The organism is Pseudomonas syringae group sp. 26L6 (assembly GCF_032587815.1).
GTDB classification, from domain to species: Bacteria; Pseudomonadota; Gammaproteobacteria; order Pseudomonadales; family Pseudomonadaceae; genus Aquipseudomonas; species Aquipseudomonas amygdali.
Map to the genome: position 1 here is coordinate 282,789 of NZ_JAWHPJ010000011.1, position 47,931 is coordinate 330,719.

39 protein-coding genes and 1 pseudogene (1 of these 40 cut by a window edge) are annotated in these 47,931 nt (G+C 57.3%); 19 read left to right on the forward strand and 21 right to left on the reverse strand.

From position 1 onward, the window contains the following. A protein-coding gene (locus RYA97_RS06210; protein WP_002555213.1) for a peptide chain release factor 3 crosses the window boundary here: on the reverse strand, positions 1 to 1,081 show its 5' portion. It extends 503 nt beyond the left edge of the window; 1,081 of the gene's 1,584 nt are visible here — the first part of the coding sequence; the start codon lies at positions 1,079 to 1,081; the stop codon falls past the left edge of the window. Positions 1,082 to 1,425: 344 nt separating this feature from the next. On the opposite strand from RYA97_RS06210, the gene RYA97_RS06215 reads away from it, so the two are divergent. The 6 genes from RYA97_RS06215 (at position 1,426) to RYA97_RS06240 (ending at position 7,808) form a co-directional block, all read left to right on the forward strand. After that, positions 1,426 to 2,139: an ABC transporter permease gene (locus tag RYA97_RS06215; RefSeq protein ID WP_005745342.1), complete on the forward strand. Its 714-nt coding sequence runs from the start codon at positions 1,426 to 1,428 to the stop codon at positions 2,137 to 2,139. Positions 2,140 to 2,153: 14 nt separating this feature from the next. Next, positions 2,154 to 3,047: a glycine betaine ABC transporter substrate-binding protein gene (locus RYA97_RS06220; RefSeq protein WP_005745340.1), complete on the forward strand. Its 894-nt coding sequence runs from the start codon at positions 2,154 to 2,156 to the stop codon at positions 3,045 to 3,047. Positions 3,048 to 3,060: 13 nt separating this feature from the next. Then, positions 3,061 to 3,714, forward strand: a complete 654-nt coding sequence (locus RYA97_RS06225; RefSeq protein WP_005745339.1) for an ABC transporter permease — start codon at positions 3,061 to 3,063, stop codon at positions 3,712 to 3,714. Continuing rightward, a complete protein-coding gene (locus tag RYA97_RS06230; RefSeq protein ID WP_005745338.1) occupies positions 3,711 to 4,868 on the forward strand; it encodes a betaine/proline/choline family ABC transporter ATP-binding protein in 1,158 nt (385 codons plus the stop codon). Before RYA97_RS06225 ends, RYA97_RS06230 begins: the two co-directional genes overlap by 4 nt. Before the next feature lie 296 nt (positions 4,869 to 5,164). After that, the gene (locus RYA97_RS06235; RefSeq protein ID WP_010193061.1) at positions 5,165 to 6,274 is read left to right on the forward strand and encodes an RHS repeat-associated core domain-containing protein; all 1,110 of its coding nucleotides are present in this window, start codon (positions 5,165 to 5,167) and stop codon (positions 6,272 to 6,274) included. Positions 6,275 to 6,644: 370 nt separating this feature from the next. Then, positions 6,645 to 7,808: a type III PLP-dependent enzyme gene (locus RYA97_RS06240; protein ID WP_005745335.1), complete on the forward strand. Its 1,164-nt coding sequence runs from the start codon at positions 6,645 to 6,647 to the stop codon at positions 7,806 to 7,808. A gap of 224 nt (positions 7,809 to 8,032) precedes the next feature. Here the strand turns inward: RYA97_RS06240 and RYA97_RS06245 are convergent, their stop codons facing one another. Both RYA97_RS06245 and RYA97_RS06250 read right to left on the reverse strand, forming a co-directional pair. After that, positions 8,033 to 9,025, reverse strand: a complete 993-nt coding sequence (locus tag RYA97_RS06245; RefSeq protein WP_005745334.1) for an alpha-xenorhabdolysin family binary toxin subunit B — start codon at positions 9,023 to 9,025, stop codon at positions 8,033 to 8,035. A gap of 7 nt (positions 9,026 to 9,032) precedes the next feature. Next, positions 9,033 to 10,277 (reverse strand): alpha-xenorhabdolysin family binary toxin subunit A, encoded by a 1,245-nt coding sequence (locus RYA97_RS06250; protein WP_005780838.1) that lies wholly within the window; start codon positions 10,275 to 10,277, stop codon positions 9,033 to 9,035. A gap of 345 nt (positions 10,278 to 10,622) precedes the next feature. Here RYA97_RS06250 and RYA97_RS06255 point away from each other — a divergent pair, with 345 nt between their 5' ends. Continuing rightward, positions 10,623 to 13,145 carry a sulfite reductase flavoprotein subunit alpha gene (locus RYA97_RS06255; RefSeq protein WP_316892012.1) on the forward strand — a complete coding sequence of 841 codons (2,523 nt, stop codon included), beginning with the start codon at positions 10,623 to 10,625 and terminating at the stop codon, positions 13,143 to 13,145. Positions 13,146 to 13,282: 137 nt separating this feature from the next. Here the strand turns inward: RYA97_RS06255 and RYA97_RS06260 are convergent, their stop codons facing one another. The 10 genes from RYA97_RS06260 to RYA97_RS06305 form a co-directional block, all read right to left on the reverse strand. Beyond that, the gene (locus tag RYA97_RS06260) at positions 13,283 to 14,257 is read right to left on the reverse strand and encodes a peptide ABC transporter ATP-binding protein (protein WP_003379694.1); all 975 of its coding nucleotides are present in this window, start codon (positions 14,255 to 14,257) and stop codon (positions 13,283 to 13,285) included. Continuing rightward, positions 14,257 to 15,225 carry an ABC transporter ATP-binding protein gene (locus RYA97_RS06265; RefSeq protein WP_002555195.1) on the reverse strand — a complete coding sequence of 323 codons (969 nt, stop codon included), beginning with the start codon at positions 15,223 to 15,225 and terminating at the stop codon, positions 14,257 to 14,259. The genes RYA97_RS06260 and RYA97_RS06265 overlap by 1 nt, the downstream gene beginning before the upstream one ends. Positions 15,226 to 15,235: 10 nt before the next feature. Beyond that, positions 15,236 to 16,147 carry an ABC transporter permease subunit gene (locus RYA97_RS06270; protein ID WP_002555194.1) on the reverse strand — a complete coding sequence of 304 codons (912 nt, stop codon included), beginning with the start codon at positions 16,145 to 16,147 and terminating at the stop codon, positions 15,236 to 15,238. A 10-nt stretch (positions 16,148 to 16,157) separates the two neighbouring features. Continuing rightward, entirely contained in the window at positions 16,158 to 17,168 is a 1,011-nt protein-coding gene (locus tag RYA97_RS06275; RefSeq protein ID WP_002555193.1) for an ABC transporter permease subunit, read from the reverse strand. 74 nt (positions 17,169 to 17,242) lie between these two features. Further along, entirely contained in the window at positions 17,243 to 18,838 is a 1,596-nt protein-coding gene (locus RYA97_RS06280; protein ID WP_005745330.1) for an ABC transporter substrate-binding protein, read from the reverse strand. 82 nt (positions 18,839 to 18,920) lie between these two features. After that, entirely contained in the window at positions 18,921 to 20,300 is a 1,380-nt protein-coding gene (locus tag RYA97_RS06285) for an OprD family porin (protein WP_005780848.1), read from the reverse strand. A gap of 155 nt (positions 20,301 to 20,455) precedes the next feature. Continuing rightward, positions 20,456 to 22,048 (reverse strand): ABC transporter substrate-binding protein, encoded by a 1,593-nt coding sequence (locus RYA97_RS06290; RefSeq protein WP_316882329.1) that lies wholly within the window; start codon positions 22,046 to 22,048, stop codon positions 20,456 to 20,458. 335 nt (positions 22,049 to 22,383) lie between these two features. Then, positions 22,384 to 24,012 carry an ABC transporter substrate-binding protein gene (locus RYA97_RS06295; RefSeq protein ID WP_005780851.1) on the reverse strand — a complete coding sequence of 543 codons (1,629 nt, stop codon included), beginning with the start codon at positions 24,010 to 24,012 and terminating at the stop codon, positions 22,384 to 22,386. 256 nt (positions 24,013 to 24,268) lie between these two features. Next, positions 24,269 to 25,876: an ABC transporter substrate-binding protein gene (locus RYA97_RS06300; RefSeq protein ID WP_046834963.1), complete on the reverse strand. Its 1,608-nt coding sequence runs from the start codon at positions 25,874 to 25,876 to the stop codon at positions 24,269 to 24,271. Between the two features lie 136 nt (positions 25,877 to 26,012). After that, positions 26,013 to 26,726: an SIMPL domain-containing protein gene (locus tag RYA97_RS06305; RefSeq protein ID WP_005745322.1), complete on the reverse strand. Its 714-nt coding sequence runs from the start codon at positions 26,724 to 26,726 to the stop codon at positions 26,013 to 26,015. A 192-nt stretch (positions 26,727 to 26,918) separates the two neighbouring features. Here RYA97_RS06305 and RYA97_RS06310 point away from each other — a divergent pair, with 192 nt between their 5' ends. The 9 genes from RYA97_RS06310 to RYA97_RS06350 all read left to right on the forward strand — a co-directional run bounded on the left by RYA97_RS06310 (position 26,919) and on the right by RYA97_RS06350 (position 36,599). Continuing rightward, positions 26,919 to 28,178: an ATP-binding protein gene (locus RYA97_RS06310; protein WP_005745321.1), complete on the forward strand. Its 1,260-nt coding sequence runs from the start codon at positions 26,919 to 26,921 to the stop codon at positions 28,176 to 28,178. Then, the gene (locus RYA97_RS06315; protein ID WP_002555185.1) at positions 28,175 to 28,738 is read left to right on the forward strand and encodes a response regulator transcription factor; all 564 of its coding nucleotides are present in this window, start codon (positions 28,175 to 28,177) and stop codon (positions 28,736 to 28,738) included. The genes RYA97_RS06310 and RYA97_RS06315 overlap by 4 nt, the downstream gene beginning before the upstream one ends. 89 nt (positions 28,739 to 28,827) lie before the next feature. Next, entirely contained in the window at positions 28,828 to 30,561 is a 1,734-nt protein-coding gene (locus RYA97_RS06320) for an ABC transporter ATP-binding protein/permease (protein WP_005745320.1), read from the forward strand. Between the two features lie 98 nt (positions 30,562 to 30,659). Beyond that, positions 30,660 to 31,409, forward strand: a complete 750-nt coding sequence (locus RYA97_RS06325; protein ID WP_002555183.1) for a FadR/GntR family transcriptional regulator — start codon at positions 30,660 to 30,662, stop codon at positions 31,407 to 31,409. Positions 31,410 to 31,706: 297 nt separating this feature from the next. Next, positions 31,707 to 32,618 (forward strand): 5-dehydro-4-deoxyglucarate dehydratase, encoded by a 912-nt coding sequence (gene kdgD / locus RYA97_RS06330; RefSeq protein ID WP_005745319.1) that lies wholly within the window; start codon positions 31,707 to 31,709, stop codon positions 32,616 to 32,618. A 163-nt stretch (positions 32,619 to 32,781) separates the two neighbouring features. Then, positions 32,782 to 34,167 (forward strand): MFS transporter, encoded by a 1,386-nt coding sequence (locus tag RYA97_RS06335; protein WP_005780860.1) that lies wholly within the window; start codon positions 32,782 to 32,784, stop codon positions 34,165 to 34,167. Between the two features lie 10 nt (positions 34,168 to 34,177). Continuing rightward, positions 34,178 to 35,731 carry a galactarate dehydratase gene (gene garD / locus RYA97_RS06340; RefSeq protein ID WP_005780862.1) on the forward strand — a complete coding sequence of 518 codons (1,554 nt, stop codon included), beginning with the start codon at positions 34,178 to 34,180 and terminating at the stop codon, positions 35,729 to 35,731. 244 nt (positions 35,732 to 35,975) lie between these two features. Beyond that, positions 35,976 to 36,215, forward strand: a complete 240-nt coding sequence (locus RYA97_RS06345; protein ID WP_002555179.1) for a PLD nuclease N-terminal domain-containing protein — start codon at positions 35,976 to 35,978, stop codon at positions 36,213 to 36,215. Between the two features lie 189 nt (positions 36,216 to 36,404). Beyond that, positions 36,405 to 36,599, forward strand: coding sequence for a hypothetical protein (locus RYA97_RS06350; RefSeq protein WP_005745315.1), 195 nt, complete (start codon positions 36,405 to 36,407; stop codon positions 36,597 to 36,599). Positions 36,600 to 36,850: 251 nt separating this feature from the next. Here RYA97_RS06350 and RYA97_RS06355 read toward each other — a convergent pair whose 3' ends face one another. The 3 genes from RYA97_RS06355 to RYA97_RS06365 all read right to left on the reverse strand — a co-directional run bounded on the left by RYA97_RS06355 (position 36,851) and on the right by RYA97_RS06365 (position 39,971). Then, complete coding sequence (locus RYA97_RS06355) at positions 36,851 to 37,051, reverse strand: hypothetical protein (RefSeq protein ID WP_002555178.1); 201 nt, start codon at positions 37,049 to 37,051, stop codon at positions 36,851 to 36,853. Between the two features lie 219 nt (positions 37,052 to 37,270). Continuing rightward, the gene (locus tag RYA97_RS06360; protein WP_004666230.1) at positions 37,271 to 38,056 is read right to left on the reverse strand and encodes a sulfite exporter TauE/SafE family protein; all 786 of its coding nucleotides are present in this window, start codon (positions 38,054 to 38,056) and stop codon (positions 37,271 to 37,273) included. A 91-nt stretch (positions 38,057 to 38,147) separates the two neighbouring features. Continuing rightward, a complete protein-coding gene (locus RYA97_RS06365) occupies positions 38,148 to 39,971 on the reverse strand; it encodes an EAL domain-containing protein (protein ID WP_016982266.1) in 1,824 nt (607 codons plus the stop codon). Between the two features lie 298 nt (positions 39,972 to 40,269). On the opposite strand from RYA97_RS06365, the gene RYA97_RS06370 reads away from it, so the two are divergent. Further along, positions 40,270 to 40,725: a GNAT family N-acetyltransferase gene (locus RYA97_RS06370; RefSeq protein ID WP_010193010.1), complete on the forward strand. Its 456-nt coding sequence runs from the start codon at positions 40,270 to 40,272 to the stop codon at positions 40,723 to 40,725. A gap of 13 nt (positions 40,726 to 40,738) precedes the next feature. On the opposite strand, the gene RYA97_RS06375 is transcribed toward RYA97_RS06370, so the two are convergent. Next, a complete protein-coding gene (locus tag RYA97_RS06375; protein WP_005754201.1) occupies positions 40,739 to 41,239 on the reverse strand; it encodes a GAF domain-containing protein in 501 nt (166 codons plus the stop codon). Between the two features lie 345 nt (positions 41,240 to 41,584). On the opposite strand from RYA97_RS06375, the gene RYA97_RS06380 reads away from it, so the two are divergent. Both RYA97_RS06380 and RYA97_RS06385 read left to right on the forward strand, forming a co-directional pair. Next, complete coding sequence (locus tag RYA97_RS06380) at positions 41,585 to 42,853, forward strand: OmpP1/FadL family transporter (RefSeq protein ID WP_005745311.1); 1,269 nt, start codon at positions 41,585 to 41,587, stop codon at positions 42,851 to 42,853. Positions 42,854 to 43,082: 229 nt separating this feature from the next. Continuing rightward, the gene (locus tag RYA97_RS06385) at positions 43,083 to 43,580 is read left to right on the forward strand and encodes a hypothetical protein (protein ID WP_039847271.1); all 498 of its coding nucleotides are present in this window, start codon (positions 43,083 to 43,085) and stop codon (positions 43,578 to 43,580) included. Positions 43,581 to 43,627: 47 nt separating this feature from the next. On the opposite strand, the gene RYA97_RS06390 is transcribed toward RYA97_RS06385, so the two are convergent. The 4 genes and pseudogenes from RYA97_RS06390 to RYA97_RS26395 form a co-directional block, all read right to left on the reverse strand. Then, positions 43,628 to 45,217: a hybrid sensor histidine kinase/response regulator gene (locus RYA97_RS06390; RefSeq protein WP_004666227.1), complete on the reverse strand. Its 1,590-nt coding sequence runs from the start codon at positions 45,215 to 45,217 to the stop codon at positions 43,628 to 43,630. Positions 45,218 to 45,263: 46 nt separating this feature from the next. Continuing rightward, positions 45,264 to 45,893, reverse strand: coding sequence for a response regulator (locus tag RYA97_RS06395; RefSeq protein WP_005780871.1), 630 nt, complete (start codon positions 45,891 to 45,893; stop codon positions 45,264 to 45,266). Between the two features lie 216 nt (positions 45,894 to 46,109). Continuing rightward, on the reverse strand, positions 46,110 to 46,991 hold the full coding sequence (locus RYA97_RS26390; RefSeq protein ID WP_369812046.1) for a methyl-accepting chemotaxis protein: 882 nt from the start codon (positions 46,989 to 46,991) through the stop codon (positions 46,110 to 46,112). After that, a pseudogene (locus tag RYA97_RS26395) lies at positions 46,968 to 47,735 on the reverse strand (MCP four helix bundle domain-containing protein); the annotation flags it as partial. The gene RYA97_RS26390 and the pseudogene RYA97_RS26395, both read right to left, overlap by 24 nt. Between the last annotated feature and the right edge of the window lie 196 nt (positions 47,736 to 47,931).

Genomic DNA, 47,931 nt, shown 5'->3' on the forward strand with positions numbered 1-47,931 from the left:
TGTCACCGGCGTAGGCTTCTTCCAGTTGCTCGCGCTCGGAAGAGAAGAACGTCAGCGCATCACCGATCCGCACGTCCTTGCCCAAGCGCACGTGGCGCATTTTCATGCCCTTGTCGTAACGGCCGGAGCAGATACGCATGAACGCGATGCGGTCGCGGTGCTTGGGGTCCATGTTCGCCTGGATCTTGAACACGAAACCGCTGAATTTCTCTTCGGCCGGTTCGACGGTGCGCTCGTTGGCCACGCGTGCCAGTGGCTTGGGAGCCCAGTTCACCACGGCATCGAGTACATGGTCGACGCCGAAGTTGCCCAGCGCGGTGCCGAAAAACACCGGGGTCAATTGGCCGTCGATGAATTCCTGCTGGTTGAACTCGTGGCAGGCACCCTGCACCAGTTCCAGTTGCTCGACAAAGCGGTCGTACTCGTCACCCAGATGGGCGCGGGCTTCGTCCGAATCGAGTTTCTCGATGATTTTGGTTTCCGTACGCTCGTGGCCATGACCTGCGGTGTAGACAATGATGTAGTCGTCGGCCAGGTGATAGACACCTTTGAAGTCGCGGTAGCAACCAATCGGCCAGGTGATCGGCGCAGCCTTGATCTTGAGGACGGCTTCGATTTCATCAAGCAGCTCGATAGGGTCGCGGATGTCGCGGTCGAGCTTGTTGATGAAACTGACGATAGGCGTGTCGCGCAGGCGGCAGACATCCATCAGCGCAATGGTGCGTGGCTCGACGCCTTTACCGCCGTCGAGGACCATCAGCGCGGAGTCGACTGCCGTCAGGGTGCGATAGGTGTCTTCGGAGAAGTCTTCGTGACCCGGCGTGTCGAGCAGGTTGATCATGTGCTCGCGATACGGAAACTGCATCACGGATGTGGTGATGGAGATACCGCGTTGTTTCTCCATTTCCATCCAGTCGGATGTGGCATGACGGTCGGATTTACGCGACTTGACCGTACCGGCGATAGAAATGGCCTTGCCCATCAGCAGGAGTTTTTCCGTGATGGTGGTTTTACCCGCATCCGGGTGGGAAATAATGGCGAAAGTGCGGCGTTTCGCGACTTCGGCGGCCTGTTGGGTCATGGGAAATCGCCTGAGACGGTATTGAAAAAGGGCGCAGATTATAGCTCAACTCGCGGCAATAACCGAACCGTTCAGACAATAAACGATGGCCAGATAATGTCTCGTGTGGGAACCTTTCAGGTCGTGGAGACGTCCACTCCCCCGTCAAGGCTCGCAACGAAGCCAACGCAAGGGGCTGATTCATCAGCATGTTGGCTTGACGAAGCTGCGCTTATGGCTTGTGTTTTCGCCGAGGTTAAACCCTTACCGGCGACCCACCCGCTGCTCTTCGCGAACGTTATTGCCGGTGTCCTTTGCGGACGCCCTGGTCAACGCGTTCGCCGACTGAAATAAGGAGTCCGCCTGTGGCTAATCGCTATGGCAAGGGGCTATTGGGAGGTGCGGTTGTGATCGCACTCCTGGCCCTGCTGATCCACTGGATCGGCATCAGTACTATCAAGCAATACCAGGATGACCTGCTGTTCTACCTTCAGGCTCACCTGATTCTGGTTCTGGTTTCAATGTTGGCGGCCCTGGTGGTCGGTATCCCCGCAGGCATCGCCCTAAGCCGCCCGAGCATGGTTGGCCGCGCCGAACGTTTCATGCAGATATTCAACATTGGCAACACCGTTCCTCCTCTCGCCGTTCTGGCCATTGCCCTCGGGATACTCGGGATCGGCAGCGGGCCTGCGATCTTCGCGCTGTTCCTCGCCTCTTTGCTGCCCATCGTGCGCAACACCTATGAAGGCCTGAAAAACGTTCAGGGTTCACTCAAGGAAGCCGCTGTCGGTATCGGCATGACGCCGCGTCAGGTGTTGTGGCGTGTCGAGTTGCCTAACGCCGTGCCGATCATCATCGGTGGTGTGCGTGTCGCGCTGGCGATCAATGTCGGGACCGCGCCGCTGGCGTTTCTCATCGGTGCCAATAGCCTGGGCAGCCTGATTTTCCCCGGCATCGCCTTGAACAACCAGCCGCAATTGGTGCTGGGTGCGGCGTGTACCGCTCTGCTGGCGCTGCTGCTTGACGGGCTGGTGGTACTGGCCAGTCGTCTCTGGCTGGAACGCGGTCTGGCTCGCTGAGCGAAGGAATTATCATGAAAAGAATATGTTTGTTTTTAGGTTTGGCCTTGCTGTTTCCGGCATTTGCCCAAGCGGCGGATAAACCCCTTCTACGGGTCGGCGCACGGGTGTTCACTGAACAGACCATGCTTGCCGAGCTGACTGCGCAATACCTGCGAACCAAGAACTACGATGTGCAGATTACCGGCGGTCTTGGCAGCAACCTGGCGCGTAGCGCACAGGAAAGCGGTCAGTTGGATCTGCTCTGGGAATACACCGGTGTATCGCTGGTTGCCTACAACCACATCGATGAAAAACTCGACAGCGCACAGACTTACGCGCGAGTGAAGGAAGTCGATGCCAAGAAAGGCCTGGTCTGGCTTTCGCCGTCGAAATTCAACAACACCTACGCGTTGGCACTGCCGCAAAAAGTGGCTGACAAGTACCCGCAGGTCAACACCATGACCGACCTGACCAAAGTGCTCAAGGACGAAGCCAAAGAGGGTCATGTCGTAGCGCTGGACACCGAGTTTGCCAACCGTTCCGACGGCCTGATCGGTATGGTCAAGCACTACGACATGAATCTCGGTCGTGAAAACACCCGGCAGATGGACGCCGGGCTGGTCTACACCGCGTTGCGCAACGGTCAGGTTTTCGCCGGTCTGGTGTACACCACCGACGGACGTCTCAATGCGTTCAAACTGAAAGTGCTGGAAGACGACAAGCACTACTTCCCTGACTACACCGCAGCGCCGGTGATCCGTCAGGAATATCTGGACAAGCATCCGGACATCGCCACGCTGCTCAAGCCGCTGGCTGACCTGCTGGACAACCAGACCATGATCGACCTCAACGCTCGCGTCGACGTCGGCCATGAAAGCCCCTCCACGGTTGCTGCAGACTTTCTGCGCCAGCACCCATTGAATTAAGGAAGGAGACGATATGAGTTTCTTGAGCGCCTTCTCCCATCTGGACTGGGCACAGGTTCTGCAACTGACCTGGCAGCACATTACGCTGGTGGGCATCGCCGTGACCCTGGCGATTCTCGTCGGCGTGCCGCTGGGCGTGCTGATGACGCGTTTTCCAGCATTGGCAGGCCCGCTGCAAGCCAGCGCCACGGTGCTGCTGACTGTACCGTCGATTGCCCTGTTCGGCCTGCTGTTGCCGTTCTACTCCAAATTCGGCCAGGGCCTTGGCCCGATGCCGGCTATTACCGCAGTGTTTCTCTATTCGCTGCTGCCGATCATGCGTAACACCTACCTGGCGCTGACTGGCGTCGAACCGGGTATTCGCGAGGCCGCCAAAGGCATCGGCATGACCTTCGGCCAGCGCCTGCGCATGGTTGAACTGCCTATCGCCGTACCCGTTATCCTTGCTGGTGTGCGCACCGCCGTGGTGATGAATATTGGTGTCATGACCATCGCCGCGACCATCGGTGCCGGTGGTCTGGGTGTACTCATTCTCGCTTCAATCAGCCGCAGCGATATGTCGATGCTGATCGTCGGCGCGGTACTGGTCAGCATTCTGGCCATCATCGCCGACCTTCTCCTGCAATGGCTGCAACGCACGCTGACTCCAAAAGGATTACTGAAATGATCGAACTCCAGAACCTCTCCAAGACTTTCCAGAGCAACGGCAAAGAAGTGAAGGCTGTCGATTCGGTCAGCCTCACGGTCAACGAAGGCGAAATCTGCGTCTTCCTTGGCCCTTCGGGCTGCGGCAAGAGCACCACGCTGAAAATGATCAACCGCCTGATCATGCCGACCTCCGGCAAAGTGCTGATCAATGGTGAAGACACCACTGATCTGGACGAAGTGACCCTGCGTCGCAACATTGGCTATGTGATTCAGCAGATCGGTCTGTTCCCGAACATGACCATCGAAGAGAACATCGTGGTCGTGCCCAAGCTGCTCGGCTGGGACAAACAGCGTTGCCATGACCGTGCTCGCGAACTGATGAGCATGATCAAGCTGGAGCCCAAGCAGTACCTGCATCGCTACCCGCGTGAACTGTCAGGTGGTCAGCAACAACGTATCGGCGTGATCCGTGCCCTGGCAGCCGACGCGCCCTTGCTGTTGATGGACGAACCGTTCGGTGCGGTCGACCCGATCAACCGCGAGATGATCCAGAACGAGTTCTTCGAGATGCAGCGCGCGCTGAACAAGACCGTGATCATGGTCAGCCACGACATTGATGAAGCCATCAAGCTGGGCGACAAGATTGCCATCTTCCGTGGCGGCAAACTGCTGCAGATCGATCACCCTGACACCTTGCTCGCGCATCCGGCGGACGACTTCGTCAGCAGCTTCGTCGGCCAGGACAGCACCCTCAAGCGCCTGCTGCTGGTCAAGGCCGAAGATGCAGCCGACAACGCGCCATCGGTCAGCCCGGAAACCCCGGTGGCCGATGCGCTGGACGTGATGGACGAAAATGACCGTCGCTACATCGTTGTCACCGACAGCGAGAACAAGGCAATGGGCTACGTACGTCGCCGTGACCTGCATCGCCAGCAGGGCACGTGCGCGCAGTTCCTGCGTGAGTTCAACGCAACCGCCGCTTACGACGAGCACTTGCGCATCCTGCTGTCGCGCATGTACGAGTTCAACCGCGCCTGGCTACCGGTGCTGGATGCCGAGAACGTGTTCCTGGGTGAAGTGACGCAGGAGTCCATTGCGGCTTACCTGAGCTCGGGTCGTTCGCGTGGTATGAAGACCAGTATTGTTTCGCCTGCGGATCAGGTTGCTTCCTGATTTTTGGCATTACCGCCAGTCTTCGTGACTGGCGGTAGCCGTTGCCATCCGTTTCTCCACGTTGCAGTGGCCGTCTTCATCAAATTTCTTGCTACTGATCCTGCCTCCCCGTTTGTTCAACCTGGAAGGGCACGCCTTACCGTCAGTGATCCCGGATGAATGGAGGTCGTTGACGTAAAGTTCGTGCTGCTCTCGCTGCGTTTCTGCCTGTGCAGGCTACTGGCATTTCTGTCAGTAGCACTTTGGGCAGCGGTTGATTTAGTTTCTTCTGACCGAAGCGCAGCGAGGTACTGATGATGAACGAGCTTTGTCGATACAGGTATGACCCTTTGGATCGCCTTGCGAGTCTGACTCCTCTGGCTCAGGCGATGAGGCAGCGGTTCTATGGCGGCCAGCAGTTGACAACCGAAGTGCTTGATGGCGAGCAGCGCACACTTTTTCGCGTGAGAGGAATGCCTCTGGCGCAGCAGACCCTTGCCAATGGAAAGCGCCTTGTTGTTTTGGATGCTGCAGATCAGCAACAAAATGTATTGCATGCGGGCGGTGTTGAGCAGAGGACGGCTATTGCCTACACACCTTATGGTTACAGTGAAAAAGCTGCGAGGAACCCAGAGGTACCGGGCTTCAATGGAGAGCAGATTGACACAGTTACCGGTCACTACCTGCTTGGCAACGGTTACCGGGCCTACAATCCGGTCTTGATGCGCTTCAACAGCCCCGATAGCTTCAGCCCTTTTGGCGAAGGCGGGCTTAATGCCTATGGCTATTGTGCGGGTGATCCGGTGAACCGGAGCGACCCTGGCGGGCATATTTTTCGCGCTATTGGCACACTATTCCAAGGGGTATCAAGGAATACGCGGCTGATGAGAGACGCCGCGGAACAATGGTTACGCGGTTCCAGAGGGCGCGGATTGCCTGCGATCAAAAATAAGCTGTCCGAGGGCATTTTTCGCAAACCAGAGGCCGTTCTTGCCGACATGCCGCCGCACATAAAAGAAATGATTGCGGGTAATTTGTCTGGTCTTGATGCCGCAAGTCTGGCACGCACTTCCAAGGACTTCGAAAGCGTGGTGATGGCTGCATCAGCGCGTCAGTTCAATGCACTGAATATCCCCGACCTTGCTTTTCAACCGTGGTTGAAAAAGCTCGACGAAATCTATCACGGTGAGGTGACGGGTATTGCGCCGATGTTCCCACGTCGCGAAGGTATTCCGTTTTCCTATGTGCAGGCCAAACTGATAAGAGAGCCTCGATTACGATTGCAGCCCGGTCGACTCTTGCGCCTGCAATCGCCCGTTCGGATAACCTACTATCAAACGTCCGCCATGGGTGCTGACGCTGAGGCTCTGGTTCATGAGCAGCGACTTTATATGATGCATAACAGACGTCCAGATTGGCTTTTTTGATTTCTCAACGGATCCTTGCCAACCGGACGCGTTTGTCGGTTTATCAGACACTGAGGAACATCTGCCTGTCATGCAGGTCGGTTAAACAGGTCCTTGGGAAGGCAACTCAAGCGCTCTGTGCAAAAACGCGACATTTTTTGTTGATATCCGGCCCCTCAGGTCCTAAAGTTCGCGCCGAACGTCCATGCTGGAAACGATCCATCCGGCTCAAGTACTGACGACGAGACAGCAAGGCCAGGAAGGCAGCCCTTCAGGGCCTTTTTGCTTTCGGCGACATGCCTTGGGAAGTAGGCGAACCAAAGTGGGGATACGGAGGGCGTTCATTTGCACCCATTTACCAATACCGCTTGCCATCAGGAGTTCCAGCAGCATGTCGATCAATGTCGAAGACTACTATTCAGCCGAAACCTTCAAGAAAATGAAGACGTTCGCTGACAAGCAAGAAACTCCGTTCGTGGTCATTGATACCGCCATCATCAGCAAAGCCTACGACGACCTGCGTGCGGGCTTCGAGTTTGCCAAGGTCTATTACGCTGTCAAAGCCAACCCGGCCGTCGAAGTCATCAATCTGCTCAAGGACAAGGGTTCCAGCTTCGACATCGCGTCGATCTACGAGCTGGACAAGGTCATGAGCTGTGGCGTTGGTCCGGAGCGCATCAGCTACGGCAACACCATCAAGAAATCCAAGGACATTCGCTACTTCTACGAGAAGGGCGTGCGTCTGTTCGCAACCGACTCGGAAGCGGATCTGCGCAACATTGCCAAGGCTGCGCCGGGTGCGAAAGTCTACGTGCGTATTCTGACCGAAGGCTCGACCACCGCCGACTGGCCGCTGTCGCGCAAGTTCGGCTGCCAGACCGACATGGCCATGGACCTGCTGATTCTTGCCCGTGATCTGGGTCTGGTGCCTTACGGCATCTCGTTCCACGTCGGCTCGCAGCAGCGCGACATCAGCGTCTGGGATGCTGCCATCGCCAAGGTCAAAGTGATCTTCGAGCGTCTGAAAGAAGAAGACGGCATCGTTCTGAAGCTGATCAACATGGGCGGCGGCTTCCCGGCCAACTACATCACCCGCACCAACAGCCTGGAAACCTACGCTGAAGAGATCATCCGCTTCCTGAAGGAAGACTTTGGTGACGACCTGCCGGAAATCATTCTGGAGCCAGGCCGTTCGCTGATCTCCAACGCCGGTATTCTGGTCAGCGAAGTGGTACTGGTCGCCCGTAAGTCGCGTACTGCGGTCGAGCGTTGGGTATACACCGACGTGGGCAAGTTCTCCGGTCTGATCGAAACCATGGACGAAGCCATCAAGTTTCCGATCTGGACCGAGAAGAAAGGCGAAATGGAAGAAGTGGTCATTGCAGGCCCGACCTGCGACAGCGCCGACATCATGTACGAGAACTACAAGTACGGTCTGCCACTCAACCTGGCCATCGGTGACCGTATGTACTGGTTGTCGACCGGTGCCTACACCACCAGCTACAGCGCAGTGGAATTCAACGGCTTTCCGCCATTGAAGTCGTTCTATCTGTAAGCGTTGTCCTGATATGAAAACCCGCGAGTGATCGCGGGTTTTTTTTGCGTTTCATCCAGGGTTCAGACAGTCAGATCCTGTCCAGTGTCGAACGCTTCTGAAAGACGCTGAATTTCCCGCACGTTGAATTGATAGCTGTTTGGCTGCCGTTTAACGGCAGGTGCATAAACGCAGGTTGCAAGGACGTACAGGCCATTACCCTTGCAACGTGGGCTTCGGTGGCGTCAGCGAATGCGGTTCAAGTAGCCGATCAACTGTTGGCCCGAGTTGATCAGGCGCATGCTGCGTTGCTTGCCATCGGATGCGCTTGTGGTGTTGACGACCAGAAAGCTGTCCAGAGTGTTTTTGATTTTCTGGTATTGCTCGACATAAGCGGCGCGATGTTCGTCAAAAGCGTTGAAGCATTCAATCAGCTCAATGCGCTGTGCGAGCGCCATTTTTTCCTTGTCCATGCCTGCCAGTTGCTGGGACAGGGCATTGATGCGCTCGCGAAAACCATCACGGCGTTTGATCATCGCGATGAGGTTGATTCCCGCCTCACCCTTTTCCAGGGTCGCCTTCATTTGCTCGAGCGCCAGCATGATCACTGCGAGTTCAGGGGGCTGCATTCCCAGGCTGAGCACCTTGTCTGCAGTGATCAACGTGTCCTTGGCAATACTCGTCGCGCCCTTGCTTTCCAGGGCGTCAATAGCGGTGCTCAGCACTTGACGCTCTTCGTTCAACTTCGCCAGGGTGGTGTGTAAAACGTCGAGTCTGGTGCCTGCGTTTGCCATGTCACCTTGCAGACTCTGCCCAAACTCAGCGGTCTGCTGTCGATCAATACCTTGTGTCATGCCACTCAGAGCACTGGCCAGTTGCTGGGCTATGGCAGTGGCATTGTTCACGAGGCGCTGACACTGAACGTTGATATCTTCCAGCTCCTCGGCATCGATGGGAGTGGCGGAGGGTTGAGCGTACTGCCTCAGCAGGGCGGTCTTCGACTCGATATCGATGATCAGCCGTTCAGCGTGTTCTCCGAGGTGATGTTGTTCAGTGACGGCCAGGGTGTTCAGGCGTGTGAGCTTCTCATAAAGGTTAGGCAGGTCTTGGGTCTTGGCAAACAGAAGGTCTGCCTTTATCAGGCTGTTACGCATGAGGTGAAGACTGCGAGTCATGATGTCGCGGTCGGGTATTTGACCAGCGAAGGCTGTGTCATTGGGCGTGAACGTATTTTTCATTGTCGAGTTATCCATAAATCCGTTTATATTCTTCATCCGCTTCCTTAAACACATTAAGCAAGGCGTCCGAGTCGACTTCGATGGTCTTCCAGGGGTGAACGACTTGTCTGAAGTGATTCATAAATTGCCGTAAGGACAAGGCATCGTTTATCTCGGACGCCGATACCGCAGACGCCTCAATAAACAAAAACAGTTTGTTCCATACGGTAATCAGGTTTTTAGTCGCCACGTCGGCATCGACCACAATCGTTGCCAGGTTCTGCAAGTTAAACTTTACCCTGCTCAATGAGCCCAGAATAGTGTTCTTGTCTTGCAAGGTTTCTATGTCGGCGGTTTGTTGCGTCATTAATTCATTGCGTGCGGCCCTGACATTTTCAGCTTCTACGCCGAAATAAATGCCCAATGCCAAGCCCACAATGTTCAAGCTACTGACCGAATTCAACGATTGTTGTACCACCGCCTTGTATTCTTTGTTCTTTTCATCGATGTCCTTTGCGCGCTGTTCGATATCCAGGTTCAGCTTCGCCACGTCGGCCGGCAGTGAACTGTTGTCGATGGCAACCATTTTGCGCTGTATCTCGGGCCCGACATGCAGCGACAGGTCCAGGCCAAACTGATCCAGTTCCTTCTTGATGGTTTGGGCATCGGCCAGATTGGCTGCAATCAGGTCCAGTATATCGGTGAGGTGGGAGCCGATTTCCTGGGTGATCTCCTTATCGTTTTCATCCAGCTCGATGCCCGGGAAGTCCTTGCCCAGTTCAAGACTCAAGCGCGTTACATCCTCCAGTGTCTTGATCTGGTGATGGTCAACGATTTTCCCGGCCCTGACGTCGCCGTTGATCTCCTCCATGCTCTGGCCGTACACCAGCATCTTGCCTGCGAAGACCTTCAGTTTGCTGCCGATGCCCAGAAGGTCGGTGCGCAGAGGACTCCAGCGACGCGCATGCCGGTGGATAAGGTTGAAACTTTTCAGGAAGTCTTCAGGTTCAAGCCCTGCACCGGCGCCTTTTGAATAGCCGAGATAAACAATGACGTCCTCCAGCTCAACGGGCAGGGCGAGGCCCGCCAATTCATATTTCTTGAGATTGATAATCTGCTCTTTGGTCAGAATCAAACCGGGTGCACGGGTGACGTGCTTATCATTGGCAGACGACATCGTACTGAACAGTTCGGCCGTTTTTATCGCCTCATCCGCCTTGAGGTCTCCGGATAAAGGTAACGCCTGCATGACGTTGTAAAACATTGGGTTCATGGGTATGTCCTTATTTCCACTGGGAGAACAGATGTTGATCTCCTCAACATGTTAATGTTCTCGTGTTGAAAAAGGTTAGTGTTTTAAGGGTGAGGGCGTCAAAGCATAAACATGGATTAAAGATGTAAGATAAATGACTCTTTACAGTCAGTCTGCCGTGGGCGGCTGCCCTTTTTTACAGAGGTGGTATATGTATAAATTCAATGCTTTTTAATAAAGATGTTTTGTTCCCGTCAGCGGCACGAATGAACAGGGAAACCCACGTTACCTCGATTTTAAGATGAGAATGCGTCGCGGTTGGAGCATACTGCGCGCCGCAGCCTGCAGAGGGGGAGAGCGTCGGCGTTGAAGAAAGTCCTGTTTCAACTGCACTGGTTCTTTGGGATCACGGCAGGTCTGGTGCTGACCCTCATGGGGATTACCGGCGCGCTGTATTCGTTCGAAGACGAAATTCTTGATGTTCTGAACCCAGACGTTCTGCTCGTGCAGGAGCGTACGGCTACCTTGCCACCGATTGAGCTTGTTCACAGGCTGGAGGCAGCGACCGGGCTGACCGTCGCTATGCTGCGTGTCGATACGCTGGGCAATCGTGCCGCTCAGGTGTATTTCACCCCGGAGCCGGGCGAACGGCGCGGTCCCAAACGCAATTTCGATCCCTATACCGGCGAGCTGAAAGGCGATGCTGTAGGTGAGGGCTTTTTCGACTTTGTCCTGCAACTGCATCGTTATCTGGCAGCAGGTGAGGTGGGTAAACAGATCACTGCGGCCTGCACACTGGTTCTGGTGTTCTTCTGCCTGTCCGGGCTCTACCTGCGCTGGCCTCGCAACGCGCTGAACTGGCGTGTCTGGCTGACGATGGACTGGGCTAAAAAGGGCCGCAGTTTCAACTGGGACCTGCATTCGGTGTTTGGTACCTGGTGCCTGTTGTTCTACCTGCTGTTCGCGATCACGGGCCTTAACTGGTCTTATGACTGGGTGAGCAATGGTCTGAACAGGCTGCTGGGAGATTCGCTGCCTGTACAGCGCAAAGCCCCTGTGGCCCCTTCCAGCCAATCCGAGCCGTTGCTGGTTGATTACGCTGCCATCTGGGACAGTGTGCAGAAAACCGCCGGGCCTGAACTACGTGCTTATAACTTGCGTTTGCCTGCTTCTGGCGGCCAACCGGCCACGGTGTTCTACCTGCTCAAGGACTCACCTCATCCACGGGCCTTGAACAGCATCACGCTTGACCCGGCCAACGGTCAAGTCAGCTCGGTTTCACGCTATGCAGAGCGCAGTTTCGGCGCGCAATTGCTGGCCAGCAACTATGCGCTGCACGTTGGTAGCTATTTCGGCCTCGTCGGCCGGCTCATCATGACGGCTGCATCGTTGATGATGCCGCTGTTCTTTATCACTGGCTGGTTGTTGTACCTGGATCGACGTCGCAAGCAGCGCGCTGTCAGAAGTGCGCGCGGCGAGGTTCAGAGTGAATGGGCAGATGATGCTGCTTCCTGGCTGATAGGTTTCGCCAGCCAGAGCGGTTTTGCCGAGCAGTTGGCCTGGCAGGCTGCTGGCCAGTTGCAGGCTTCAGGAGTGTCTGTGCGCGTGAAGCGGCTGGGCGATTTGACCGAAGAGGATTTCAGTCAGAGTCGTAAGGCGCTGTTCGTCGTCAGCACCTTTGGTGAGGGCGAGGCGCCCGATAGCGCGCGAGGTTTCGAGCGTAAGTTGCTGGGCCGTCCGTTGGAACTGAAGCAGCTCGAATACGCCGTTCTGGCCCTGGGCGATCGTCAATACCCGCATTTCTGCGGTTTTGCCCATCGTTTGCATGGCTGGTTGGCTGAGCGTGGCGGGCGCACGTTGTTCCCGCCTGTTGAAGTGGACAGCGCTGATCCAGCAGCCCTGCAACACTGGCAGCAGCAGCTGGGACAATTGACTGGCTCCGTGCCTTCAACGCACTGGCAGGCACCGGTGTTCGAGAACTGGACGCTGGCGCGGCGCGAGCATTTGAACCCGGGCAGCAGTGGTTCGAAGGTTTACCTGCTGGACCTGACAGCGTCGACGTCAGCGAGCTGGCAGGCGGGGGATCTGGTCGAGGTGATGCCGCGCAATGCGGCACAGGTCATTGAACCCTTTCTCGCCGGGCTGGGTGTCGATCCTGCCACGCCGGTAGCCGTGGATGGCTTGCAGGAGCCGCTCAGTCAGGCGCTGGCAACCCGCCAACTGCCGAACAATCGTGCGCATCTGGTGGGCCTGCACGCGCAGGCGCTGATCGACGCGCTGGCGCCGGTATCTGCTCGTGAATATTCGATCGCTTCGATTCCGGAAGACGGACGTCTGCAACTCATCGTGCGTCAGGAAGTTCATCCTGACGGCAGTCTGGGGCTGGGCTCCGGCTGGCTGACCACCCATGCCGACCTCGACGGCGCGATCAGTCTGCGTTTGCGCCGCAACAGCAGTTTTCATTTGCCTGTCGATTCCGTCCCGCTGATCCTGCTGGGCAATGGTACGGGGCTGGCCGGTTTGCGCAGTCTGCTCAAGTCTCGCATCGCTCAAGGGCAGATGCGCAACTGGCTGCTATTCGGCGAACGTAACCGCGCCCACGATTTTCATTGTGGTAACGAACTGGAGGACTGGCTGGAGGCTGGTCATCTGAATCGACTGGATCTTGCCTTCTCACGTGACCAGGCTGAGAAAATCTACGTGCAGGATCGCTTGCGTGATGCGGCTGATGAACTGCGAAAATGGCTGGACGACGGTGCCGCGATCTATATTTGTGGCAGCCTGCTCGGTATGGCGGCGGGGGTGGATCAGGTGTTGAAGGATGTGCTGGGAGAGCAGAGAGTCAGTGAGCTGATCGAGCAAGGACGTTATCGGCGGGATGTGTATTGATCGGCGTGCCGATACGAAAGTCTTTGAGAAAGATTGGACGCGGAGCGTCCAGAACTGCGTGCCCACGCTGGAGCGTGGGCACGATAGTCTTCTAGCTTCTAGCTTCTAGCTTCTAGCTTCTAGCTTCTAGCTTCAGCCTATGCCGCTACAAATTGCTCGGCATAGTGGCAGGCCACCTGGCGGTTATCCACCAGGCGCAGTTCCGGTACGTCTGTTGCGCAACGTTCGGTCGCGTAAGGGCAGCGCTTGTGGAAAGCGCAGCCGCTTGGCGGGTTGAGCGGGTTGGGCAGCTCGCCGACGATCTTGATCTTCGGTTTGAGCGGGTCCGGGTGGATGGTCGGGGTCGCTGACAACAGTGCCTGAGTGTAAGGGTGCAGCGGACGGTTATAGATCTCTTCCTTGGGACCCATTTCCGCTGGCCGCCCCAGGTACATCACCAAGACCGTATCGGCGACATGACGCACCACCGAAAGGTTGTGGGAGATGAACACGTAGGCGGTATTGAATTCCTGCTGCAAATCCATGAACAGGTTCAGCACCTGTGCCTGAATCGACACGTCCAGCGCCGAAGTCGGTTCGTCCGCGACCAGCACTTTGGGCTGTAGCATCATCGCCCGGGCCAGCGCGATACGCTGACGCTGACCGCCGGAAAACATATGCGGGTAGCGCTGATAGTGCTCGGGGCGCAAACCGACCTGAGCCATCATCGCCTGCACTTTTTCCCGACGTTCTGCTGCCGACAGTTTGGTGTTGATCAACAGCGGCTCGCCGAGCTGGTCACCGACTTTCTGGCGTGGGTTGAGCGACGCGTAAGGGCTCTGGAATACCATCTGTACGTCTTTGCGCAACTGCTTGCGCTCGGACTTGCTGGCACCGGTCACTTCCTGGCCAGCGATTTTCAGCGAACCCGATGAAGGTTCTTCAATCAGTGTCAGCGCGCGGGCCAGCGTCGACTTGCCACAGCCGGACTCGCCGACCACAGCCAGGGTCTTGCCGGCTTCCAGTTCGAAGGACACACCGTTAAGCGCGCGCACCAGCGCTGTGCCTTTGAACAGGCCTCGGGAGACTTCGTAGTGACGGGTAAGGTCGCGGGCGGTAAGTACGACGCTCATTACGCCACCTCCTGATTCAAGGGATAGAAGCAGCGCGCCAGGCTATGGGCCTTGGGGTCCAGGCCAGGACGTTCGGTCCGGCAGTTGTCGCGCACATACGGGCAGCGCGGTGAAAGCAGGCAACCCTGTGGCCGGTCATAGCGACCCGGAACCATGCCCGGCAGCGTGGCGAGGCGTTCGGCGCCCATGCTGTGCTCGGGAATAGCAGCCAGCAAGGCTTCGCTGTACGGGTGGGCAGGGACCTCGAACAGACCGGGCACCTGACCGACTTCCACGGCCTGACCGGCATACATCACACAGACGCGCTGTGCGGTTTCAGCCACTACCGCCAGGTCGTGAGTGATCAGCACCAGCGCCATGTCCTGCTCTTTTTGCAGGCTCAGCAACAGCTCCATGATCTGCGCCTGAATGGTCACGTCCAGCGCGGTGGTCGGTTCGTCGGCGATCAGCAGCTTGGGTTCGCCGGCGATGGCCATGGCAATTGCTACACGCTGACTCATGCCGCCCGACAGTTGATGCGGGTAGGCATTCAGGCGCGCAGCCGCGCCAGGGATTTCGACCTTTTCCAGCAGTTCCAGCGCGCGCTGGCGTGCCGCCTTGCCCGACATGTTCAGGTGCTGGCGCAGCACTTCCTCGATCTGGAAGCCCACGGTGTAACTGGGGTTCAGCGCGGTCATCGGGTCCTGGAAAACCATCGCCAGGTCTTTGCCGATGATGCGACGACGCTGCCGTGCGTTCAGCTTGAGCAGGTCCTTGCCGTCGAAGTTGAGCGCGTCGGCGGTGATGATGCCGGGTGAATCGATCAGCCCCATCAGCGCCATCATGGTCACGGATTTACCGGACCCCGATTCGCCAACAATGGCCAATACTTCGCCTTTTTCGACGCTCAGGGACAGGCCGTCCACAACAGGTACGGCTTTGGCGTCGCCGAAGCGGACGTTGAGATTCTTGATTTCAAGAAGTGACATGCGAATCTCCTCAGGCGGCGTTCTTGAGTTTCGGGTCCAGCGCATCGCGCAGACCGTCGCCCATCAGGTTGATTGCCAGCACGCTGAGCAAAATGGTCAGACCGGGCAGGCTGACGACCCACCAGGCACGTTCGATGTAGTCGCGCGCCGAGGCGAGCATGGTGCCCCACTCAGGCGTCGGTGGCTGTACGCCAAGGCCCAGAAAGCCCAGCGCTGCGGCGTCGAGAATGGCCGAGGAAAAACTCAGCGTTGCCTGAACGATCAGCGGTGCCATGCAGTTGGGCAGCACGGTGATGAACATCAGGCGTGGCAGGGTGGCACCGGCCAGACGCGCAGCCGTCACGTAGTCACGGTTCAGCTCGCCCATTACCGCTGCGCGGGTCAGACGTACGTAGGACGGCAGCGACACGATGGCGATGGCGATCACGGTGTTGATCAGGCCAGGGCCGAGAATTGCCACGATGGCTACAGCCAGCAGCAGCGATGGCAGGGCCAGCATGATGTCCATCAGGCGCATGACCGAAGGGCCCAGCACGCGCGGGAAGAAGCCCGCCAGCAAGCCCAGCAGGATGCCCGGGATCAGCGACATGACCACCGATGCCAGACCGATCAGCAGCGACAGGCGCGAACCCTGGATCAGACGCGACAACAGATCGCGGCCCAGTTCGTCGGTGCCGAGGATGAATTGCCATTGACCGCCTTCAAGCCACACCGGAGGTGTCAGCAGGAAGTCACGGTATTGCTCGCTCGGGTCATGTGGCGCAACCCACGGGGCGAACAGGGCGCAGAACACGATCAGGATCATGAACAGCAGGCCGGCAACCGCGCCTTTGTTTTTCGAGAACGCTTGCCAGAATTCTTTGTACGGGGATGGGTAAAGCAGGCTTTGATCGACTGCTACCGCAGGAGTAGGGGTGCTCATATCGATGATCTCAGCGCTGATGACGGATGCGTGGGTTGGCAAAGCCGTAGAGGATATCCACCACGAAGTTGACCAGGATCACCAGACAGGCGATCAGCAGAATGCCGTTTTGCACGACCGGATAATCCCGGGCACCGATGGCTTCGATCAGCCACTTGCCGATACCGGGCCAAGAGAAGATCGTTTCGGTCAGTACCGCACCGGCCAGCAATGTGCCGATTTGCAGGCCGAATACGGTCAGCACTGGAATCAGCGCGTTGCGCAGGCCGTGAACGAATACCACGCGCGCTGGCGACAGGCCTTTGGCCCGTGCAGTACGCACGTAGTCTTCACGCAGTACTTCGAGCATCGAAGAGCGGGTCATCCGGGCGATTACCGCCAGCGGGATGGTGCCCAGCACGATGGCCGGAAGAATCAGGTGATGCAACGCATCGAGAAACGCGCCTTGTTCGTCACTGAGCAAGGTGTCGATCAGCATGAAGCCGGTGACCGGCGGAATGTCGTACAGCAGGTCGATCCGCCCGGATACCGGCGTCCAGCCCAGTGATACCGAGAAGAACATGATAAGGATCAGGCCCCACCAGAAGATCGGCATGGAGTAGCCCGCCAGGGAAATCCCCATGACCCCATGGTCGAACAGGGACCCTCGCTTGAGTGCGGCGATGACCCCGGCCAGCAAGCCGAGAATACCCGCAAAAATCAGTGCCGCCAGCGACAACTCCAGGGTTGCCGGGAACAGCGAGGTGAATTCGCTCCAGACACTGGTGCGCGTACGCAGCGATTCACCGAGGTCGCCGTGGGCGAGCTTGCCGATGTAATCGATGTACTGGGCATACAGTGGCTTATTCAGACCAAGACGTTCCATGGCCTGAGCGTGCATTTCCGGATCGACCCGGCGCTCACCCATCATGACTTCGACCGGGTCGCCCGGAATCAGGCGAATCAGGGCGAAGGTCAATAAGGTGATGCCGAAGAAAGTGGGTATCAGCAACCCCACTCGGCGGGCGATAAAACTAAACATCTTGGTGTGTACCTCATCAGCCGGTTAGGCGTGCTCCGGCGAGTCTCGGGTTATGAGCTCGCCGGATTATTTTTCTACTTCACCTGGGTAGTGGCGAAGTTGTTGGTTGTGAGCGGGCTGATTTGGTAGCCCTCCACATTTTTACGCATGGCCGTGAACATTCTGGTGTGAGCCATACTGATCCACGGCTGGTCCTTGTTGAATATTGCCTGAGCTTGCTCATAGAGCGTCGCACGCTCCTGCGGGTTCACTGTTTCGCGGGCCTTGTCGATCAGCGTCTGGAATTCGGCATTGCACCAGCGTGCATAGTTCTCGCCGTTTTTCGCCGCTTCACAACTAAGCATCGGGGTCAGGAAGTTGTCCGGGTCGCCATTGTCGCCTGCCCAGCCGGCAGACACCATGTCATGTTCGCCATTCTTGGCGCGTTTGAGCATTTCGCCCCATTCCATGACGCGAATGTCGATCTTGATGCCGATCTTTGCCAGGTCGGACTGCATCATTTGCGCGCCGAGCATCGGGTTAGGGTTGGTCGGGCCACCGCCGTTGCGGGTGAACAGGGTAAACGTGGTGCCTTCCGGCACGCCTGCTTCCTTCAGCAAGGCGCGTGCCTTGTCGAGGTCGACCGGCGGATTCTTCAGGCTGTTGTTGTAACCCAGCAGGGTCGGCGGATACGGGTTGACTGCTACCAGCGCATTACCCTTGCCGAACACCGCGTTGACATAAGCGTTCTTGTCGAACGTCATGTCAATGGCTTTGCGTACCCGCACATCGCTCAAATATTTGTGCGTGGTGTTGATCGCAATATAGCCGGTGGTCATGGCCTCCATTTCATCGATTTTCAGATTCGGGTCTTTCTTGATGCTCGGAACGTCGTCCGGCTTTGGGTACAGCGCGATCTGACATTCGTTGGCCTTGAGTTTCTGCAGGCGCACGTTGTTGTCGGTGGCGATGGCCAGAATCAATGCTTCGGCAGGCGGCTTGCCGCGGAAGTAATCCGGGTTGGCCTTGAAGCGTACCTGCGCATCCTTGGCATAGCGCTGGAAGATGAACGGGCCGGTGCCGATTGGCTTGCTGTTTAGATCGTTGGTCTTGTCGGCTTTCAACAACTGGTCGGCATATTCCGCCGGGTAGATAGAGGCGAACGCCATGGCCAGGTCGGCCAGGAATGGCGCTTCGCGACGGGTCAGGGTGAACTTGACGGTGTAGTCGTCAGTTTTCTCGACGCTTTTCAGCAGCTCTTTGAAGCCCATGCTTTCAAAGTAGGGGAAGCCGACGCTCGACTTGTCATGCCACGGGTGTTTCGGGTCCAGCTGACGCTGAAAACTCCAGAGCACATCGTCGGCATTCATGTCGCGGGTCGGTTTGAAGTAGTCGGTGGTGTGGAACTTGACGCCTTTGCGCAGGTGGAAAGTGTAGGTCAGACCGTCTTCGCTGATGTCCCAGGATTCAGCCAGCGCTGGAATAACTTCCGTGGTGCCGGGTTTGAAATCTGCCAGGCGATTGAATACGGTTTCAGCCACGGCGTCGGCCGTCACAGCTGTTGTGTATTGCACCATGTCGAAGCCTTCGGGGCTGGCTTCTGTGCAGACCACCAGGGGTTTTGCCGAAACACTGACGGCGACGCTGAGCAGGGCCAGGGCGATCGAGTTGCGTAGCGATAACAGTTTCATTGTGAACCCTCCATAGAGTTGACGCCGATGGTGATGTTCTGGCGCAAGGCTGTTGCCTTGCACCAGAACGGTTTTCAGCGAATCAAAGAATGTTGAACGGAACGGTGGTCACCAGACGGAATTCGTTGATGTTGCCATCAGCCTGATTCTCGCTGGCGCGGTGTGTGGTGTAAGTGGCGCGGATGGCAGTGGCCTTGAGCGGGCCGGACTGCACGGAGTACGACGTACCGATACCGTATTCGTAGTGAGTCTCGCCGTCCATTGCCAGTACGTCGGTGTAACCGGTACCTCTGTAGTGCGTACCGTCGATGTCCCAGCCACGTGCCTGGTAGATGTTGAATTTCAAACCCGGCACGCCATATTCGGCCATGTTCAGTACGTAAGCGACCTGCAGGGACTTCTCGTTCGGGCCGTTGAAGTCCGAGAGCAGGGAGTTGGCCAGGAAGATTGCGTTGGTGTCGTGGGCGTAGTCGAAATACTCGTTACCGTTAACTTCCTGGTACGCAACGCTGATGCTGTGCGCGTTATGCGTACCGGTGAAGGACAGGCTGTAGGTATCGTTGTCGATTGCGCCCAGTTTGCTCTGACCAGCATCCTTGGTTTTGTAGTAGTTCAGGTTGGTGCTTAACGCGAAGGTCTTGCTATCGCCCAGTTCGTGGGTGAAGGCGAAGTAGTACTGGTGCCAGAAGTCTTCCAGGTTGGACGCGTAGAAGCTGGCAGTCAGGCTGTCGGTCGGCTTGTAGTCAGCGCCGAACATGTCCAGGCGGTCGGCGGTCTGGCTGCGATCACCGTATTCGGAGCGGAATTTATCCAGACTCTGTTCCATACGTGGCGATACGCGGTCGAAACTACCGGCTTGAAAAGACAGGTTGTTGAGCTCGTCGCTCTGTACGGCAACACCCTGGAAGCTGGAAGGCAGTGCGCGGTTGCCGATGAAGGCGATGACCGGGGTGTTAACCGATTGGCGACCCATGGTCAGGACCGTGTTGGAGACTCGCGCCTTGACGTTGCCCAGGCCCATTTTGCTCCACTGACCGACTGCATCGCCGTCACGGTGGGCCAGGGTCCGGTTGGAACTGCCTGCAAAGTCATCGGTGTCACGGTCCAGCGCAATGGCGTTGTACAGTGCCAGCTCGGTGGCGAAACCTACAACGCCCTGCGTGTAGCCAGAGGTGTAGTTGACGATGGTGCCCTGCTGCCAGTTGATACGACGCGAGGTCTGCTCAGCGATGCCGTTGTCGTTGTAGCGGAAAACCTCACCACGACGCTTTAGTTCGTTGGCGTACCAGTTGCGGGTTGTGCCGGTCAGGTGTTGATCTTCGATAAAGCCATTGGCGTCGGCCTGTGCATTCTTCGAACTTAGCTCGGTCGGTATGAACGTCTGGCTGGCTGGCTCTGCCTGAACCAATGCGCCGAACGACGAGAGAGATAAGGCCAATAATGCAGTGCTTGTTGTTTTCACGATGTGCAGCTCCCTTTATCACTTTTTTATATGCCAGTTCTTAAGCCTGGCTTTTGGTGGTGCAGGGCTTTGGGCCCTGCGTTGTTATCGGTATAAACGCGCAAGTGCTGGCTCTCGCCGTGACACAAGACGGCGAGGGCATGCGGAGTTTCTGATCAGTCGGCGATGCTGACGCCTGAAAAGTTGTTGCGACCAAACGGGCTGACGTGGAAGTCCCTGACCTCGGCGCGCAACGGCTGATTGACCGTCGAGTGGGCAATCGGGGTGATCGGCACCTGTTCCTTGAGGTAGCGTTGCGCCTGTTTGTACAGGTCGGTGCGCTGCTCGCGGTCGGTGACAGCGACGGCGGCCTTGACCAGCTGGTCGTATTTTTCGTCGCACCACATCGAGTAGTTGTTACCGCCAATGGCTGCGCAGCTGTACAGCGTGCCCAGCCAGTTGTCCGGGTCACCGTTGTCGCCGGTCCAGCCGATCAGCGAGATATCGTGCTCGCCATTCTTGGTGCGCTTGAGGTATTCACCCCATTCGTAACTGACGATCCGGACTTTGATGCCGACCTTGGCCCAGTCGGCCTGCAGCATCTCGGCCATCAGCTTGGCGTTGGGGTTGTAAGGACGCTGGACCGGCATGGCCCAGAGGGTCAGTTCGGTGCCTTCCTTGACGCCAGCCGCGCGCAGCAGGGTTTTGGCTTTTTCCGGGTCATAAGGCGCGTCCTTGATGCTGTCATCGTAGGACCACTGGGTTGGCGGCATGGCATTGACTGCCAGCTGTCCTGCGCCCTGATAAACCGCGTTGATGATTGCCTTCTTGTTGACGGCCATGTCCAGCGCCTGGCGCACTTCCAGCTTGCCGAGCGGCTCGTGGCGTACGTTGTAGGAGATGTAACCGAGGTTGAAGCCTGGCTTCTCGATGATCTGCAGGCTTTTGTCTTCCTTGAGGCTGGCGAGGTCTGCCGGACGCGGGTTCACCGAGACCTGGCACTCGTTGGCCTTGAGCTTCTGCATGCGGGCAGAGGCGTCGGTCACGATGGCGAAAATCAACTGGTCGATCTTCACCCGGCTCGGATCCCAGAACTCCTTGTTGCCCTTGTAACGAACCTGCGAGTCTTTCTGATAGCGCTGGAACACGAAAGGCCCCGTGCCAATCGGTTGCTGGTTGATGTCGCGTACATCACCCTTGGCCATCAGTTGTTCGGCGTATTCGGCGGACAGGATCCCGGCGAAGTTCATCGCGATGTTCTGGATGAACGCTGCATCGACCGTATTGAGGGTGAACACCACGGTCAGCGGGTCGGTCTTGTCGATGGATTTGATCTTTTTGTTCAGGCCCATACTGGTGAAGTAGGGGAACTCGGTCGGGTAGGCTTTGCGAAACGGGTGGTCGGGGTTGAGCATGCGGTTGAAGGTGAACAGCACGTCGTCGGCATTGAAATCACGGCTGGGCTTGAAGTTCTTGTTGCTGTGAAACTTCACGCCTTCGCGCAGATGAAACGTGTAGGTCAGACCGTCTTGCGAAACATCCCATGAAGTAGCCAGCCCCGGAACCACGCTGGTATCGCCCTGCTTGAACTCGGTCAGACGGTTGTAGATCGGCTCTGATGCATCGTTATCCGTGGATGAGGTGTATTGCGCACCGTCGAAGCCAGCCGGACTTGCTTCGGAGCAGAACACCAGATTGCTTGCCGCCTGGGCAAACGGGGCAAGTGCAAACAGCCCCAGGCACGACGTCATCGCAAGAGTTTTACGCATGATGATCCCTATCCTTCAAAGGACGAGCCGAGGCTCGAATGTCTAACTGGCCCGAAGGCGCTGACCCGAAAAAGATTTCCGAACAACCTGTCCGCACACATTGGGTTACAACGGCCACGAAGCGGCTGGCTTCCTGCCAGTTGCCGCGACCTCAGGACGGTAATTCGCCAAAGACGCGCGGTATATAGGCTCGCAGGCAGCAAAGTGCGTAGGAAATATCTTAGTGATAGTCGAAGAGTGCCAATATCGACACTTTTTCAACCAACTGCTCGGGGCTCATGTTCAGGTAGAACGGCAGGCTGCGCCGGTTGGGCCGGCGCAGCCTGCCGCCGGTTTTATTTCCCGGTTACGCTCACGCCGTAGAAGGAATTCAAGCCAAACGGGCTGATCTTGAAGTCCTGTACGCTAGTGCGCATGGGCTGGTAGACAGTCGAGTGCGCAATAGGCGTCATCGGCACTGCGTCTTTCAGGAGGTGTTGCGCCTGTTTGTACAGCTCGGTGCGCTTGGCCTGATCGGACGTTTCCTTGGCCTGATGGATCAGCGTGTCGAACGGCTTGTCACACCATTTGGCAAAGTTGTTGCCGTTCAGGGCGTCACAGCCGAACAGGGTGCCGAGCCAGTTGTCCGGGTCACCGTTGTCGCCGCTCCAGCCAATCAGCATGGCGCCGTTCTCGCCATTCTTGGCGCGCTTGATGTACTCGCCCCATTCATAGCTGACGATCTTGGCGTTGATACCGATCTTCTTCCAGTCGTTCTGGAGCATTTCGGCCATCAGTTTGGCGTTGGGGTTGTAAGGACGCTGAACCGGCATCGCCCACAGGGTGATTTCGGTGCCTTCCTTGATGCCCGCTTCCTTGAGCAGCTCGCGAGCTTTTTCGGGATCGTACTTGGCATCCTTGATGGTGGTGTCATAGGACCACTGGGTCGGCGGCATGGCGTTGACCGCCAATTGACCTGCACCCTGGTAAACCGAGTCGATGATCTGCTGCTTGTTGACCGCCATGTCCAGCGCTTGGCGCACTTTCAACTGAGCCAGGGGATTTGGATGGTCTTCGCCCTTGATCTCAGGCATCACGTTGTAGGCGATGTAACCCAGGTTGAAACCAGCCTGATCAGGCATCTTCAGGTTTTTGTCGGCCTTGAGTGGCTCAAGGTCGGCAGGACGTGGGTAAGCGGTGATCTGGCATTCGTTTTTCTTGAGCTTCTGCATGCGCACCGAGGCGTCGGTGGTGATGGCGAAGATCAGGTTGTCGACCTTGACGTCTTCAGGCTTCCAATAGTCCTTGTTGCCGGTGTAACGAATATTGGAGTCTTTCTGGTAGCTCTTGAACACAAACGGACCGGTGCCGATAGGCTGCTGGTTGATCAGCTCCGGCTTGCCTTCCTTGAGCAGCTTGGCGGCGTACTCTGCGGACTGGATGGACGCGAAGCTCATGGCCATGTTCTGGATGAACGCAGCGTCGACTTTGCCAAGAGTGAACTTGACGGTGTGGTCGTCGACTTTTTCGATCTTGGTGATGTTGGTGTCCATACCCATATCAGTGAAGTACGGGAATTCGGTCGGATACGCTTTGCGGTAAGGCATGTCCTTGTCGATCATGCGATTGAACGTGAACAGCACGTCATCGGCATTGAATTCACGGGTCGGCTTGAAGTAGGGCGTGGTGTGAAACTTGACGCCTTCGCGAAGGTGGAAGGTGTACGTCAGGCCATCATCAGAAATGTCCCACTTGGTTGCCAGGCCGGGCACCACGGCGGTGCCGCCGCGTTCAAACTGGCTCAGGCGGTTGAAAATGGTCTCTGCTGCGGCGTCGAAGTCAGTACCTGTGGTGTATTGACCCGGATCGAATCCGGCAGGGCTGCCCTCGGAGCAGAACACCAGATTCGAAGCTGCGTGAGCGAAAGGAGCACTGGCGAGCAGGCTGGCGCCGACCAGAAACGGAATGACCGCGTGTTTGAGCATGGTTGCCTCAGTTGTTGTCATTTTGATTAGAGGGAACGACCTCGTGAGCCGATCCATCCGATACTTATGCAGGGGCCATACCCAAAGCAAGACAGTGACGCCAAAGAAGCGACAAAGAGTGGCACGATCGTACAGGAATGTCGCGAAAGTGTAATTTTCGACTCTGTTGATCGTTTGCGTGTCGTTTTTTGAAACGTTTCACGCACCGTTAAGGCGCAACCGGGTGAGAAAAATGCACCCGGTTGGAGCCATGTTGTTACTTCACTGTTCCCAGGCTGACACCATAGAAGGGTGTCAGACCGAATGGGCTGATCTTGAAGTCCTGCACTTCCTGGCGCATCGGCTGAAACACCTTCGAATTGGCAATAGGTGTGATCGGTACCTGCTGCTTGAGAATGTGCTGGGCCTGCTGATAAAGCTTGATGCGCTCGTCGCGGTTACTGGTCAGCTTGGCCTGCTGCACCAGCTTGTCGTAGGCCGGGTCGCACCACTTGGCGTAGTTGCTGCCTTTGACGGCTGCACAGCTGTACAGCACACCTAGCCAGTTGTCAGGGTCGCCGTTGTCACCGGTCCAGCCGTAGATCATCGTGTCATGCTCGCCTGCCTTGGCGCGCTTGATGTATTCGCCCCACTCGTAGCTGACGATGTTGGCCTTGATGCCGATCTTTTCCCAGTCGGACTGAATCATCTGTGCAGACATGCGCGCATTGGGGTTCGAGGCGCGCTGTACGGTCATGGCCCACAGGTCGATTTTCGTGCCCGGTGCCACGCCTGCTTCCTTGAGCAGTTGCTTTGCCTTGGTCAGATCGTGAGGGGCATCCTTGATCGTCGGGTCATAGCTCCACTGACCCGGCGGCAAGGCGTTTTCGGCCAGTTGACCGGCGCTCTGGTAAACCGCTTTGATAATCGCCGGTTTATCGATAGCCATGTCCAGCGCCTGGCGCACCTTGAGCTGATCAAGCGGCGCATGGGTGACGTTGTAGGCGAGGAACCCCAGGTTGAAGCCCGGCTGGCTGAGGACCTTGAGTTTCGGGTCCTTTTTCATTTCTTCGATGTCCTGCGGACGCGGATAGCCGCTGACCTGACATTCGCCAGCCTTGAGCTTCTGCATGCGCACTGCGGCATCGCTGCTGATCGAGAAGATCAGATTGTCGATCTTCACGTCCTCGGGCTTCCAGTACTCGGTGTTGCCCGCGTAACGGATCTGCGAGTCTTTCTGGTAGCGTTTGAAGACGAACGGGCCAGTGCCGATCGGCTTCTGGTTCAAGTCCTCGGCCTTGCCTTCCTTGAGCAACTGGTCGGCGTATTCGGCAGACTGGATGGACGCGAAGCTCATGGCCAGGTTCTGCACGAACGCAGCGTCAATGTTGTTCAGGGTGAACTTGACGGTCAGCGGGTCGACTTTCTCGACGCTCTTGATCGTTGTGTTCAGGCCCATATCAGTGAAGTAGGGCGACTCGGACGGGTAGGCCTTGCGGAACGGATGGTTGGCGTCGAGCAGGCGGTTGAACGTGAACAGCACGTCGTCCGCGTTGAATGCGCGAGTAGGAGTGAAGTAGTCCGTGGTGTGAAACTTCACGCCGTCGCGCAGATGAAACGTGTAGGTCAGGCCATCCGGCGAGACGTCCCAGCGAGTAGCCAGGCCTGGCTCCACTTCCGTGCCCCCACGCTTGAATTGGGTCAGGCGGTTGAAGACGGTTTCGGCCGAGGCATCGAAGTCGGTGCCGCTGGTGTACTGACTGGGGTCGAAACCGGCCGGGCTGGCTTCCGAGCAATACACCAGTGTGCTGGCCGCCTGGGCCAGAGGTGCGCAGGCCAGCAGGGCGGAGGTCAGCAGCAGCGGTTTGAAGAGTGTGTGTCCCATGGATCCCTCGCGTAGTGCTGCGTTCTCAATATCGGACGCAGAGCGTCGGTAACTGCATTCCCACGCAGAGCATGGGAGCGATAGTTGTGCTGATTGAGCTCCGGTTTCCGGGCTCGGAATAAATGATGACCGTTTCTCAGGGAATCGCGACTTCAATCACGCCATCGGCTGCAACGCTGACCTGGCTGGTGCCCGCTTCGACATCGGGTGTTGGCGCTGAGTCTTCCCGCGAGGATTTTGCCATCATCATCACCGGTGCGCGCAGATACGGCTGCGGGTAGCCCGAGGTGTTCAGGTTCAGGTTAACCAGCTTGTAACCCGTGCCGCCCAAGGCTTCTGTGACCAGTTGCGCTCGGGCCTTGAACGCAGTCACGGCGTCCTTGAGCAGGGCGTCTTCGCTGGCCTTGCGGGTCGATGGCGAGATCGAGAAGTCCATGCCGCCCATTTTCAGATCCGTCAGCAGCTCGCCGGTCAGCTTCGAAAGTACCGCAAAGTCTGCACTTTCCAGACGCAGCTCGGCGCGTTCACGCCAGCCGGTGATCTTCTGCCCTTTGTCGTCGTAAACCGGATAGCTGTTGCGGCTGCCCTGACGGATCTTCACATCCTTGACCTGCCGCGCCTGGCCCAGAGCCTTGTTCAGGGTTTCAGTGATCTGAGCTGCCAGTTTGGCCGGGTCGCTGTCCTGTGCTTCGGTATAAAGGGTAACCAGCATCAGGTCGCGCTGGACTTCCTGGTTGACCTCGGCGCGCAAGGAAATCTGGTTGTAGCGGGCTTCTTCAGCCAGGGCCGGCAGGCTGGACAGGGCGGCGGCCAGCGCGACGAGCGTGGCAGCAGGGCGAAGATTGAACATGAGAGCTCCTTGTTATCAAACGGCCTGCGACACGTGTCGCTCGGCGCAAAGTGTTCTGACTGTAGCGCTTTGGCCCGGTTCCTGCGATGCCGGACTGCTCTGGTGTGCGGTGCGTTGACGCACTTTTCCAGTTTTACCTCTCGCTTGGTTATACTCGCTGTGATCCGCCTGGAGCACTCATCAGGAGAGCTCATGCTCGCCCCCGTTCAAATGCTTTCAGCCACACGTCAAAACCTGTGGCGCCTGACATTCATCCGTATTCTGGTGCTGGCCGCGCAAGCCGGCTCGGTAGGTATGGCCTGGCTGTTCGACTTTCTGCCACTGCCGTGGCTGCAACTGTCGATCACCCTGGGCTGTTCGCTGGTGCTGTGCGGGCTGACCGTCATCCGTCTGCGCACCTCGCTGCCGCTCACCGAGCTTGAATATGCGCTGCAACTGGCGCTGGACCTGCTGATTCACAGCGCGCTGCTGTATTACTCGGGCGGCTCGGCCAACCCGTTCGTGTCTTATTATCTGGTGCCGCTGACCATTGCCGCCGCCACGCTGCCATGGCGTTACTCGCTGATTCTGTCCGGCTTTGCGCTGAGCATGTACACCTTGCTGATGGTGCGCTCGTACCCGCTGGAAACCGACTCCATTGCCCGGGAAAACATGCAGGTCTACGGCATGTGGCTGAGTTTTGCGCTGGCGGCTTCCGTCATCACCTTTTTCGCGGCAAAGATGGCCGAAGAGCTGCGTCGCCAGGAACAGTTGCGCGCCGAGCGCCGGGAGGAGGGCTTGCGCGATCAACAACTGCTTGCCGTCGCGACTCAGGCCGCAGGCGCGGCCCATGAACTGGGCACTCCACTGGCGACCATGAGCGTGCTGCTCAAGGAAATGCGTCAGGACCACGGTGACCCTGCTTTGCAGGACGACCTGTCGGTGTTGCAGGAGCAGGTCAAGCAGTGCAAACAGACCCTTCAGCAACTGGTGCGTGCCGCCGAAGCCAACCGGCGTATGGCCGTTGAGCAGCAGCCTGCCACCCGCTGGCTGGACGAATCCCTCAACCGCTGGCATTTGATGCGCCCGGAAGTGAGCTACCGCTTTTACCAGTTGGGCAAGGGCGAGGTGCCGATGCTGGCCCCGCCACCGGACCTTACCCAGGCGCTGCTCAACCTGCTCAACAACGCGGCCGACGCCTGCCCCGATGGCCTTGAAGTCAACCTGGACTGGGACAGCACAGAAGTCTGTATCAGTATTCGCGACCACGGCGCAGGTGTGCCGCTGGCGATTGCCGAACAGATCGGCAAGCCGTTCTTTACTACCAAGGGCAAAGGTTTCGGCCTGGGTCTGTTTCTGAGCAAGGCCAGCGTCACCCGTGCGGGTGGCTCGGTAAAGCTCTACAGTCATGAAGAAGGCGGTACGCTCACCGAGCTGCGCCTGCCCCGAGATACGCGAGGAGAAGAAGCATGAGTGACGAAGACATCCAGGTCGAAGGCGAAGAGCTGCCGCACCTGTTGCTGGTCGATGACGACGCGACGTTCACCCGTGTAATGGCGAGGGCCATGAGCCGTCGTGGTTTTCGCGTGAGCACCGCAGGTTCAGCCGAGGAAGGCCTGGCGCTGGCGCAGCAGGACATTCCTGAATACGCCGCGCTGGACCTGAAAATGGATGGCGATTCAGGTTTGGTGCTGCTGCCCAAGCTGCTGGAAATGGACCCGGACATGCGTGTGGTGATCCTCACCGGTTATTCGAGCATTGCCACGGCGGTCGAAGCCATCAAGCGCGGCGCGTGCAATTACCTGTGCAAACCGGCTGATGCCGATGATGTGCTGGCGGCTCTGCTGTCCGAACACGCCAACCTCGACACGCTGGTCCCCGAGAATCCGATGTCGGTGGATCGCTTGCAGTGGGAGCACATCCAGCGCGTGCTGACCGAGCACGAGGGCAATATTTCCGCCACAGCCCGGGCGCTGGGCATGCACCGCCGGACCTTGCAACGCAAGTTGCAGAAGCGCCCCGTGCGGCGTTAATGAAGGTTTTTTCATAGTGGTCGTGTAGGCGTTTTTTTGCTTCATTGTGATCAGGCATCGTACTTTCAAAGAGAGCGAGCCTGACCTACATGAATCGCAATGCTGAATATTCTGCCGTCAACGACACTGTGAAAGGGGCGTTTCTACGCCGCGTCTGGAAGCTGATAACGCCGTATTGGCGCAGTGAGGAAAAGGTCACCGCCTGGCTGTTGCTGGTTTCGGTGATTGCGCTGTCGCTGTTCAGCGTACAAGTGTCGGTCTTCTTCAACAGCTGGTATCGGGATTTTTACAACGCGCTGCAGAATAAGGACCTGGCTGCCTTCACCCACCTGATCCTGTACTTCAGCGGTATCGCCGCGATCGCCATTCTGGCGGCGGTCTATCGTCTGTACCTGACCCAGTTGCTGACCATTCGCTGGCGTCGCTGGCTGACTGAACAGCACTTCGCCCGCTGGCTAGCAGACAAGAACTACTACCACCTGGAGCAGGGCGGATATACCGACAACCCCGACCAGCGTCTGTCCGAAGACCTCAACGAGTTCACCACCAGCACCCTCAGTCTGGGGCTTGGCTTGATGAGTGCGGTCGTCAGTCTTGTCTCGTTCTCGGTCATTCTCTGGGGCGTGTCGGGCAGCATCGAACTGTTCGGGGTCACCATACCCGGCTATATGTTCTGGGCGGCCCTGCTTTATGCGCTTATCGGCAGCCTGTTGACGCACTGGATCGGCAAGCGGCTGATCCCGTTGAACAACCAACAGGAGCGCTTTGAGGCGGACCTGCGTTTTGCTCTGGTGCGTGTACGGGAAAACGCCGAAAGTATTGCCTTGTCCGAGGGCGAGCGTAATGAAAACCAGCGCCTCAGCGGGCGCTTCATGATGATCTGGAATAACTTCCGTGCATCCATGAAAGTCCAGAAGCGACTGACGTTCTTCACATCGGGTTATTCGCAGATTGCCCTGATCTTTCCTTTCATCGTGGCTGCGCCGCGGTATTTTTCGGGCAAGATCGAGTTGGGTGATCTGATGCAGATCAATTCGGCATTCGGTAATGTGCAGGAGAACTTCAGTTGGTTCATCAGCGCCTACAGCACGCTGGCCTCATGGCGCGCCACCTGTGACCGCCTGCTGAGCTTCCGTCAGGCCATGACTGATCATGAAGCGCAGCAACCCGCCATTGAAAGGGTTCACGCTAACGACACACTGGACCTGCGTGGCCTGGAATTGAGCCTCGCAGGGGGGCGTCAACTGTTGAGCGATGCCAATCTGCATATCGGTCCGGGAGAGCGAGTGATGCTCAGTGGTCGCTCGGGCAGTGGCAAAAGCTCGTTGCTGAAGGCTTTCGGTGGGCTATGGCCGCACGGTTCGGGCCAGATTTGCGTGCCCACAGGGACGGCGCTGTTCCTGCCGCAACGGCCTTATCTGCCCATCGGCACCTTGCGTGAGGCAATGAGTTATCCACAACCTGCGCAACGCTACCCGGCAGAACGCTTTGCAGAGGTGCTGAACCAGTGTCGTCTGGAGCACCTGATACCGCGACTGGATGAAAGTAATCACTGGCAACGCTTTCTGTCGCCCGGCGAGCAGCAGCGAGTGGCGTTTGCTCGCGCCTTGCTGGTCGCGCCAAGCTGGCTGTATATGGATGAGGCCACCTCGGCCATGGATGAGGATGACGAGGCTGCCATGCACCGCGCAATCATTGATGGCCTGCCCGGTCTGACGCTGGTCAGTATCGGACATCGCAGCAGCCTCAAACGCTTTCATGGTCGGCATGTGCGTATCGAGGGCGCAAAACTGCTCGAGCAACCGACACCTGCAGCGGTTTGAGGTTGACGCTGTTGGGCGGGTGGCGCTTTTGAGGGTGTGATCATACAACCGCTGAGCTATGATTAGCCCATGTTTAGCAGTCCAGAGATCGATGTTGGATGGAAAATCAAAGCGCTCCGCCCCGCGCCCGTAGAAAACACCGCAGCCTCGCGCAGGAGTTGGTGACTGAGCTGTCCGAGCGAATTCGCAGCGGTCAGCTCAAGCGTGGCGACAAACTGCCTACCGAATCCGCAATCATGGAAGAGCAGGGCGTTAGCCGCACCGTGGTACGCGAGGCGATTTCGCGCCTGCAAGCGTCCGGTCTGGTCGAGACCCGCCACGGCATCGGCACCTTCGTTCTCGATACGCCAAGCCCCAGTGGGTTCCGTATCGATCCGGCCACCATTGTCACTCTGCGTGATGTGCTGGCTATTCTCGAGTTGCGTATCAGCCTGGAAGTCGAGTCGGCCGGGCTGGCAGCCCAGCGGCGCAGTGACGAGCAGTTGGCGGCGATGCGTTCGGCGCTGGACGCGCTCAATGAAAGTGCCGCACACGCCACGGATGCGGTGGCGTCTGACTTCCAGTTCCACCTGCAGATTGCGCTATCGACCGGCAATCGCTATTTCACGGACATCATGACCCACTTGGGCACCAGCATCATCCCGCGCACACGGTTGAACTCTGCGCGTCTGGCCCATGATGATCAGCAGCACTACATGGACCGCCTGAGCCGCGAGCACGAAGAAATTTTCGACGCCATCGCCCGTCAGGACTCCGATGCGGCCCGCGCCGCCATGCGCCTGCACCTCACCAACAGCCGCGAACGCCTGCGCCACGCCCACGAAGAAGCCGAGTCGCAGCGGGCCTGACGATTAAAGAGGACGCAGAGCGTCCAGAACGGCATGCGACGCGGAGCGTCGCACGATAGGTTAGGTGGATTGAGGTTTAACGTTCCTCACGCTCCAGCGTGGGAATGCCTGTCGTGACGCTCTGCGTCACAAATCTACGCAGCATCGCGTGAGCCAAAAACGGCCCCCGGTCCTCTCCCTCTGAAAAAACCCGAAAATCCCTGTTGAGTGATTTTATTATCAGTTGTACGATGACTTACGACATCGGCGCTGACCCGGTGATCCTCTAACAATTATGTCCTCCAGGGTGTTCGAATAATGAATCCACAAGAACTGAAGTCCATCCTCTCATCCGGTCTGCTGTCTTTCCCGGTTACCGATTTCAACGCTCAGGGCGACTTCCATCGCGCGGGCTATATCAAACGTCTCGAGTGGCTGGCTCCGTACGGCGCCAGTGCTCTGTTCGCCGCAGGTGGCACAGGTGAGTTCTTCTCCCTGGCCGCCAGCGAATACTCCGAAATCATCAAGACTGCCGTCGACACCTGCGCCACCAGCGTGCCAATCCTGGCCGGTGTAGGCGGTCCGACCCGTCAGGCCATCGAGTACGCTCAGGAAGCCGAGCGTCTGGGCGCCAAAGGTCTGCTGCTGCTGCCGCATTACCTGACCGAAGCCAGTCAGGACGGCGTTGCCGCCCACGTTGAAGCGGTGTGCAAGTCGGTGAAGATCGGTGTGGTTGTCTACAACCGTAACGTCTGCCGCCTGACCCCAACCCTGCTGGAGCAACTGGCCGAGCGTTGCCCGAACCTGATCGGTTACAAGGACGGTCTGGGTGATATAGAGCTGATGGTTTCGATCCGCCGCCGTCTCGGCGACCGCTTCTCGTACCTGGGCGGCCTGCCGACCGCTGAAGTCTATGCCGCTGCCTACAAGGCGCTGGGCGTGCCGGTTTACTCGTCTGCGGTCTTCAACTTCGTGCCGAAGCTGGCGATGGACTTCTACCACGCCATTGCCCGTGACGATCACGAGGCGGTCGGCAAGTACATCGACGATTTCTTCCTGCCGTATCTGGAAATCCGCAATCGCAAGGCCGGTTACGCCGTGAGTATCGTCAAAGCGGGCGCAAAAATCGCCGGCTACGACGCAGGCCCGGTGCGTGCGCCATTGACTGACCTGACTCCGGACGAGTGCGACATGCTCGCCGCGCTGATGGACAAACAAGGCAAGCAGTAACACCCCCAGGACAAAACCGCTGAGCGATCAGCGGTTTTGTCGTTGGAATGCATGACCCTTACAGGTGGTAGCTGTCGTCGCCGCGACACTGCCAAGGGGCCTGTAATGCAACGCCCAAAAACAGCTTTACCCGCGTAAAAAAATAATCAGTGGGAGCTCTACCATGCAAAAGTCCAAGCCGACGCACGTCCGCTATTTGATTCTGTTGATGCTGTTTCTGGTCACCACGATCAACTACGCCGACCGTGCCACCATCGCTATCGCTGGTTCCAGCATCCAGAAAGACCTTGGCATCACTCCGGTCACTCTGGGCTATATCTTCTCCGCATTTGGCTGGGCCTACGTGGCCGGTCAAATCCCCGGTGGCTGGCTGCTCGACCGTTTCGGGTCGAAGAAAGTCTACGCCATGAGCATTTTCACCTGGTCGCTGTTCACCCTGCTGCAAGGCTATGTGGGTGAGTTCGGCATTTCCACCGCCATCGTCGCGCTGTTCATGCTGCGCTTTCTGGTCGGGTTGGCTGAAGCGCCTTCCTTCCCGGGCAACGCCCGCATCGTCGCCGCCTGGTTCCCGACCGCCGAGCGCGGCACGGCCTCGGCGATCTTCAACTCGGCGCAATACTTCGCCACCGTTCTGTTCGCTCCGCTGATGGGCTGGATTGTCTACACCTACGGCTGGCAGCACGTGTTCGTGGTCATGGGCGCAGTCGGTATCCTGTTCTCGATGATCTGGATGAAGGTCATCTACGGCCCGCGCAATCACCCGATGATCAACGAGGCCGAGTTCGAGCACATCTCCAGCAATGGTGCGCTGGTCGACCTGGATCAGGACAAGGGCAAAGGCAAGGAAAAAGCAGCCAGCAGCGGACCGAAGTGGGATTACATCCGCCAGTTGCTGACCAACCGCATGATGCTGGGTATCTACCTCAGCCAATACTGCATCAACGGTATCACCTACTTCTTCCTGACCTGGTTCCCGGTGTACCTGGTTCAGGAGCGCGGCATGACCATCCTCAAGGCGGGCATCATTGCCTCGTTGCCAGCTATCTGTGGCTTCATTGGCGGCGTGCTGGGCGGAATCATCTCCGACTACCTGCTGCGCAAGGGCCACTCGCTGACCTTTGCCCGCAAGGCGCCGATCATCGGTGGCCTGCTGCTGTCCACCTCGATCGTGACCTGCAACTACGTTGATATCGAATGGGTGGTGGTAGGCTTCATGGCCCTGGCATTCTTCGGCAAAGGCGTCGGAGCACTGGGCTGGGCTGTCATGTCCGATGTTTCACCCAAGCAGATTGCCGGTTTGAGCGGTGGTCTGTTCAACACCTTCGGTAACATTGCATCGATCACCACTCCGATCGTGATTGGTTACATCATCAGCAGCACCGGCTCGTTCAAATGGGCACTGGTGTTCGTGGGCGCCAACGCGCTGCTGGCGGTAATCAGTTACATTTTCATCGTGGGTGAAATCAAGCGTGTGGAATTGAAAGAGCCGCCTGCCAAGGGGCCATTGCTGAACGACTCGGTCAGCGACCTTTCCGAAGCGAAATCCTGAGGAAACCGTGATGAACCTGATTCAACATGCCGATTCGCCGCGCTATATCCGGCTGCATCCGCTGGATAACGTCGTGGTCGTGGTCAACGACCAGGGCGTGCCGGCCGGAACCGAATTCGACAACGGCCTGGTGACTGTCGATAACGTCCCGCAGAGCCACAAGGTCAGCACCGTTGACCTGGCCGTGGGCGAGGCCGTGATTCGTTATGGCCACACCATAGGCTATGCGCTGCAACCGATACCGCGTGGCAGCTGGGTCAGGGAAGGCCAACTGCGCATGCCCTCGGCACCTGCGCTCGACAGCCTGCCGATGTCCGACGCGGTGCCCGAGAAACAGGCCCCGCTGGAGGGTTATACCTTCGAAGGCTATCGCAACGCTGACGGCACCGTGGGTACCCGTAACATTCTGGGTATCACCACCACCGTGCAGTGCGTGACCGGTGTGCTGGACCACGCGGTCAAGCGCATCCGCGACGAGCTGTTGCCCAAGTACCCGAACGTCGATGACGTCGTGGCCCTGACTCACAGCTACGGCTGCGGCGTGGCAATCACTGCCACCGATGCCTATATTCCGATTCGTACTGTGCGCAATCTGGCACGCAACCCGAACCTGGGTGGCGAGGCGCTGGTGATCAGCCTGGGCTGCGAGAAGTTGCAGGCCGGGCAGGTCATGCATGAGGGCGACAGCTCGGTGGACCTCAGCGAGCCTTGGCTGTATCGCTTGCAGGATTCCAGTCATGGCTTCAATGAAATGATCGAACAGATCATGGAACTGGCCGAAACACGTTTGAAAAAGCTGGATCTGCGGCGTCGCGAAACGGTTCCGGCGTCGGAGTTGATCCTTGGCATGCAGTGCGGCGGCAGTGATGCGTTTTCCGGCATCACCGCCAACCCGGCGCTGGGCTACGCCTCGGATCTGTTACTGCGTGCCGGTGCGACGGTGATGTTTTCCGAAGTAACCGAAGTGCGCGACGCCATCTATCTGCTGACATCACGCGCGCAGGACCAGGAGGTCGCGCAGGCTCTGGTGCGGGAAATGGACTGGTACGACCGTTACCTGGCCAAAGGCGAGGCTGATCGCAGCGCCAACACCACGCCTGGCAACAAGAAGGGCGGGTTGTCGAACATTGTCGAGAAGTCTCTAGGGTCTATCGTCAAGTCAGGCAGCAGCGCCATCAATGGCGTGCTCGGCCCTGGTGAGCGGGTCAATGGCAAGGGGCTGATCTTCTGCGCTACGCCTGCCAGTGACTTCGTCTGCGGTACGTTGCAATTGGCGGCCGGTATGAACCTGCATGTGTTCACTACCGGACGCGGTACGCCGTATGGTCTGGCGATGGCACCGGTGGTGAAGGTCTCGACCCGCACCGAACTGGCTCAGCGCTGGCCTGACTTGATCGACATAGACGCCGGACGCATTGCCACAGGACGCGCAAGCATCGAGGACCTGGGCTGGGAGCTTTTCCACTTCTATCTGGATGTGGCCAGCGGCAAGAAAAAGACCTGGACCGAGCACTACCGGCTGCACAACGACATCACGCTGTTCAACCCGGCACCGATTACCTGACGGGAGTGTGACGCGGAGCGTCACGAACGGCATTCCCACGCTGGAGCTTGAGGAACGATGTGCAGAGGAATACGCCTATCGTGCTCATGCTCTGCTTGTGTGTGCCGTGCTGGACGCTCTTGCCTCTGGGCTGAGCACCCGGTCACAATCCGAAAGATTCTCTGAACTTTAGGCCGCTTTCCAGCATCTTCTACAGTAGGGCAGCCGGTCTGGCTGCCTTCGTTGATGGTGCAGGAGATTTCAAATGGGTTGGATATCGGAAAATCATTTGTGGCTGTTTGCAGCGCTGACTGCTCTGATCGTGATTTCGGACATTTGGGCAGTCATGCGTATTCGCAAGAGCAAGACACAATCCAGCAACAAGCTGATGTGGATCATCGTTGTTGTTGCCGTGCCGATTGCTGGCGTATTGGCCCTGCTGGTCGCTGGTCCGCGCCATGTGGACACGCCTGCCAGACCTGAGCAGCAAAGCACCAAGTACTGACCCCGCCTTCCGGAAATACCCCGCTCATGAGTGTGGGTATTTCTCTTGCAGACCGCTCATTCCTGTTTCACAAACCTTCTTTTCACAAAGATGGGCTTGTGGCTGGCAAAAATAAAAATCTCTGCAATTCTTCTGTCATGGTGAGGTGTTTACATGCTCGCCATCCAGACCCGAACAAGGAGAGAGCACATGTCGATCATTACCAAGTGGGCGTTGCAGGCGGTTGCATTGTTTGTGTTGGGCTGGGTGGCAACGACGACAGCGAATTGGAGCAACAATACGGCCAACGGTACAGGCAATGATCGCTTGGCGGAGCTGAGCGCTGGTGTCCTGAGCAGTCCGGTCCTGACTGCTTCTTCGTCGCAAACAGTGCGAAGCGAATAACCCGGCCTGATCCATGGAGGAGTGCTGGTACTTTTCTACAGGCAAAAAAATGGCCCACAACGGGGTGGGCCAAATGGGATTCATCAAAGGAGTGGGGTCAATTTACGCAGCCGGACGTGAAGAGGATGTGAAACGGATGTCATGGAAACGAGAAGTGGTTCGATAATTCAAGCGGCGTGGTGACGGGGTGAAACAGCGTCGCCGGTTGCGTGGCAACGCTGTGTCGAGTGATTCGCGGGGATGGAGTCGGTCTAGCGGGCGGCCGCCTGAACGCTTATTTCGGCGGCTGCGCGGCGTGTCATGTGCGGCAGCGAATGAGGCGCGTCGATTCTGGATTTCATGCGGTCGGCAAATTCTCTGGCTTCCTGCCAGCTCCGGCATTTGACCGGATAGTCGTCCAGTATTACAACCCAAGCGTCGCCATATACACCTTCTTCAATTCGGATGAGCATTGTTGGCATCTCCTTTCAGTGAGGGTAAGTCTGTGCCGGGTCATCGGCGCTGAAGCTGACGCACGAAATCCTGCGCCGAAAATCGGTGTCTCGCTACAAAAAATTACAATTCCCGATGAGTGCGCACGGCCTGCAGGCAAACCGGCTCTGCGGCTTTCGAGACTTTGTTCGTGGGCAAGCCTGACTCAGAAATGTGACAGGCTGATGGATAGGCGCCGATCAGAACACCAGCTTGAAGCCGATCATGCCCAGCATGATGGCCAGGAAAGGCCGCAGCAGGTCGTCGGAAACGCGGCCCGCCATGTGGCTGCCCAGGTAAATGCCCGGTAATGAACCCATCAGCAGCCAGCCCAGCAATTCCCAGTTCATGTTACCCATGCTCGCGTGGCCCAGACCTGCAACCAGCGTAAGAGGGACGGCGTGGGCGATTTCCGTGCCTACCAGACGCCGGGTCGGTAGCAGAGGGTAGAGGATGAACAACGCCACGGTACCCAGCGCGCCCGCACCAATGGACGTCAGTGCGACCATGGTGCCGAGGATCAAGCCGGTGATGACGGTCAATACTGTCAGGCTCGTACCGCTGAAAAACGAATGTCCATCCCCGCGACCATGAGCGAAGGCCAGCAGCTTTTTCTTGAACAGAACGGCCAGGGCAGTCAACAGCAGTACAAAGCCCAGCGCCTGCTTTATGATCGCGTTCAGGGCCTCAGGTGCGGTATGCAGTGTGCTCAGGAACCACAGCGTCAGCAGCACGGCAGGGACGCTGCCCAGGGTCAGCAGACCGGTGACTTTCCAGTCGATGTTGTCATTCTTGCGATGTACCAGAACCCCGCCGGATTTGGTAATCGCTGCATATAGCAGGTCCGTGCCGACCGCCGTGGCCGGGTTGATCCCGAACCACAACAGAATGGGCGTCATCAGCGAGCCGCCGCCGACTCCGGTCATGCCAACGATAAAACCGACTACCAACCCTGCAACTACAAACCCCAGACCACCCGCTTCCATAACCAACCTATTCAAGCAAACGCATCAGGCAAAAAGTGGCGGGCAGCATAACGGCTTGTGTTGCAAACGGTTATGAAGAAGTGTTCTAAGGTTATAACCGTTTGTCGCGGATGATAGCGGCTTCGGCGGCCTCAGTGACCGTTTGCAGGCGGCGGTCCGGGCCTAGCCAGTTGAGTACGGCGTCGGCTTCCATAGGTTTGGAAATCAGATAGCCCTGCCCCTCATCACAGCCCCATTGCTTGACCAGGCGGCGAATTTCGTCTGTCTCGATGCCTTCGGCCACCACGCAATAACCCAGCTTCTTGGCAAGGCCGATCAGCGCCTTGACCAGACGCTGATCGGTCTTGTCAGACGCCAGATTGCGAATCAGCGACTGATCGAGCTTGACGGTGGTCGCGGGCAATTGCCGCAGGTAGTTCCAGTTGCTGTAGCCCGTACCAAAGTCATCGATCGCCACATCCATGCCCATCTGACGCATGCGTTCCAGTTGGTGACGCACTTCGGCCGGGTTGTGCATCAACGCGCCCTCGGTGAACTCCAGCTCAAAGCGTGTGGGGTCGATCTTGTGCTGGCCCAGCAGGCGAATCATCCGGTCAGTGAAAGCCGGGCCGGTAAGGTCTTCCGGGGTGACGTTGATCGCAATACGGAAATCGAAGCCTTGTTGCTGCCAGCGGGCGGCCTGCTCGATTGCGCTTGTCAGCACCCACAGACTCAGCGGACGCATGAGTGCGGTTTTCTCGGCCAGCGGTACGAATTCGGCAGGTCCGATGGGACCGAGCGTCGGGTGGTTCCAGCGCAGCAAGGCTTCTACCGAGGTGCACACACCAGAGGCGAGGTCGATGCGCGGCTGGTAGACCAGGCGCAGTTGATCATGCGAGTGGACTGCGCTGGTCAACGAACTGAGCAGTTTGAAAGCACGTTGCTGGGCGGCATCGAAGTGCGGCTCATACATCGCCCAGCCCAGATTCCGGTCGCGGGCATCATCGGCAGCGCTGATGACCATGCGCATCCAGTCCGGCTCTTCGGTCGGGTCGCGGTTCAGGGTGACAACCCCCAGACCCACCTGCATCTGCACCGGGATGCCCCGGCATTCTACCGGTGTCTCGAAGTCTTCGAGAATGGTACGAAACAGATGATCAGGCGCTCTTTCTCCGGGCAGCAGAAAGCCGAAGCGGGTAGGGCTGACCTTGTACAGCGAACAGGTTGGCGGCAGCAGATGCTCCAGGCGGCTCTTGATTTCTGTCACCAGATCCTGAGAGAAGCTGTAGCCAAGAGCCTTGACGATATCGTTCAGGAACGCAGAGGTGATCATGTCCACCACGACCAACTGATAATCAACGCTTGATAGCAGTGCCTGATGGATGTCTTCCTGCAGGCGTGACCGGTTGTACAGGCCGGTCGGCTGGTCAATGAAGCAACTGAGGCGCAAGCTGACTATGCGCTTCATGACCAGTGAGGCGAAACGCTTGAGCATCTGCATCTGATGCTCGCTCATCGGTTCACGCGGCTTGGTGTCGATCACGCACAGGCTGCCCAGAGCGATGCCGTCATCGGTAATCAGCGGGGCACCCGCGTAGTAGCGAATATCGGGGTGGCCGGTCACCAGGCTATTGTTCATGAACCGGTCGTCGAGGGTCGCATCCGGAATTTCAAACAGCGAGTCGGAAAGGATCGTGTAAGCACAGAAGGAGACGTTGCGTGGCGTTTCCTGGGCATTCAAACCCACTCTGGCGCGAAACCACTGACGGTGTTCATCGACAATCGAGATCAACGCAATCGGCGCCTGGAAGAAATCGGCGGTCATCGCCACGATTTCATCGAACACGTCGTCAGAGGTGTTTTCAAGTACGCACAGCTCCCTGATGCGCAACAGACGTTGCGTTTCATTCAGCGGAATGGGGGCACTGGCGTTCATAAAATTCTCGATGGGTGTTCGGTGATGACTATATGACATCACGGAGCCGACTTTAACAGATGAAAAAAATTCAATTACAGGCGAGGTACAGGTTGATCGGCCGCAGACGGCTACTTTTTAAGCGCTATCGGTCGCGCAGCCCCATAAGATAAAGGGCCTGCTCGTTTGTATGCAGAGTGTTACAAAAAATGCCATTCGTCGTTTGGTTACACATCAGCAAAACGGTCATGGCTCGGTATCAACGAAGCCGGCTTTCACTGTGCTCTTCATGTGCGGTTTATCTGCCCAGGTACGAAAAATGGACATCAAGGTTCGATCCGCACGGAGAGCAGACGCTGACGCCATCAGTCGAGTGGTGCTGGCTGCCTTGCGCACCAGCAATGCCAGGGATTACCCGGTCAGTGTGATCGAGCGCGTGCAACTGAGTTTCAGCCCGTCTGCCATTGAGCGGCTCATGCAGCAACGTCGGATGTTTGTGGCGGTGGCGGTGGCGGAGGTTGTCGGAACTGCCAGCCTGGAGGGTCAGGTTGTGCGCTCGGTGTTTGTCGACCCTGACTGGCATCGTCGGGGCGTCGGGCGTTTGTTGATGGCAAAGCTGGAACGTGTCGCCCTGGAGACTGATATAGGGCTGCTGATTGTGCCGTCATCCTTGACTGCGCAGGAGTTTTACAAGGCGCTGGGTTTCAGGTTGGTACGAGAGCATCAGGAAGGGGAGGAGCGCACATTGATCATGGAACGGCAATTGCGCACCTGAGGCATTCCATGCCTTAAGCAGTGACTTCCTGCATTTCCTGCAGTTGGTAGTGCGCGTAAAGCGTGCTGGCGATCAACGTGCAGAAGACTTTCAGGGTATCGAGCGTATCGGCATCGTCGAGTGGCGTCGGCAGGTTGTCCAGACCGCACAGCGTGCCGAAGAAGTCTCCGTTGGGGAAAATGATCGGCAACGAGAAATAGCTCTGAAAGCCATAGAGTTTCGGGATGGGGTGCTCTGCGTAGACCGCATCCGTGGCAACTTCGTTGATTACGATAGGACACTTATGCTGGCGCAATTCATTGCACAGCGTGGTTTCCAGTTTGAGCTCGTGACCGGCCTCCAGTCCGAACTTGATCTCGTCGTACACAGCACATGCCGTCCAGCTGGTTTCGGTTACTTTGGCAATTGCCGCGAATCTCAGGCCGGTCAGCCGGGTCACCAGCCTTAAAAGGCTGGAAGTGGCCTCGATCTCACTGATGACTGCCAGCTCTGCTGAAGTCAATTTGTTGTTCAAAATGCGTCACCCTGGTCATAAAAGCACTGATGCAGCCTTGGCAGTACGCCTGACGCTGCCGATCTTGTGCAGGAAGTGATCGTGCCATACCTGATCGTGGCTTACATAAAATATTGTGTTCCTCGCCTCCAACTATTTAACGAGTTTAATGCCCTTGTCAACGTTAAGGACTTACCCAAGAGGTGTGTACTAGTACATGTGTACTATAGGGATCCTATTTTTGCGTTGATAAAATCGCAGGTTTGCCAGCGCATGGAATGCCTGAAAACACTTTGCAGGTGTATGCAGGCAGTTTCCCCTTCAAACGGGTTGACCGGACCCCCTTTACTGCGAGCATTGAACACCATGCACAAGACGACCCTGGGCTTCACGGTTGCCATGATTTCTACGCACTTGTATGCAGGTGGCTTTGCGCTTAACGAGCAAGGTATAAGCGGCATGGGCACAGCGTTTGCGGGCCGGGCCTCTGCCGCCGAAGATGCCGGCACGGTATACGGCAACCCTGCAGGCATGGCGCGTCTGGCCGGCCAGCAGGTCACCGGTGGCGCTACCTTTATCGATGCATCGACGGATATCAGCCAGGTGAGTGGACGTTCGAGCGGCAGCAACGATGGCGACATGGTGCCATTCAAGGCCATCCCGTTCGGTTTTTATACTCGCAGGCTGAATGAACACTGGGCCATCGGCCTTGGCGCGTACGTGCCGTTCGGTCTGGCGACGGATTACGAACGCGGTTTTCAAGGGCGCGCCTTTGCCAGCAAGAGCGATGCAAAAGTTCTGACCCTGCAACCGACATTGAGTTATGCCTTCAATGACAGGGTATCGGTGGGCTTCGGGCCGACCATCAATCAGTTTGCCGGCTCGCTGGAGTCGGACCTGACGCTTAACCCGGCCATCGCCGACAGTAATGTGAAGGTGAAGGGCAAGGATGTCGCGCTGGGCTTCAATATCGGCGTTCTGGCCAGCCTGACTGATACCACGCAGGCTGGTTTGACCTACCACTCCAAAGTGCGCTACGACCTGGATTGCCACACCGAGGTTGCCACAGGTGCCGGTACGCCAGCCCAGTTGCTGAGCAGCAATCGCTATGACTGCTCGCTACAGGTCGATACTCCTGAATCCTACGAATTGTCAGTCACCCAGAAGCTCACCGATGCCTGGACACTTTATGCGGGGACGACCTGGACGCGCTGGAGCCGCATGAAGGACCTGAGTTTCAGCACCGAGAACATCAGCCCTGCGCGTGGAGGGATACTTGCTGCGTCCTTGTCTGGCGCTATCGCTGGCGGGCTGGACTGGCACGATACCTGGGCCTATGCGCTCGGCACATCGTATCGACTGGATTCACACTGGTCGTTGCGTACCGGCATCCGTCTGGATCAGTCACCGACCAGCAATACCAATCGCTCGCCACGCACACCGACCGGCGACCGTACGATCTTCAGTGTGGGGGCGGGTTATGACGTCAGCAAAGAACTGACCCTTGATGTTGCCTACGCCTATCTTAAAGAAGAAAGCGTTGATGTCAGCCGTGCCAATGCGCTGGCCAGTTACAGCGCGCGCTATCAGAACCGCGCCAGCTTTTTGGGCGTGGGGGCGACTTACCGTTTCTGAGAAAGTTGTCAGTCTGCAGAAGCAGTACATCCTTACTGTTACTAGTACATCCGTACTATGGCTGGCCCTGGTTCGGCAACTTAAGCTAATGCGCTGAATAACACCCTGACTTGTTGATGGCAGACGACGTTTTTATAACGTCGCCGGCCGCGCGTGCGCGACCGTAACAGGTCTTGCAGTGGTGTAAACGGATCACTCACAACAGACTTTGTTTTCAGAGGGAACGCGCATGGGTATTTCTCGCCATTTGGCAAACATAAGGGGGTTGGCGGCGATTACGCTGGTCACAGTAACCATGACGGCCTGTTCGACCGGTGGCGGCAACCCGCTCGATACCCTGACCGGTGATTACAAATATGCGCCTGACTATATAAAAGCCAACATCATTGCCCGCAAGTCGACCAAGGAACAGATTCGCCAGGCGTTTGGTGCGCCTTATTCGGCACAGGACAATGTTTCCGATAACAGCTCTGAGTGGTACTACGACCGTAACGAATCAGGTCTTAACTCATTGACCAAAATGGCGGTCAAGTACTCCAACCGATACGGTTCCGGAGACGCGGCATCCACCTTGCTTCAAGGGCAATCGCGTATGGGCGATGCGCAGGAAATGATAGGCGACGCAAGCACACTGAGCGGCACGCAAGCTACCGGAAGAAAAGCGTCGATTACGCGCATTTTCATCAAGTTCAAGGGCAATGTGGTTGAGCGCTTCACAACTGATTGACCACAGCTCGCTGCCCAACGTCTGCAAGCAACACATTCCAACGACTGTCAGTACACCGCCGAACCGGCCTTGAAACTCAGCAACAGCGAGCGCAGTTCGACCGGCCTTACCGGTTTTGATAGAACGGGGATATCCGGATCGTTCAGCGTCTGCCGGACGTGCTGAAGCTCATGGCCGGTAATCACGATGGCGGGTATGCGCCTTCCCTGCAGCCCGCTCAGGTAGGCAATGCAGTCGGCGCCCGAGGCCGTACGATCCAGATCGAAGTCAGTGACTACCAGATCACAGTCGACACTGATCTCGGGGATGCTGCTGAAGGTCTGTACCTCGCAGCCCCATCTGCGCAGCAACATGGCGGTGGCTTCAAGCACGTTGCGATTGTCTTCGATCAGCATGACGCGCAGGCCGGAAAGCAGGCGGGTATTCCAGTTGATTTCGATGTTGTTCACCGGCTGGCTGGCGGCCACGGCTTTCAGGCCGCTGACGGTTACCGCAGTGCCGCGCTCGGGCACTGAACTGATATTGACCCGCAGATTCATGAGCCTGGCGATACGGCTGACGATACTCAGCCCCAGGCCAACACCTTCAATGTCGCGGTCACGCTTCTCGCGGACGCGATAGAACTCGTTGCACAAGTGCGGCAAGTGCTCGGCGGGTATGCCGCGGCCCCGATCATAAACACCAATGCTGACTGTGCCTTTTTGCCGGCGACAGCCAATCAGAATCGGTTTGCCCGGCGCGTATTTGAAAGCATTGGAGACAAGGTTCTGCAACAGCGTGCGCAACAATGCCGGGTCGGTCCAGACGTGATGGTTGCCGCTGTGTACGCGAATGTCCACGCCAGCCCAGGTGGCAGCCTCGCTGTTCTGAGCGGCCAGCCCGTTGAGCAGTGCATCCAGGTCGACTGATTCGGGGCGCGGTGCGACTTCGCCCTGATTGAGGGTGTAGATGTCCAGCAACGAACGAAACAGTTGTTCTACCGCACTCAATGCCCGGTCGATGTTATTTACCAGACGTTGTTCGTTATCGCCCAAAGCCGCATCGCGCAGGCAGGCAGTAAACAGGCTGATGGAGTGGATCGGCTGGCGCAGGTCATGACTGGCCTGTGCCAGAAACCTTGACTTGGCCTGATTGGCCGCCTGGGTTTCTTCAAGGGCCATGTGCAGTCGGCCAAGCAGAAAATAGACAAACAGTGGCAGGACCAGCATGGTCAGGATCATCATGACGGCCACAGCATGGTGTTCACGCAGAAACGGCGTGAGCACGATGATGATCATCAACGAAATCATGGAAAAGCCGGTTGCCAGCAGCAGGTAGTTGCGACCGTAGCGCATACCGTAGCCGACCGTCATGCTCAGCATTACCGAGTACACCGGCAACATGGCCTCGCCGCCAACCGAGATCGTTACGATTCCCGCCAGATTATCGGTCACCAGGGCAAACAGACGTCGTCTGCCGGAGGCACCCGGGCGCTGGGCAATGCGTATGATCAGCCCCACCGTGACGACGCCGAAGCCCATGCAATAAGCCAGGATCACAAACAGCTTGTTCTCTGACATTTCACCCATCCCATACGCGATCAGTGCGTAAAGGATCGATGTGGCAATGACCGCCATGCGCAGCAGCGCCTGAGTCATTTCCAGATCTATTCGTTGGGGCAGTAGTGACATGACGGCTACCGTCTCAGTGCTGTTTGCCGGCCAGGCTGGAAAACTGTGCAGCGGCGGCCGATCGGGTGGGCACACCAAGCGCCTTGAGCAGGCTGGAGACATGAATACGCACGGTAAAGGGTGAAATACCCAGATCCCTGGCGATTTCCTTGTTGGTTTTTCCCGACGCCACAAGCCCCAGTACTTCTCTTTGACGTACGGTCAGATGGCTGATTGCGCCAGAGTCCAGATCGCTCAGTAACGAACCTTCGGGCTTGTACTTGACCACCACTTCGCCATCGCGGATGGCGATGATGGATTCGGCAATTTCCAGGGGGTCTATATTTTTGCCGATGAAGCCATCCGCACCCTGAGACATGACCTGTGAAATGGTGTCCAGATCATCGACCATCGAGACGACAATGATTGAAGTGCGTTTGAACTCGCTGCGCAGGCTGCCGATGGTCTGCATCGAAGTGAGCCCCGGAAAGCGCAGGTCTAGCACCAGTGTGTCGACCTCATCACCCCGGCGTGCGAGGGTGAGTACTTCATCCAGATTGCCTGCTTCTTCAATAATCGCTTCGGGTATCAGCCGCTCGATAGTACGCAGCATGCCCTCACGAAACAGCGGGTGGTCGTCGGCCACAATGATTCTGCACGGCATACCTCATACTTCCCGTATTCAAGTAGCGCGCATCATACCTGATAGCAGGTATTTGTATCGTTAATGAAACACATGAAATGCAACTTTAATGACAGCCGAGTGCTGGCATTTTGTTATTTTTTTTTTGCCAGAAATGGCACTAGCGCTATGAAAAGGTGCAGCAGACGAATCCGCTGCCCTGCCGCCATGCCTGATAGTTATGGATCCCGTTTCGCATTATGTCTTGAAGCGCAGTACAAGATCATTCAAGTTGACTGCCAACTGCGAAAGTTCGGTACTGGCAATCAGTGTTTGCCGGGTGCCTTCGCTGCTCTGTACGGCCAGATCACGGATGCTGATCAGACTTCTGTCAACATCACGTGCTACATGCGCCTGTTGTTCCGATGCCGCAGCGATCTGCAGGTTACGGTTATTGATTTCCAGTACCGAGTCGGTGATCTGGCGCAGCGATTGTCCGGCGTCTTCTGCCGTCTTGCGAGTGCTGTGGACTTCCTGAGTGCTCTTCTGCATGGACTCGACTGTGGCCGAAGAACCGGCCTGAATCGCCGAGATCATCTGTTCGACTTCCTGAGTGGACGTTTGTGTGCGATGTGCCAGCGCGCGTACTTCATCAGCCACCACGGCAAACCCCCGGCCTTGTTCACCGGCACGCGCGGCTTCGATGGCTGCGTTCAATGCCAGCAGGTTGGTCTGCTCGGCAATTCCGCGAATCACGCCCAACACTTTGCTGATGTCCTGTGCCTGGCCGGCCAGGGCCGTGACTTGTGCAGAGGAGCCCTCGACCAGGCCGGTCAGGTTGTGCATGGCGGTCAGGGTTTCGGTCACGCGCTGGTTGCCCAGGTCGGCAGAGAGGCTGGATTGTTGGGCGGCCTGGGAGGTAGACGTAGCATTACGAGCGACTTCTTCTACGGCAGCACTCATTTCGTTTACAGCAGTGGCGGCCTGTTCGATTTCGCTGTTCTGTTGTTGCAGTGTACGGTCGGCGCTTTCGGTGATTGACGTCATCTCGACGGCAGCGGTACTTAATTGGGCGGATGCGCCGGAAATCTCATGAATGGTGGTACGCAGGTTCCCCGACATGGTGTTGAGGGCCGTCATCAAGCGTGATGCTTCGTCGCTGCCGGTAATGCCCAGTTGCCGGGTCAGGTCGCCTGCGGCGATGTCTTCTGCCAGTTTGAGGGAAGCGTTGAGCGGATCGACAATACTGCGTGTCAGGGTAATCGCCAGAACCACAGTCAGAAGGGACGCTGCAATAACAACGGTCAGCAATACATTGACGCTGTGGTTGTACACGTCGGTGGCATCTTTTCCGGAGCTTACGGCTTCTTCAGCGTTGTGCCCACGCAGGGTGGTGAGTTTTTCCTGATAGGCATTGGCGCGCTGAACCTGTTCTGCGTTAGCAAAGGAAACAGCTTTCTCATGATCGGAACTGTCCAGGGCGATGATCTGTTTCACGCCGTCGATGTAGGCCCCCATCTTGCTGTTGGCGTCTTCGAATTGCGCACGGTCGGCTTCGCCCGAAATCAGATTTTTCCGATAAAACTCGCTGTTCGACCTGAGCGCCTCTATCGCTTCCCGGGCTTTGGCTTCTGCTGTGCTGTGCACGGCAGGATCGGTACTGGCGAGCATCCTGATGCTTTCCAGACGAGCGTGAAGCAGGGCGATCTGAATGTCGTCGACGACCTGAATGCTGGGCAACGAGTTTTCTTCGATGTTCTGCTCGGCCGTGCGCAGATGGTCGATCTGCACGTAGGAGAATCCTCCGAGGCCAATCAGCAGCAAGGTAATAACGCCAAAAAACAGGGATGCCCTGCGTGAAATATTCAGCGATCTGATGTTCATGGTTGCCTCCAGCGGCAAAACAGGCGGAAGGGCAATGCGTTCCTTTCCGATATCTGTTTTTCTGCTGACGCCTGAGGAGCTTTAATTAATCGCGATGAAAGTTATTTCATGATGGACATAATGCCATGTGGGTTCTGTTAAGGAAACTCTGAAAAAGACTTCCTAATTTGGCAAAATCTCCGGACACCAGTCGCCG

Coding starts and splice junctions, on each gene's coding strand:
- RYA97_RS06220 (WP_005745340.1), top strand. CDS start 2,154: ATGAAAAGAATATGTTTGTTTTTAGGTTTGGCCTTGCTGTTTCCGGCA.
- RYA97_RS06225 (WP_005745339.1), top strand. CDS start 3,061: ATGAGTTTCTTGAGCGCCTTCTCCCATCTGGACTGGGCACAGGTTCTG.
- RYA97_RS06230 (WP_005745338.1), top strand. CDS start 3,711: ATGATCGAACTCCAGAACCTCTCCAAGACTTTCCAGAGCAACGGCAAA.
- RYA97_RS06235 (WP_010193061.1), top strand. CDS start 5,165: ATGAACGAGCTTTGTCGATACAGGTATGACCCTTTGGATCGCCTTGCG.
- RYA97_RS06240 (WP_005745335.1), top strand. CDS start 6,645: ATGTCGATCAATGTCGAAGACTACTATTCAGCCGAAACCTTCAAGAAA.
- RYA97_RS06245 (WP_005745334.1), bottom strand. CDS start 9,025: ATGAAAAATACGTTCACGCCCAATGACACAGCCTTCGCTGGTCAAATA.
- RYA97_RS06250 (WP_005780838.1), bottom strand. CDS start 10,277: ATGAACCCAATGTTTTACAACGTCATGCAGGCGTTACCTTTATCCGGA.
- RYA97_RS06260 (WP_003379694.1), bottom strand. CDS start 14,257: ATGAGCGTCGTACTTACCGCCCGCGACCTTACCCGTCACTACGAAGTC.
- RYA97_RS06265 (WP_002555195.1), bottom strand. CDS start 15,225: ATGTCACTTCTTGAAATCAAGAATCTCAACGTCCGCTTCGGCGACGCC.
- RYA97_RS06270 (WP_002555194.1), bottom strand. CDS start 16,147: ATGAGCACCCCTACTCCTGCGGTAGCAGTCGATCAAAGCCTGCTTTAC.
- RYA97_RS06275 (WP_002555193.1), bottom strand. CDS start 17,168: ATGTTTAGTTTTATCGCCCGCCGAGTGGGGTTGCTGATACCCACTTTC.
- RYA97_RS06280 (WP_005745330.1), bottom strand. CDS start 18,838: ATGAAACTGTTATCGCTACGCAACTCGATCGCCCTGGCCCTGCTCAGC.
- RYA97_RS06290 (WP_316882329.1), bottom strand. CDS start 22,048: ATGCGTAAAACTCTTGCGATGACGTCGTGCCTGGGGCTGTTTGCACTT.
- RYA97_RS06295 (WP_005780851.1), bottom strand. CDS start 24,012: ATGCTCAAACACGCGGTCATTCCGTTTCTGGTCGGCGCCAGCCTGCTC.
- RYA97_RS06300 (WP_046834963.1), bottom strand. CDS start 25,876: ATGGGACACACACTCTTCAAACCGCTGCTGCTGACCTCCGCCCTGCTG.
- RYA97_RS06305 (WP_005745322.1), bottom strand. CDS start 26,726: ATGTTCAATCTTCGCCCTGCTGCCACGCTCGTCGCGCTGGCCGCCGCC.
- RYA97_RS06310 (WP_005745321.1), top strand. CDS start 26,919: ATGCTCGCCCCCGTTCAAATGCTTTCAGCCACACGTCAAAACCTGTGG.
- RYA97_RS06315 (WP_002555185.1), top strand. CDS start 28,175: ATGAGTGACGAAGACATCCAGGTCGAAGGCGAAGAGCTGCCGCACCTG.
- RYA97_RS06320 (WP_005745320.1), top strand. CDS start 28,828: ATGAATCGCAATGCTGAATATTCTGCCGTCAACGACACTGTGAAAGGG.
- RYA97_RS06325 (WP_002555183.1), top strand. CDS start 30,660: ATGGAAAATCAAAGCGCTCCGCCCCGCGCCCGTAGAAAACACCGCAGC.
- kdgD (WP_005745319.1), top strand. CDS start 31,707: ATGAATCCACAAGAACTGAAGTCCATCCTCTCATCCGGTCTGCTGTCT.
- RYA97_RS06335 (WP_005780860.1), top strand. CDS start 32,782: ATGCAAAAGTCCAAGCCGACGCACGTCCGCTATTTGATTCTGTTGATG.
- garD (WP_005780862.1), top strand. CDS start 34,178: ATGAACCTGATTCAACATGCCGATTCGCCGCGCTATATCCGGCTGCAT.
- RYA97_RS06345 (WP_002555179.1), top strand. CDS start 35,976: ATGGGTTGGATATCGGAAAATCATTTGTGGCTGTTTGCAGCGCTGACT.
- RYA97_RS06350 (WP_005745315.1), top strand. CDS start 36,405: ATGTCGATCATTACCAAGTGGGCGTTGCAGGCGGTTGCATTGTTTGTG.
- RYA97_RS06355 (WP_002555178.1), bottom strand. CDS start 37,051: ATGCTCATCCGAATTGAAGAAGGTGTATATGGCGACGCTTGGGTTGTA.
- RYA97_RS06360 (WP_004666230.1), bottom strand. CDS start 38,056: ATGGAAGCGGGTGGTCTGGGGTTTGTAGTTGCAGGGTTGGTAGTCGGT.
- RYA97_RS06365 (WP_016982266.1), bottom strand. CDS start 39,971: ATGAACGCCAGTGCCCCCATTCCGCTGAATGAAACGCAACGTCTGTTG.
- RYA97_RS06370 (WP_010193010.1), top strand. CDS start 40,270: ATGGACATCAAGGTTCGATCCGCACGGAGAGCAGACGCTGACGCCATC.
- RYA97_RS06380 (WP_005745311.1), top strand. CDS start 41,585: ATGCACAAGACGACCCTGGGCTTCACGGTTGCCATGATTTCTACGCAC.
- RYA97_RS06385 (WP_039847271.1), top strand. CDS start 43,083: ATGGGTATTTCTCGCCATTTGGCAAACATAAGGGGGTTGGCGGCGATT.
- RYA97_RS06390 (WP_004666227.1), bottom strand. CDS start 45,217: ATGACTCAGGCGCTGCTGCGCATGGCGGTCATTGCCACATCGATCCTT.
- RYA97_RS06395 (WP_005780871.1), bottom strand. CDS start 45,893: ATGCCGTGCAGAATCATTGTGGCCGACGACCACCCGCTGTTTCGTGAG.
- RYA97_RS26390 (WP_369812046.1), bottom strand. CDS start 46,991: ATGACGGCCCTCAACACCATGTCGGGGAACCTGCGTACCACCATTCAT.